The sequence below is a fragment of the Mucilaginibacter lappiensis genome (assembly GCF_900155965.1).
GTDB classification, from domain to species: domain Bacteria; phylum Bacteroidota; class Bacteroidia; order Sphingobacteriales; family Sphingobacteriaceae; genus Mucilaginibacter; species Mucilaginibacter lappiensis.
Genome location: NZ_FTMG01000012.1, coordinates 1 through 57,671, shown reverse-complemented (window position 1 = coordinate 57,671; position 57,671 = coordinate 1). Strand labels below are relative to the sequence as shown.

The window sequence follows — 57,671 nt, the reverse complement described above, 5'->3', positions numbered from 1 at the left end:
AAAGAAATGAAGTTAGATATCTTATTCTATTTTCATACGATCCAAAATTATCCATAAATGAGGCCTATAGCAGAATTTATGATTAACTTACTGTAAATCAATCCATGATATAATTTATTTTCATATATTAATTTAATAAAATCATCTTATAATGCACATACAATCCTCTTGCTTAAAACATAATTAAACCATTAATTAATGTTATTTTAACACTTATCAACATTATATTAACTAAAAGCAGCTCTTTTTATACTGAAAAGGGGCTTTATAGGTAGCATTTACTTTTCCCGGGCTATTAAAGTTAAATGTAATACTTAAAAAGCTATGAATATTATTCAAGGAACATCAGCCCAGGTTGGCTAGCTAAAAGCGCAAATCCGCTTAAAATCGATGGACACTAATGGCAATCAAAATAACAAAAGGAGCAATGACTCGTATTTTCATTGCTCCTTATCTGATCAGTTAGACGCTCAAGGCGTTAAATCTTATTCGTAAAATTTAGGCGCTATTGCCATGGTTAACAGCTCTGTTTTATGCTTATCCAATAACTTTTTCCACCAGAACTGAAATTTACGCGGATATACCACCCGATCTTTAAAATCAGCCTTGTGAAGATCTTCCATAGCCAATAATTTATACATTACTTTACGTGAATGATCAACAACCGCGTGTGATCGTTCGGTATATCCCAATATGCGGTTTATTTCCCGGTTGGTTTTTCCTATCAGTATATATTCAAATATCTGCAAATGCAAGGTTGAAAATCCTTTGGTTTTGAGTAACGGCCTGCTTACTGATAATCTATCCTCCTTAATCATAAACCCCTTTGTTAAAATCTTTACACTATTTTATTCACTCTCTAATCGACCTCAAATTATACGCGGCAAGCAGGTTCCCATAGCCAACTCTTATTTACAAGGATTACTTCCAGGTGCGTTCGGGTCTTTTAACACTTTAAACTCGGTACGTCTGTTTAACTGGCGACCAGCAGGGTTATCTTTTCCGTTAGGAAGCGAGTTTGGTGCCACTGGCTTTCTTTTACCATAGCCTTTAGCGTATATACGTGTCGACTCGATACCTTTTGATATGATATACGTAACGCACGATTGAGCCCTGGCCTGTGACAGCTTATCGTTATACTTGTTTGAACCTATAGAGTCGGTATGCGCGCTTAATTCAACCTTTATGGTTGGGTTATCCTTCAATACAATTACCAGTGTATCCAAAACAAGCATTGAGGCAGGTCTTAGTGTGGCTTTGTTAAAGTCGTATAATACATTCTTTATAACAATAGGCTTATCCGGCGTAAAGGCCTGCAAACAGATGTCGGGACTGTACAAGGTATCATTACGCATGGTGCCCGAAGCCGGTGCCGGAATATTTTTAGCAAAATAGCAGCCTTTCTCCAATCGGAGGCTATGCGGGCGTTTATCGGTTACATCAAATGCATACCGCCCTGTTTTATTAACCACCATTTGCTTAATGGTATCTTTTGACAGCGAATCGATAAAACTCACTTTAACGCCCTCTAACGGTTTATGAGTATCGCAATCAGTAACAATACCCGATAACACATATTTTTTACTTACTGCCGAGAAAATAGCCAGACAGCAATCTGATTCACGATCAGAGCTGATATAAAACTTGGTGGCATCATCATGATCGGGCAGGAAATACAAGTCGTCTTTGGCTGAGTTAATAGGATAGCCCAGGTTCTTGGGTTCACTCCACTTATCCAGTGTGCTTTGGCTTTCGAAAAAGTCAAAACCGCCCAGACCTATAAATCCTTTTGAGCTATATACTAATCTTTTGTTGGGCAGATCATAGTAAGGAGCCTCTTCATCAAACGCAGTATTGATCACGCTGCCCAGGTTGGTTGAGTTTACAGCATCACCATTAAAATTAAGGTAAGCTACCCAGATATCGTCGCCACCCTGGCCACCTGGTTTATTAGAAGAAAAGAACATACGCAAACCATCGGAAGTAACAAATGGCTGTATGGAGTTAAACCCATCCACGTTTACATTGCTATTCATTTTCTTTGGTGCCGACCATTCATTATCCACTTTATCGCAGTAATAAATAGCGTGTATGGTTTTACTACCTTCTTTATACCAGCGAGTAAAATACATTCTCTTCCCATTTTCGTTAAAAGAAGGAGTTCCGTATTCTAATTCCTTTTTACTTTCCGGATCTTTGAAACTGATCGCCGTAGGTAAACCAGGCTTTGATTTATCAAGTTGATATACACGGTTCAGGTGCTTTTTCTCATCTTTAGCAAACCTCGATGAAGTAAAATAGTTATTACCATCACGTTGCACCAAAGAGTAATCGGACCCATCGGATGAGTAAGGGTCTTTCAGCTTAGCTATCTCCACCAATAATGGATATTGATATTGATCTTTGGCAAAATGACAGTTTTTGATTTCTTTGGTGGCAATATCCTTGTACTTGCTTTCGCCATTGTAATTGGCCTTAAATTGTTCCAGTTGTTTTATGGCATCATCAAAGTGCTGAGTGGCTCTTAAACACACGCCATACCAAAGACGGGCCAATGGGTATTCCTTTTCATAATTGGCACTGATCACTTTATAATACCAGCCTTCGGCCTCTACATAATTTTCATACAAACGGTATGACTCGGCTAACTGATAGGATATATAGGCCTGATCACCCTGTTTTGTAGGTTTTTTGCTGGTTTTTTCACCAGCATGATAAGGAATAGCCTGCAGCAAGGTAAGACTCAAACCCTCGGCAGCTCTTTTATAATAGAAAGCAGCCTCATAGTAATCCTTATTGCTAAATGCCTTGTCGCCATAAACTCTTGGATTGTCTTTACTATATTGGGCATTAACCCCTTTAAACACAAGCAGTATAAGTAAAGTAAAAATTATTTTCTTCATGTTGATAAAGTTTAAAGCCTTGGGCAAATTGCTTCCGGTTCCTGGATACGTTTGCGAAATACATAACTTACTGATAACTCAATACCTCCGTTGCCAGATGTGGCCCGGGTAAGCGATGATGTATTGAAATCATAACTTGCGCCTATGATGAGGCTGTTAACATGGTATCCAATGTTAGCAATAGCCGCATCCTTAAAACGATACATACCGCCCAATATTAAACCTTTATCATCCTGTAGTTTTAATTCTGAATAAGCGCCTACGGCTTTCTCTTCGGCTTTTTGTTGCCTGATATAAATAGCATGCGGGATAACATCAAAATAATCTGAAGCCTTTATGCGTACACCTGCATGTATGGTATAACGGATAGGCAATTTAAGACTGGTACCATCAACAGCAAACGGATCTTTTGAGCGTGCAAGGTGCGATACACTCACACCACCAAAAAGGTTGGCGTTATGCAGGGGATCACCGTCATAATAGAAAACACCGGCACCTGCATCAAAGATGGTAGCATTTGTATTTAAAAAGTTTTCATTACTGGGTAATGTTGGGTCAAAACCGCTGTTTGGATTAAACTGGCTACCAAATTGGGCTTTGTTAGGGTCGAAACTGCGGTTAATGATACCCGCCTGTACACCAAAGCTCACTTTTTTATAACCATCGTTTGATACCGCTATGGCGTAACCAAAAGATCCGTAAGCGGCAAAATAGTTATATCCCACATCGCCTGCTGCCTGGTTGATCACATTAAAACCTACTCCCACTTTATCAGTTGGCCTGAAATCAACAGACAAGGCACCCGTTTGATACGCATTGTTGATAGTTGCGTATTGATTTTTAAAATTCGCATTGACACGCACATCACCATTGATCACACCGGTTAAGGCTGGGTTCAGGTACAGGGGATAGGCGTAATACTGCGAAAAATGCGGATCGATCTGCGCCTTTAATTGACTTATTGCTCCAATCTGAAGCAGTATTGCCATGATAACTATAACTCTTTTTTTCATAGTAGTTTTATTAATTGTGATGCGGTCATGAAGTACGGTATCATGTAGTTATTACATGATACCGTACAGGCCTTATCTTAATAGCGTAACTGTACCCTTTTTCTTGATTACCTGACCATCGTTCATGGTAGCTTCAACATAATAAACATATACACCTACCGGCTGCTTGTTACCTTTATAGGTACCATCCCATCCGCTTGCTTTATTTGTTGATTTGAATTGCAGCTCACCCCATTGATCGTAAATTGATAATGTTAAGGTGCTAATGGTGGTTCCATAAACGTACAGTATGTCGTTATTTCCGTCACCGTTAGGAGTAAACGCATTCGGTATAAATAATCCGTTGCCAAAAGGATTGCTTGTGGTTCCGGTCACAGCGGCAGAGTTGGCGCTTAGCTGGCAAGCAGAGTTTCCGGTGGCACGTACAATAATGGTAGCCGATGCACCTGGCTGTAATCCGCTTACGGTATGGCTTAAGCCTGCGGCGCCTGTGCTTGGCGCAACAAAGTGCTGACCGTTATCTAAACTGATCTGATAACCCGTAGCCCCTGTAACAGCAGCCCATGTAAAGGTGATACTCTCTGCAGTAGTTGAACCTACAGAAACTATCGGTGCAGCCAGCGGAGTAAGTATGGTAACCGTTACCGGTGTTCTGGTAACTGATACGCAACCACCTGCAACTTCAGCTTCGGCATAATAAGTAGTATTAGCTGATAATACCGGTGTTGTAAAGTCGGTACCTGTAAATAGTATCGCACCGCCTGTATTGGCCGCATACCAGTTTATAGTAGCGCCTGGTGTAGCGCTTGTAGCCGATATAGTAGTACTTGTTCCAGGGCATATGGACGTACCCTGAGCACTTGCCTGCGGTGCTATTGGTGCGGATGTTACCGTTACAGTAACACTTGTACGTGAAGCAGATGGGCAACCTGTATTATTTACCGCCTCGGCAAAGTAAATGGTATTGGTAGTAAGCGTAGGCGTAGTAAAGCTTGTGCCGCTTGCTAATGCAGTACCGCCGCTTGCTGAGCTATACCAATTATAGGTAAAGCCTGTTTGCGGATTAGAGATAGTTAATGTTACCGAACCACCTGCGCAATCATTTACTGAATTGCCGCCCGCTATTACAGGCGCTCCAGGTGCCGGAACGGCAGTTACCTGTACAGTAGCCACTCCCGAACTTGAGCATGACCCGCTTGCTGCTTCTACATAATAAGTGGCATTAGCGTTAACAGCTCCTATCGGGAAGCTTGCTCCTGTAAATACCAGGTTAGTTCTTGCGGCATCTGTATACCAGTTATAAGTAATGCCTGCCTGTGGCGATGCTACAGAAAGCGTTGCTACACTACCCAAACATACCTGCGGATTCGGAACAGAAACCGTTGGTGTTGGTGGTTGAGGCGTTACCGTTACGGCTGCAGCTATTCTTGTTGATGCATTACAGCTTTGTGCATTTGTTGCTTCAACATAATAGGTCGTGTTAGCTGTTAACACCGGTGTTGTAAAGGCTGAACCTGTAAATATTGAAGTTCCGCCGGTGGCTGATGTATACCAGTTATAAGTTGTGCCAGCTACTGGGTTGGTTATTTTGATAGTAGCCGCGCTGTTTTGGCAAGTAGTTAAGCTGGTCTGATCAAGCGTAGGATCAGGTGCTTTGGTATTATCAATAGTAATAGTTACCGAAGTACGTGGTGAACTTGATGTACAGCCTGTAGCAGTGTTTACAGCTTCTACATAATAAGTAGTAGCTGCTGAAATTACCGGTGTAGTAAACTGTGCACCAGTAAATATCGGTGTACCGCCGGTTGCTACATCGTACCATTTAAAGGTTACACCTGGCGTAGTGCTTGTTGCAATTAATACTGCCGAGCCACCTGCGCACACGGTTGGTGTTGATGAACCAGCCTGGGTAGTTACCGTTGGCCCGCTAGGCAATTGATTGATAACCACATTAACTTGAGTACGGGTAGCTGATGTACAACCAATGCTATTTGATGCTTCTGCATAATATGAAGTATTAGCTGTTAATACAGGTGTGGTGAAAGTTACCCCACTTGCTAATGCTACCCCACCGGTAGCAGAGCTGTACCATTTGTAAGTAAGCAATACACTTGGATTAGAAACGGTTAATGTAGCGGTAGAACCTGAACAAGTTGGTACGGTGTTGCCACCTGCTATTACTGGTGCACCAGGTGCAGATACAACAGTAACCTGGGCAAAGGCAAAGCCATTGCTGCTGCAACCTGTGCTGTTTACTGCTTCTACATAGAAATCTGTTGTTGCAGTTATAGCACCGGTTGTATAAGGGTTACCGGTAAACAGTAAGTGGTTCTTGGTAGTGGAATCATACCAGTTATAAGTAATGCCGGCTTGAGGTGTTTGTATAGACAATGTAGCTGTACTGCCTAAACATACCTGCTGATTAGCATTGGCTACTACAGGATCCGGTGGAAGCGGAGTAACCGTTACCGTAGCCTGTGCACGTGCTGATGAATTACAATTACCTGCACTTGCTGCCTCAACATAGTACGTAGTTGTGGCAGTTAAAGCCGGTGTAATAAATTGTGTACCGGTAAATAACAGCGTACCATTAACCGGCGCATCGTACCATCTGTAAACCAAACCAGTTTGTGGGTTAGATATATTGATAGTAGCCGATGATCCCGAGCAAGCAGTTAAACCGCCTGATGGTATCTGTATAACCGGTGTTGGAGGTACCGGCAATACCGTGATATCTGTTTGCGTACGTGAAGTACTGGTACAGCTGCTTGCACTTACAGCCTCAACGTAGTAGGTTGCATTTGCGGTTAAGTTGGTAAGCGCAAATGATGTTCCGGTAAATACCGCTGTGCCACCGGTGGCTGCTGTGTACCAGTTATAAGTAACGCCTGCAACCGGATTGGTTACGCTGATGGTAAGACTACCTCCGTTACAAACTGAGCTTTGCGTAGCACTTAATGTTGGCGCAATCGGCAATCCGTTTGGCGTAATATTAACCGCTGTACGGCCACCACCATTCACACAGCTGGTGGTAGAGTTAGTAGCCTCAATGTAGTAAGTGATATTCTGTGTAATAGCAGGAGTAGTAAATGTAGCTCCGGTATGTACCGATGTACCACCGGTAGCTGTAGTGTACCAGTTATAATCAACACCGGCTTGTGGTGAAGTTACTGCCAGTGTAGCAGGACTGCCTGAACAAACCTCCACATTTGATGCTTGTACGCCTGGTTTTGATGGCAGCTGATCAACTTTAACTGTTGCTACTGTACGTGCCGGGCTGGTACAAGTACCGTTTGCTGCTTCGATATAGTAAATGATATCTGATACTGGTGAAACGGTGAAGGTTGCACCGGTAAATACTGGGGTTCCACCAGTAGGTGATGTATACCAGTTAATAGTTGCTCCGTTAGCATTGGTTACTGCGAAGGTAACACTTTGACCGGCGCAGATCTCGAATGCAGCCTTGGTCAATATCGGGTTCACCGGCGATGGCGTAACGTTAACCGTTGCACCTACCCTGTTAGGGTTAGGACATAAGGTTGCGGTATGGCTGCTTTCTACATAATAAGTAGTAGTTGCCAGTACGTTGGTTGGGCTATAAGTTGCACCGGTATGTACCAATGTACCTCCTACCGCTGCAGTATACCATCTGTAAGTTACGCCGGCACGTTGGTTGCTCACTGTAAATGTAGCGGTACCGCCGGCACAAATATTTACGGTATTGGTAGCCAGTCGAGGTGCTTCAACCTGTTTACTTGCGTAATAGATGTTAAGCGTAGTTAATAACGTTGCTATACCTGAATTCAAGCGAACTTCTACCCTGTCAAATGCTGTTTTTGGTGCAAATTTGACAATGGCTGTTTGGCCGCCGGCAAGAACTGTGATCTTCAGCAAGTTACTACTTAGTGTAATGCGGTCGTTATTATAAGTAGCGCCGTTGTATGATGCTAATTGTATAGAGCCCAGTACACTTACGTCGGCCAGATTTCCTGGAACGCTTATTTTCAGGGTTACTGTATCACCAACAAGTCCCTGATCTGTAAATATCAGTTTTTGAGCCACATATGAACCCAATACACTGATAGGCAAATGAAGCTGACTAAAGTTAGTAGTGTCCTGGTCAACTGAGTTATTTTCATCAGTTACACCGCAAGCGATACAAACCAGGCCGCCGTTCACATCAAATGTTTGGGTCGATGCGAAATCGCAATTGGTTGAGAATATCGGATTTACTTTAACAAGTACCGCCGTACGTGTTGTGCTGATACAGCCAGAGCTGGTTAATACTGCCTCTACATAATACGTTGTATTTGATGTTAAAGGCGGAGTAGTAAATGTAGATCCGGTAAATATTGGCGTACCACCGGTTGCTGATGTATACCAGTTAAAGGTAGCACCTGCCGTGGTTGATGTAGCTGTTAAAGTAGCTGTTTGGCCAGAAGTGATCTGTCCGCCTGGTGCGTTTGAGGTAATAACCGGTGCAACAGGTGTAGGATTAACGATCACATCTGCTTTGGCCCTTGTTGAGCTGGTACAACCACCTGCTGTAGCTTCAACATAATAGGAAGTACTGGCGGTTAATGCCGGTGTTGTAAACTGAGGTCCGGTAAATACTGGTGTGCCACCGGTTGGGGTAGTGTACCAGTTAAAGGTAACTCCTGCCTGAGTTGAAGTAGCCGACAATACAGCCGATGAACCAGAACAGGTTGATACCGGTGTTTGCGATACAATAGGCACCAGTGGTGTAGCTGTTACATTGGCTGTTACTTGTGTACGGCTTGAACTACCGCAAGCTGCGGCGCTCGTAGCTTCAACATAATACGATGTTGTTGATGTTAATAACGGTGTTGTGAATGCAGGGCCTGTAAACACTGGCGTGCCGCCTGTTGGCGTAGTGTACCAGTTAAAGGTAACTCCCGCAACCGCCTGTGCGGTAAATGTTGCAGGCTGACCAGAACATACGGTTAAAGTTGGTACAGTCACAACAGGTTTAGCTGGAGCCGGAGTAACCGTTACAGTTGCCGGTGTGCGTATAGCCTGGGCGCAACCATCAGCGGTGCGGCTGGCTTCGGCATAGTACGTTGTATTGGCAGTTAATGCGGGTGTTGTAAAGGTAGCGCCGGTAAATACTGCAGTACCACCGCTTGCCGAAGTATACCATCTTACGGTAACGTTAGCTGGTACGGTTGCACTTAAAGTGGCTTGTGATCCCGAGCAAATAGTAACATTTGCTGTGCTGATGGTTGGTGAAGCTACCGATTGGTAAGCATCATAAACATTCACTGCGCTAAGCAGGCCGGCAACACCCGAGTTAAACGTGATCTCAACGCGGTCAAATGTATGCGCGGCTTTAAATTTATATTTGAAACGGGTGGTTCCGTTCAATAAAGTAATTTTCAATAATGATCCGTCAACGGTAACACGGTCGCCATTGTAAGTTGAACCATTATAAGTGGCTACCTGGATCTGTGAAAGCAAGCCCACATCAGCCAGCGATCCTGGTATACCCAGATCAACTGTCAGGCTGTCGCCCACAATGCCGGTATTTGCAAAACGCAGGGTTTGCTGTGCCGATCCACCCAGTAAACCTACCGGTACGTGTATTTGTGAGAAAGTCTCGGTGTTGTTATCAACAGAACCGCCGGCATTGCTCACACCGCATAGTAAACAGATGCCGTTCACTGAGCTTGTCTGATCAATTGCCGCGTCGCAAGGAACCGGATTAGGTCCTATTGCTTTTACATTAATTATACCTGATGCTCTTGAAGTAGATACTGCTCCTGTGGCAGGGATGCTTGACTCGGCATAATAAGTAGTCTGCGCAAATATGCCAGGGCTTACAAAGTTTGCTCCGGTAAATATGCTGGTTCCTCCGGTTGGAGTAGTAAACCAGTTAAATACTGCACCTGGTGTAGTTGATGATGCTGTTAAACTGCCTGAAGTACCCGCGTTAACAGTTTGTGTTGGCGGATTAACTGCCACATCCGGTATGATGATAGGCTGGGTAACGGTCAGGATCACTGGGGTACGCTGCGCGCTTACGCAACCAGAAGCCAGTGAACTTTCAGCATAATAAGTTGTAGTAGCGGTTAAAGGCGGGGTAACAAATACCGAACCTGTAAACACAGGAGTTCCGCCGGTTGCTGCGGTATACCATTTAAAGATAGCACCCACAGTGGTTGAACTGGCAGTCAATGTAGCCGAGCTTCCTGTTGTAACCTGGCCACCGGCCGGGCTTACAGCTACTGTTGGAGCAACAGGTACAGGATTAACGGTCACATCTGCCCTGGTACGCGCTGGACTAACACAGCCATTTGCTGATGCTTCTACATAATAAGATGTATTGGCGGTTAGGGCCGGGGTTGTAACTTGTGCGCCGGTAAATAGTGGTGTACCACCGGTTGCCGCTGCATACCAGTTATATACCACACCTGCTTGTGTAGGTGATACAGTTAACACCGCGGTTGAACCTGAGCACACCGGTACCGATGCCTGCGCCAGAACCGGGTTAACCGGAGCCGGAGTAACATTGGCAGTTGCGGCCACCCTGTTAGGATTAGCACAGCTGCTGGATACACGGCTGCTTTCTACATAATAAGTGGTAGTAGCGGTTAATGCCGCAGTTGTAAAAGTTGAACCTGTATGTACCGAAGTACCGCCAGTAGCCGAAGTGTACCATTTATATTGTACACCTGCACGGGCGTTATTCACAGTAAAGGTTGCTGTGCTGCCTGAGCATAAGCTAACAGCATTTGCGGCAAGCCTTGGCGCTTCTACCTGTTTGGTAGCATAGTAAATATTCAGCGTATTAAATAATGATGCCAATGCGCCGTTAAACCTGATCTCGACCCTGTCAAATGCCGATTGCGGAGCAAATTTCACTAAGGCGGTCTGGTTACCGTTCAGCAATGTAATTTTCAGCAGGCTGCTGCTTAAAGTAACACGGTCATTATTATAAGTGGCTCCATTAAAAGAAGCTATTTGTAATTGATTTAAAACACCCACAGTAGCCAGACTTGCGGGAACTGCTATTTTAACAGTCACGGTATCACCCACAACACCGGCATCGCTGAATATTAATTTTTGCGATACGTTTGATCCTACCAAACCTATTGGAACGCTCAACTGGCTAAAGTTGGTGGTATCCTGATCAACAGAATTATTAGGATTGTTTACCGCGCAACCAACGCAAAGCAGGCCGCCGTTCACATCAAATGTTTGTGTTGATGCGAAATCGCAGCTGGTTGAGAATATAGGGTTTACAATAACGTCAACCGAAGTACGTGTTACACTTGTACAACCCGCTGCTGAGGTAGCCTCCACATAATAAGTAGTGTTTGATGTTAAAGGTGGAGTAGTGAATGAAGTACCTGTAAATATAGGTGTACCGCCTGTTGCAGAAGCATACCATTTATAGGTAACGCCAGCTACAGGTGATGTGACTGCTAAAGTAACGGTCTGGCCAGATGTTACTTGTCCTGGAGCAGTAATAGTGGGCGCAACGGGTGTCGGATTAACCGACACATCCGCTTTTGCCCTTGTTGAGCTGGTGCAGCCCCCTGTCGACGCAGCTTCAACGTAATATGATGTACTGGCAGTTAATGCCGGGGTAGTATACTGAGGACCTGTAAATACAGGTGTGCCTCCGGTAGCAGTGGTGTACCAGTTAAAGGTAACACCGGCCTGGGTTGATGAGGCGGTTAATACTGCTGATGAGCCAGAGCATATTTGTACTGGGGTAACTACGGTTGGTACTGTAGGTGTTGTAACTACATTAGCCGTTACCTGCGTACGGGCCGAACTACCGCATGAGCCTGCATTAGCCTGAACATAGTAGGAAGTATTTGCAGTTAATGCCGGGCTGGTAAATTGCGGTCCGGTAAACAATGGGGTACCACCGGTTGCTGTAGCATACCAGGTAAAAGTAACACCATTAACGGCTTGTACTGTGAATATGGCTGGTTGACCAGAACATACTGCTACCGTAGTAGCATTAGCCACCGGTGCGGCTGGCGCCGGAACAATGGTTACAACTGCTGGTGTACGGTTACCCTGAGCGCAACCATCAACCGTACGGCTGGCTTCAGCATAATAAGTGGTAGTAGCATTTAATACAGGTGTAACAAAGTTTGCACCGGTAAATACAGCTGTACCACCCGAAGCGGCAGTATACCATTTTATAGTTACGTTGGCCGGCACATTGGTGGCAGTCAGCGTAGCTGATGTTCCCTGGCAGGTGCTTACGTTTGCTGTACCGATAGTAGGTGAAGCTACTGACTGGTAAGCGTCATAAACATTCACGGCATTCAATAAGCCGGCCACGCCTGAGTTAAATTGAATTTCAACACGGTCAAATGCCGCGCCTGCTTTAAAGGCTACCCTGAAGCGGCTTGTACCGTTTAATAAAGTAACATTTAATAAAGATCCGTTTACGCTAAAGAAATCGTTATTAAAAGTAGCGCCATTGTAAGTACCTATCTGAATTTGTGATAACACACCTACATCGGCCAGTGAACCGGGGATACCTAATTCAACAATAACACTATCGCCAACAATACCTGCATGGGCAAATTGAAGTGTTTGTTGTGCAGAGCCTCCTAATAAACCTATAGGTACGTGTATTTGTGAAAATGTATTACGATCGTTATCAATTGCTCCGCCGGCATTGCTAATACCGCACAATAAACACAGGCCATTAGCCGAGTTGGTTTGGGCTGTAGCGGCGTCGCAGGCTACAGGACTGGTAGCAACAGGAATAATGTTAACCACACCTGCTGCGCGGGTGGCCGATATTGCGCCGGTAGCTGTTACCACGGCCTCGGCATAATAAGTAGTATTGGCAAATACTGCCGGAGTTACAAAAGTTGGCCCTGTAAATATTGGGGTGCCACCGGTTGGTGTAGTATACCAGTTAAATACGGTTCCCGGGGTAGTTGAGCTTGCGGTTATGGTACCGCTTGTTCCTATGTTAACAGATTGTGTTGGTGGGTTAACACTTACATCCGGTATTACTATCGGTGTAACGGTTACAGGCACAACGGTTCTGTCTGGCGATACGCAGCTGCCTAATGAGGCTTCGGCGTAGTAAGTGGTATTGGCATTCAATACCGGCGTAGTGAAAGTACTGCCTGTAAACACCGGCGTACCACCGGTTGCAGAAGTATACCATTTTATAGTAGCGCCGTTTACAACGGTTGCTTTGAAAGTAGCGGTCTGTCCGGCCAGTATTGTAGCGCTCGAAGGCGTTACAACTGGTTTCACTGGCGCATCATCAACTATTACTTGTACCGGCGCCCTTGTTGGACTTACGCAGCTTCCGCTGCGGCTGTACTCTACATAATAAGTTGTATTGGCGGTTAGCGCAGGCGTAGTGTAAGATGTTCCGGTATGAACAGCAGTACCACCGGTTGGCGTGGTGAACCAGCTAAAAGTTCCGTTAGCGGGTGCTGATGAAGTAATGTTCAATGTTGCCGGACTGCCTTTACAAATTTCGGGAGCAGTTGGATTAAATTTAGGTGTAGGGTATTGCTGCACCGCGTAATAGATCTGTAAAGAAGTAAGCAATGTAGCAGCACCCGAATTAAGGGTTACCACTATACGATCATAATTTCCAACAGCTGGTATATAGGCTGCATATTTACCGCTTCCGCTCAGTAACCTTAACGTGAGCAGTGTGTTATTAAGCGGATAGGTACCTACCAATGTTGCGCCGTTATAAACAGCAACAGTTATACCTCCAAGCAAGCTTACATCGGCTAAACCACCGGGTGTCTGCAAGGCAAGTTTAATGGTATCGCCTGCAAAACCCGGGTTCGGGAATATCAATGTTTGTGAAGCCGATCCTCCTAAAAGCCCAACCGGTACGGTTATCGTTGATGCCGTAGTGGTGTCTGCATCCGCGGCTAGGGCGCCATTATTAATAACGCACAGTAAACATAAACCATTAATGGAGGTACTTTGCTGATTAGCAAATGTACAAGGCGAATTAGTATTGATAGTTACGGTGATCGTTATTGGGGTACGGGTAACCGATTCGCAACCTGCAGCGTTAACAGCAGCTACATAATAAGTAGTGGTGCTAAAAAGCGCCGGTGTCGTGTACGGATTACCTGTAAATACAGGTGTAGCAGCAGCAGCCGAAGTATACCAATTATAAGTGATACCTGTTTGCGCATTGCTTACATTGATAGTAGCGGTTTGGCCGGCTACAATGGTTGAATTATTTACTGCCAAAACCGGGGCAGCTGGTTTAGGCGATACAGTCACAGTTGCTACGGCACGCGTACCGCTTACACAACCTGCTGCATTAACCGCTTCGGCATAATAAGTAGTGTTTGCACTTAAAGCCGGGCTGGTAAAATTAGTGCCGGTAAACAATGGAGTGCCGCCGGTTGCAGTTGCATACCAATTATAGGTTTGTCCGGCTACTGGCGAAGCAATGGCCAGTACGGCCACATCACCATCGCAAATAGTTACGTTTGGTGTGGTAAGCGTTGGCGCCACAGGCAGCGGACTTATAGTAGCAGTCACTTTAGTACGTGTAGTACTTACGCAGGTACCGCCGCTTACCGCTTCGGCATAATAGCTGGTAGTAGCGGTTAAAGCCGGGCTGGTAAAAGTATTACCTGTAAACAATGGCGTACCACCGGTTGCAGCTGCATACCAGTTGATAGTAACGCCGGTTACCGGTGTAGCCGCAAATATGGCTGTTGAGCCGGGGCATACGGTAGTATTAGCATTGGCAACAACAGGCGCTACCGGAATTTGGTTAACATTAATAGTTACCGGTGCACGGGTAGACGCCGTAGCACAACCCGGTCGGGTTGCCGACACATAATAAGTAATATTATTAGTTAAAGCAGGTGTAGTAAAGCTTGCACCTGTAAATACAGCAGTACCGCCTGTTGGCTGGGTGAACCAGCTAAAGGTTGTACCCGCCAGGTTGGCGGTAGCGTTTAATGTAACTGTACTACCGGCGCACAATTGCGCTGTGGTTACAGCAACATTATTAACTTTTATGATTGGCTGAGGTATCGCTATCTCGCCCTCATTCAGATCAAGGGTTGAGAGTACATTAGCCACTCCGCCCAGCCGGAGCTGTACACGGTCAAATACCTTTGGAGGCACGTAACTGACGGTTAATCGCTGCCTGTTATTTGCAAAATCAAGTAAGCGTATAGTAAGTAATGACGCGCTTAAGAACTGCGTGTCATTATTATCGGTATTGCCGTTAAAAGTGGATATGGATATACTCGAAAGAAGTCCCACGTCCAGCAGGGATTTGGGTATGGTTAACGTCAGCTTTACGGAATCGCCGACAGTTGATGCCGATTGAAAAACAATTGTTTGTTGCGCAAATGCACCTAACGCACCAACACCCGCGTTAAGGGTGGATGCTGTATTTAAATTACCGTCAATAGCATTTTGAGGATTTGCTACCCCTCCTACGTTTAATCCCAGACCAAGCAATGCTGATGATATACCATGTAATTCGTCATAAGGCGTGTTACAAACCGGTGGCCCGGGAGTAGTGTAAAATGCATCGTACAGATATATACTGCTTAGCGCTCCTAACAAACCACCGCTAAGTGTTACCCTTACCCTGTCATAAGCCTGTGTTGGCGCATAAATTAACTCCAGTTGATTATTGTTGCTGGCCACACTTGCTAATGTAGGCGCAGTAACCGGGGTACCTGCTACGCTGCCATTATACGGAGTAATAGTTACCCCTCCCAAAAGTGTTACATCAAGCAGGTTATCACCAGTTCCCAATTTAATGGTCAGTGGCGTGTTAGCCGGAACTGTAGTTGGAAATATAAGTTCCTGGTAAGTTGATGCTATAAGACCAACCGTTACGTTTAAAGTAGAATACGTTTGCAGATTTGCATCAATGGCATTGCCTTGATTATTAACCACGCAGCCCAAGCAAAGTAAACCTGTAGCGCCGCTTTGCTGAGTAGTTGCAAAATGGCGTTGTCCGAATATTTGGCTTGTAGCACACAATAGCAGGCATAAAACTATTATGTACCTGCAATAAAAGGTAAAGGTTCTCATGCAAATATGAAGTTAAGGTAGGTGCAAATAGTTACACCTTTCAAAACTACATACCGCTTGAGGATAATTATTAATACATCTTATTCACTTATTAAGACAGGTTCAATTATCATTCACAACACTTAATTATTGTTCATTTTGTTCATTAAATATTATTTTAAAACCTATGGCTCTACATTTTTCGTAAACACAGTAAAATATGGTAAAAACCCAATATTCGGGTAAAATATGACTGCAACATTATTTGATATTACCCCCGTATAATAATAGCAGTAACGTTAATTGTATAAATAACAACAACCTATTCAGATTAATTGCGTAATATAAATGCTAACCTATTAACCTAATTGCTTGAGCCTATGATATCCTTTTCACCAATTCAGTTTGAAACGTTGAAATCCAAAGTACTCGCCAATGCCAATATCAGAAGCATTACTCCGGGTGACTGCAAGGCGCTTGCATTTCAAATATATTCAAAAACAAAATTAACCGTAAGTGAAACCACTTTGAAACGGGTGTACGGTTTTGCCTATAGCAAATTCAAACCATCATTGTTCACTATTGATGTTTTAGCGAAATTTTGTGACTACGAAGGCTGGGATGATTTTTGCGAACGTGAAAGCGTACCCTCCGAAAAATTCCAAAACGAACATGTGGATTGGAAAACTCTAAGTCAAAATGCGGCAAAGATTACTCATTTTACGCTTCAGGCTTTAAAAAATCGTTCTGGTATCCCTTTCGGCCAAACCATCCGCCGCAAATTTATCGATGATCATTTTGATGAGTTTTTAAGGGGCGATTACACCGCAACCGTATTTGCCGCACCATCGGGCTATGGAAAAACCATCGGTCTTTGCCATTGGATAGATGAAAAATTAGAATCAGACAGTAACGATATCATCTTGTTTTTTAGCAGCAGCGCTTTAATGAACGTTTTTTTAAGTGGGCGCGATCTGAACGATTGGCTGCTGGCCTTGCTTGGCTACTCACAGGAAGAAGATATTGAAGCACTATTTGACATCAATAAACGTAACGACGGCAGGTTTTATCTTGTTATTGATGGCTTTGATGAACATATGTTCAAAAATGATCAGTTTGAACTGGTATTGACCCAGTTAATGGATATTTTTTCCTTTTATCAATCACACGAGTGGTTTAAACTGGTTTTAACTATGCGGTCTGCCAACTGGATCAATAATAAACACAATATGGAGTTTGGTCTTAAAAACTGGTTTACCGGTTTTATAACAGATCATGACCTCACCACCAATGTGCCGCTGTTCAACATCCAGGAGATCAAAGAACTTAGCCGCAAAATAAATCCCGACGTTCAGAATCTGATCGCCATTGATGTGGCCAACAATTTCAACCATCCTTTATATTTCCAATTCTATTATAAACAGAATAAGAACAATTTTTCGCTCAACAACATTGATCACATTTGTATATATGAGCTCATTTCCATATTCATATTGAATAAGGTTTACCTGGGCCACTACGCAACCGAAAAAATCCTCCTGTTAAAAGGATTGGTTGATGAAATGGATTTTCAGGCCGGTATATATGAGCTGGATAAATTTAAGTGCAACGACCTGCTTAAACAATACAGCCACGCTTATAATGAATTGTTAAGTATTGGATTTTTACGGGAAATCAATTCAAGCAACGATTTTCAGTTTAAAACCCTTGTTCAGTTCGGCAACAATAACTTCCTGGAATTTACCATTGCCCGCAAGCTGCTTTTGGATAATAACCAACGTTTTGACCTGCAATTGATCAAACAGATCAATAATGCTTTTAATGACAGTGAGCATAAATTGCCGGTTATCAAATGGTGTGTAATACACGCTGTTAAAAACGGACAGCAGGAAAGCTTTGAACTTTTAGCCCAAACCAACCTTAATCCTAAAGAAAAATCGGAGCTCATCATTTTTTTAGGCGATTTGCTCCAGCGAGTCTGCTTTGGGTCGACCAACGCTGAAGCTACTGCCAATTTTTTTAAGCAGGATTGCAGCGACGGATTTTTTTATTACTTTTTTGGATTAGAGCTGGTCAATACTGATTACAAAAAAGTACTGCAAACTTTATTAAAGTTTGAGCTTTCTGACCATAAAAAGGTACTTACTTACACTGCTTTGGCTACTATAGCCATACTTCAGTTGGATTTGAAGCAACTGGAAGATCACCTGGCGAAATTAAAAAGCTTCCCGCAGGATGATTTCCATCAATTTGCCATTAACCCATTGCATTGCCTCAATGCTATTTATCAGTACCTGAAATATGGCATGATCAGGAAGGACTTTTTTGCCGAGATCACCCGCTTCTACTTCAATCCGCCAAAACAAAGTGAAACCGTACATAATAGAAAAGCGAATGATCTTATTTTCTTGTTATCTGCCTACTCCACTTTTATTTGCCGTAAGCCACATAAAACATTAAGATTTGTTAACGCACTTTATACCATAGATAAAACTAGCGCCGAAACATCATTCGCCTATAATTTCTTTTTAAAGGTAGCCGAGTCTGACGCTTATTTTTTACTGGATAAACAAACCAGCCTGTTGAAAAACAACGATGAAATTTCGGCTTCGCATAAACAGGAAGAATATTTATTTACCCCTTTTATGAAATCATTGTTTTATGGGCTTAAAATAAAAAATGCTATCTCAAGTAATGATTACTCAGCTATTAATAGTTATTTGAATTGCTTAAACCAGGTTTCTGACGAATCGGGCAATAAATTGTCAAAACTGTTCATTTATGCCAGCATTTTGAACAACGAGGTGCTATTAAATCTTGACCCCCAATTGTACAAACAGGTATCTTACAACCATACCCGCTTATTACGTGAATGTGGTTTAAGCGTTGATGTGTTTATATCGCCTAAAAGCGAAGTTCTGGCACTAAAAGTAAAGGTTAACAACTAAATCATTGTATTTGAAGTCATTATTTTACTTTCAAACTTGCACGTACTTTTTTTACTTCTAATGCGGTAACCAGGCTACTATTGTTCCCGAAATTATTGCGGATATAGGTTAATACTTGGGCTATCTGATCATCAGTCAGAAAATTATGCTTGGGCATTACACTATTATAAGGTACATTTTTAACCTTAACCGGGCCTTCCAAACCATTAAGCAGTACCCGGATGGCCGTTTCCTTTTCCATGTATTTGCCCCCGGTAACCCATTCAGACCCGGCAAGCGGCGGAAAAAGATTACCATCGCCTTTACAATTTTTCTGATGGCAGTTAGTACAATAGGTAGCATACAGTTTAGCGCCCCCGGTCAGCATACCACTCATCAGGTTATTGCGCATTACGTCGGGGGTTTTAAAGCTTGGTAGTTTTTTCCGTAATTCCATCTTCGCTAACTGCGCTGTTGTGAATTTGGTTTTGTCGCCCTGATAAAATATGCGCCATACCTTCCCCTTCTCCGTTTCACTTACATATAAGGAGCCATCTGGCCCTTGCGATACCCCCATCGGACGGTAAATCGCATCGCTCACACTCACTATCGTGGTATGGCCCGCAAATCCATCGGCAAAAATCTCCCAAGGACCAGCAGGTTTTCCTCCTTTAAAAGGCACAAAGCAAATAAAGAAACCCGCCTGCGGATAAGGCGATCTGTTGGTAGAACCATGAAACGCTATAAATGCCCCGTTTTTATACCTTGCAGGGAACTGGTTACCTGTATAAAACAACAGATCATTCGGCGCCCAGTGAGCCGGGAAAGCCATAATAGGCTGAGCGTATTTGGCGCCATCTCCCACTTTTTTACCATCCCCGCCATATTCAGGGTTTAAAAGTTTCTTCTTTTTAATAGGGTCATAATAATAGTATGGCCAGCCAGCATCCGTACCCTCCTTAATTTTTAAAAACTCTTCAGCAGGTGATACAGCGCTTTCCCATGGGGTAAATAATTTAGGAAATTGCAGGCGCAGATCATCGCGCCCATGCGCCACTACGTATAAACAGTTCTCGGCTGTGTTCCAATCCATGGCCACAATGCTGCGCAGTCCGGTAGCATAACGCATACCATCAGCCTGCAACTGATTGGGCTTGTCTTCATCGAAACGCCAGATACCACCATTTTCTTTCAGCAGCGGGCAACCTTCAATACCCATAGATCCGGGAACCCTGTTTTGTTCCTGGCAGGCATTGGAAGGCGCACCGAAAGCTACATATATATGCCCCTTATTATCAAACGCTAAAGGCTTGGCATCATGCTCGTGTTCGCCGTGGGAATCATGCACAATCAGCTCCAATTTACCATCGGGCACCAGGGAATTTGGATTAAGTTTCACCCGGTATACATTGATTTCCGAACTGAAATAAAGATACCCCTTATGGATACGCATAGCTGTGCCATAACTCCCCTTATCTTCATAATTCGCGAATTTTTGGATGATATCCGCTTTACCATCATGATTGGTATCTCTCAATGCCACATTCCCGCCTATAGAGTCAGGAAAACGGAGCTTTACATATACATCGCCATTATCATTAACAGCCAGATGGCGGGCGCGCCCTGCCAGGCTATCCACTACCACTACAGCCCTGAAATGACCTGGTAAAAACAAGCCTCCGTTATTTTTATCAGCAACTGGTAAAGTATCCTTATTCCCGGTAATGGTAAAACTGATGATAAAAAACGCGGCAATAGCCGTCAAAAATAAAATGGCGCGGTTTTTCATTGGAGAGGTTGAAAGGTTGATGTATCAAAACAATAGATGTATGCAGCTACAACGGATCTTACGCTATAAATGTTTAAATAATGATGTGTTTTTTATTGGATCAGGATAAAATAGCAGGGATATAAATATCACAGCTGATGAGGTGTCCTTTTATCAGCGCTTTTCTTTTTATAATCCTCATAACTATCTCTGATATAATTGATGAGGTCATAATCGCTCATGGTATTCAACCGTTGTAAGGTAGGTGCATAATCCACCCTGAAATCGTCAATTTCATTGGCTTTAACAGGAACAACCTTTTTTATCAATGAATCATTAAAGCGTTTGGTGATTTCATAAACGGTTAACTCCTGTTTGGCAAAGCGGTTAAATCTCCGGGCCTGCTTAACCTCGCTCTTAAAATTTTCATATATAAAGGTCATCGGTTTTAAAAACAGGTAGTAATAATGTGGTGTGCCGGTATAAAAAACACTCTTTTTCCGGTATCCCATCTGGGTTTCCCGGAGCTCTTTAACAAGGGAGTTCTCTCTGATCACTACTTCGGCCAATTCAATAACAGGTTGCAGATAGATGAGTTTATCGGCAAAATCAGTTACAACCAATTCCCCGGTTAAGTAATTAGCACTTGAAAATTGCAGGGTATCACCCGGTAAAGCCACGATACCGAATGTGCCTACTGTGTTAGACCTGAGGGCGACATGGCTGCGCTTATTTAAAACCTGCACATCTCCTAATCTGGCAGCAGTACCACTTTTAAGTATCAACCCCTTTTGTATCTTAGCCACCTGCCCTTTAACCCCACTCAATGGCGTTAAATAAATAATGAAAAACAATATCAGGATTTTAGGATTCATCGGCTTCATAAAATTAGTGCAACTACTTGACTATTAATTCAATTTTAACTTATTTTAACAACTACTATATACTGATAATACTTATTCTGATCCATCTATCCATTTTTGAAGAATAGTGCAAATAAATATGCTATCTTATCTTTGCAAAAAATTATTGACAGCTATGCCTGCATCATCCTCCGAAAAAAATAAATTAGGTTTATGGACCAGTACCTCCCTGGTGGTTGGTAATATGATAGGCGCTGGCGTATTTTTAATGCCGGCAGCTATGGCCTCCTATGGCAGTATCGGCTTATTGGGTTGGGTATTTTCGGCTATAGGCTCCTACTTTTTGGCCAAGGTTTTCAGTAATCTGAGCAAGTTGTTGCCGCACGCTACGGGTGGCCCTTATGCGTATACTCGCAACGGCCTGGGTGATTTTGCCGGTTTTCTGGTGGCCTGGGGTTATTACCTGGCTGTAGCCTGCGCTAATGCGGCCATCACCATATCATTTGTAAGCGCGCTGAGTACCTTTTTCCCGGTGCTGGCTTCCAGTGCAATCACTGCCATAGCTACAGGCTTATGTACCATATGGCTGCTTACCTATATTAATACTCGCGGCGTGGTAACCGGAGGCAAGGTTCAGCTGGTTACCACTATATTAAAGGTAACCCCGTTGATACTGGTGGCCATCGGCGGCCTGTTTTTTATACAAGCCAAAAACTTTTCGCCTTTTAATGGTAGTGGTACAACTATATACGGCGCCTTAACCGCTACGGCTACCATGACCATGTTTGCCTTTATTGGCATTGAAAGCGCCACGGTACCTGCCGGCAGCGTAGCCAATCCCGAAAAAACCATTCCCAGGGCTACTTTACTGGGCTTGTTGATCGCGACATTAGTTTATATCCTGAGCAGCTTTAGCGTGATCGGGATTATCCCGGCGGAGGCTTTAAAACATTCGGTTACTCCATTTGCCGATGCCGCCGTAGTGATATATGGCAGCAATGCCCGTTACTGGGTGAGTGCCGGTATAGCTATTGCCGCCTTTGGCTCGCTCAACGGCTGGACATTGCTACAAGGCCAAATGCCTTTTGCCATTGCCAGCGATAAATTATTCCCCGCCGCCTTTACCCGCAAGAATAAAAAGGGTGTGCCTTATGTGGGCATTTTGGTAAGCAGCGTGATGGTATCGCTTTTTATGAGCATGAACTATACCAAGGGACTAGTAGAGCAATTTCGTTTTTTACTGCTGTTATCCCTGTTATCTATATTGATCCCTTACCTGCTTTCGGCAGCGTCATACCTCATTATCCGGGTAAAACAAAAACAAGTAGATGGTTTAACAGGCGCAGTGATACTGGCTATTTTAGCTTTTGGTTATGCCTTGTGGACCATTGCCGGTACGGGTAAAGAAGCCGTTTACTATGGTTTTTTACTGCTGATGGGTGGCATACCGTTTTATGTATGGCTGGCTTATAAGAAGAATAGTAGGGACTGAGGAGTTGGCAGCGACTCACCCTGGCTTCGCCTGTGGCGGAAAGAAGGGATTACTTAGAAAAGTTGTCATCCTGAGTGATAGCGAAGGATCTTTTTCTATATACAGATCGCCTAATAGATCCTTCACTCCGTTCAGGATGACAAATTGATGTACTTATTACTTCTCGTTCGACATAGAGTAAGGTACATCATCGGCTTTAATACCGCGTTGTTTATTAGGTGTGGCAGACATATCAAAGTTCAGTTCGGCTCCGTTTAGTAAAGCTTTGTGACTTAGCCAGTTAAAATCATATGGTTTGCCGTTTACGGTTAAGCTGTTTACATATTTATTATCAGCATTGTTTTTGGGCGCATTGATGGTTATGGTTTTACCATTCTCCAGCTTTAGGGTAAACTTTTTAAATAGCGGCGCGCCTAAAACATACTGATCGCTGGCTGGGGTTACCGGGTAAAAGCCCATGGCCGAAAACACGTACCAGGCCGATGTTTGTCCGTTATCCTCATCGCCGCAGTAGCCATCCGGGGTAGCTTTGTACAATTTGTTCATGGTTTCGCGAGCCCAGTATTGGGTTTTCCAGGGCTCGCCGGCATAATTGTACAGGTATATCATGTGCTGTATAGGCTGGTTGCCATGCGCATACTGGCCCATATCGGCTATCTGCATTTCGCGGATTTCGTGGATTACTCCACCATAATAACTGTCGTCAAAAACAGGTGGCAGCGTAAATACAGAATCCAGCTTGGCCACAAACTGCGGTTTACCGCCTACCAGGTTAATCAGGCCTTGTATATCATGAAAAACGCCCCAGGTATAATGCCAGCTGTTGCCCTCTGTAAAGGCATCGCCCCATTTGAAAGGATTGAATGGTGTTTGGAACGAACCATCTTTATTTTTACCACGCATCAGTTTGGTTGAAGGATCAAACAGATTGCGATAGTTTTGGCTGCGTTTTTTATAAATATCGGTTTCAGACGCTGGCTTACCCAGGGCTTTGCCTAATTTATATATAGCAAAATCGTCATAGGCGTACTCAAGTGTGCGGGCGGCGTTTTCGTTAATCTTTACATCATAAGGTACATAACCTAGGCTGTTGTAATACTCTACTCCCCGACGACCGGTTGCATTCGGACCTTCGTTATTGGCGCCATGTTTTAATGCTTCATACAGTGAATTGATATCATATCCGCGCAGACCTTTCAAATAAGCTTCGGCGACTACCGATGCGGAGTTGTTACCGATCATACAATCGGCATATCCCGGGCTCGACCACTCGGGCAGCCAGCCCCCTTCTTTATAGGAATTAACCAGGCCTTCCTGCATTTCTTTATTTATAGATGGATAAACCAGGTTGAGGAATGGGTATAGTGCCCTGAAAGTATCCCAAAAACCCGTACCCGCGAAATAGTAGCCCGGCAATACCTTACCGTTGATAGGACTGTAATGCACGGTTTGCCCTTTAGCGTCAACTTCATACATGCGGTTAGGAAAGAAAAGCATGCGGTAAAGACTGGAATAAAAAGTACGGGTTTGGTCGATAGTACCGCCTTCTGGTGTTAAACGACTCAAGGTTTTGTTCCATACAGCTTTTGCTTTTTGGCAGGTAACATCAAAACTATCGATGCCCAGTTCGCGTTTCAGGTTCAATTCGGCCTGTTCGGTGCTGATATAGGATGATGCTACGCGCAGGTGTACCTGTTCGCCTTTTTTGGTTTTAAAGCTGATAACCGCACCCGCATGATCGCCGGTATACTCCAGCGAGCCATCTGTTTGCCAGTTGTGCCAGGTTGAAGCCAGCTCAAAAGGTTTATCTATATAAATAACAAAGTAGTTTTTAAAATTGGCAGGCACGGCACCGCTGTTTTTAGTGCTATAGCCGATGATCTTTTGTTCGCCGGGGATAATTTTCACGTATGAACCTTTATCAAAGGCATCTATTACGATGTGTGAACTGTCGCTTTTGGGGAAGGTGAACCTGAAATTGGCAGCGCGTTCTGTTGGTGTAAGTTCGGTAGTTACGTCATAGTCGGCCAGGTATACACTATAATAATAGGGTTTGGCAATCTCGGCTTTGTGCGAAAACCAGCTGGCACGCTGCTCTTCGTTCAGTTTAAGTTTACCGGTTTCGGGGAGGATGGAAAACATACCATAGTCATTCATCCATGGCGATGGTTGATGGGTTTGTTTAAAACCCCGTATTTTATCGGCATCGTAGGTGTATTGCCAGCCGTCGCCCATTTTACCGGATTGTGGTGTCCAGAAATTCATGCCCCAGGGCACTGCGATAGATGGATAGGTGTTACCGTTTGAAAGCGAAGGCTTGGATGCCGTCCCCATTAAAGGGTTAATATAATCAACAGGAGTAACAGGTGGAGTGGTTTGCTGTGCAATAGTTGCTATTGGTAAAAGGGCAAACGCCAAAAGGAATAATTTTTTCATTATTAATTTTTAGAGGGGGCTTCTGCTAAATCGTTTAATCAAGCTATGCAATATACGGCAGAATTCAATACTTTATTGTGATACGGTGATATTTTTTGATAAGGTTTAGAAGCTTATATACCATGTGTTAACCCCGGTAAAAGATTTTATACAGTACCCGCCAAAACAAGTACTGTATAAAATTTGATTACAAACTATTAAACACTACTGACTTATAGTTTTTTATAATAGATCAATTCTCCGGCTTCCCCGCTTGCAGATAGCTGTGAAGGGATAAATTGGGTGATGACCAATGCCGCTTTACCACCAACTGTTAAGGCTGTAATAGTTGGGTTTGCAAATGCCTGGCTACCGCCATCGGTATGGATGTTCAGCTTATCGGCATTACCTGTTTGGTAGTCATACAGGTAACAGCGCCAGGTACCGAAATCCCCTTTAGTACCCTGGCCTTCAATTAAACCAAAGTTAAAATTCTGAAAACTCAGGTAGCCGTCCCGGTCGCCGATATTACCCTTAACACCCCAATATAAAATGGCATTATCAATTTGCGGTTGCGCACTGGCATTCCAGCTCGACCAGGTGGTAGTACCGCGTGCCTGGCGATCAACATCGCAATTGGACCAGTAATGAAAACCCACATCAACAGAAGTACTGCTGGCCGAATAAATATTCGGCGTACCCTCTGCACAGGTTGATAAAGTATGCGGAGCCTCAAAGGTTTTAGCCACGGCACCGTTCTGCAGATCGGTCCAGCTGTTAAAATAGCTGAATTTTAAGTGGTTGTTAGGTTCTTGTTCCCAAACCATTACAAAACCGCCGGTTGAAGTAGCGGCAATGGTAGGTTGTGATGCCCCACCGGTGTTGCTGCCTGCCAGTTCGCGGATCCAGGTCCAGTGCAGCAGATCGGTTGATGAAGCCACATTAGTTTTGAATGTGCCGTTGATCATGGTATGGTACACACCTATGTACCCGCCCGATGGGTTGGCAATGATCTTGAGGCAATCCATGGTTTTGCCGGTGTTGTCGGTAGCGTTGTAAATTTTACCGTCGGCGGTGGTTACGTTTTCAATAATGCTGCGCAGGGCGGCTCTTGGTGCATCAGATGGCGGGGCCGCGGCTACTTTCTGTACGCTGTCTTTTTGTTTGTTGGCCGCGGTATTGTTGTTCTTTTGGCAGGAAGCCAATATCAGCAGCACGAGCATGCTTTTAATCATCATGGTGTGTGTTTTCATAGGTGGTTAATTTTGGTTAATAGATAATTGGTTAATTTCTTCTCTACCATTTCAAATCAACCTTAATACCATCCGGACTATTGCCAAAACCCAGGTAAAGAGTGTTTGACGATGCATCCCAGGATGTTTTCACATCGCTGATATTCTGGCCTGTGCTATCGGTCACCTTGGTTTCTTTGGGTTGCGCGGGTAACAGCACACGTACACTGTTTAATGTTTTTGCCGGGCTTTTGGCTACAAAAGAATAATCGTTATCCTGCCTGTTTTCGTCATAAATTCTTGATGCCGATGCCAGCACCTGTGGTAGTTTTTTGTTAGGTACTCGGTTCACCACATATAATAAGGATTGCTCGCCCGGGTTCACTACTTTCTCATTCAACACCGGCAATTGCGGATCAAACAGATCGATCACTGGGCCTTTGATAGTGTAGGGTTTGCTGTCGGGGTTTTCGTCCATTACGGATACCACATCATAAGGGCCGCGTTCCAGGTACAGACTGTTTTTAAAGGTGAGCTCGCCTGCTTTGGCTTTTTCCTCATAGGCTTGTTTTACGGTGCTAATGTAGTTATCATCTTTCCCGGCTTCCAGCACATACTCTTTAGGATTCTGCCTTAATACGTAAACTGCGCCTTTGCCGACCCTAAATTGCTGATCATCACCCGTTGGATTAATGTTGAGCAGCTTAAACAAATGCTGCGATGGCGCGGTAAATTTGTTACCCTTGGTATCCCACCACTCCATTACTGTTTGATATGGATCATCATCCCTGCCGCAATAAATTAAAACACCACCTTGCCTTACCCAGTTAGCCAGATAAGTATGCACTGCTGCCGATACCGGTTTCATGTTGGAATAACTCATCACTAATACTTTAATATTTTTTAGCGATGCCGGGTACTCCAGGTTTTCCATGTGCACGGTTTGTACCGGTACGCCACGTTTTAGTAAAGGCAGGGTTTGCCCGTAAAAATTAGAGAACTGTGGATCTTCAAAACCATTATGCGTTGGGAAACGCTGAAACATCAGCGTATTACTCATCAACACTCCAATACCGTTTACACCCGATACTTTGTTGGCGGATACCGGCATACTGTTCAAGGCGTTCACCATGATCTGCATCTGGGTAGAATAAAACTGCGGAATAAGCGTCTTTTGATCAGTACCAGCTACTTTGTATGGATGGGTGTAGATACGTTCGGGCCATGGCATCACCTCATAATCGGCAACCATGGGATATAATAGTTTGGCGGTGAAGGTAGCCTGGTAATTGCGTTTGTAATCGCTCCAGTCGCGCGGCCAGTCTTCAATCGGGTCGGTCAGGAAAAATACTTTACGACCGGTTGGCGCGGTCATAGAAACTACCGAACCATACTCCAGGAAAGCATTCTCGAACACCCGCTCTTTACGCTGACCATTAAAAAATGTAGGTTCGCGTGCAGTCCCTGTCCATACCTGCGCAATGTAGCCATCAATACCCGGCAGCGAAGCCAGGCTGGCTTCCGGACTCACAATTTGCCACGACGAATAATTCACCAGCGAGTGTGTAGCTATAAATACTTTAATATTCAATCCCTTGCTTTTGCCATAAGCCTTAGCGTAGTTGGATACTTCTTTTATGGTTTCAAAATACAGGTGATATTTTAATTTGCTAGACAAGTAAGTATTCTCGGCCGAAGCATCCTGCGGTTTCCAGGGGAAGCCATAATATTTTTGCCATTGCTCTTTAAAACCCGCGCTGTAACCCGCACGCGCCCAAAACTCTGGTTCTTCTAAAAACAGGGTAGTGATACCCGCGTTGATCACTTTTTTTACCACCGCGGTTTTCATGTACTCTATAAACGAAGCATCGGGCACTATATAAGGCATATTGTGGCCGTGGAAGATGGTATCACCTTTCATAGTTACCTGGCCTACACCCAGGTGGTTTTTGCCATCCCATTTTCCTAAAAAATAATCTTTATAGTCGCCCCAGGCTATGCCGGTCATAAAATTTACCTGGTAACCGTGGTCGCGCCATGATTGTACCCGCTGTTCAAAGGTTAAACCCGGACGATCATTAGCGCCATAAACAATGGCAATGTCTGACCGTACGTCGATCTCAGGAATCCAGGGACTGCTGGTCTGGAAGGCCGTTTTCTCCGGCAGTTTTTGCGCATAACCCGCAAATGACCATGCTACAAGGCAACAGGAAAATAGAATATTTTTCATTAGATATAATTTGTACTACTAAAATAGGCAGAAGGACTGATGTCCTTCTGCTTCACTATATGATAAAATTTAAGGAACGGTTACTACTTTAACGTCGGTATAATTATAATAATTTAAGCCATAGGCTATCCTGGCGGCTACCCTGATAAAGTATTCGCGTTTGCCCGGTAAGGGGCCACCAATGGTAGTTAAACTAACCGTTTTCCCTACCGAACTGCTGGCATTCGATCCGCTAAGTGTTGGTGTATAACGGTTATCATAATTATTATTACCCACATATTTGTTTGAGTTAACAAACACGGCCACGTCGCTTACATCCTGCTGAAAGTTGGGATCGCTGGTGCCACGGGTAATTTTAAAGCTGGTGGTTATGGTGCCATCTGCGTTCAGAACCGGGTCGCCAACCCAATCGATCCTCAAAAATGGATCAACCGAAAAGTTAACCGTAGTTACCCCTTTCACGTCAACTGTCCGGCTTTTATCTACAATGATTTTGCCGTTATTATCCACCTGTACCATCGGCACAAAAGGTCCTTCGGCCGAAATCACATTTTTACCAGCAAACAGTTTGGTATTAGTATAAGTACCATCCTGAAACGAGGATATATAAAAAGGTGTAGGATTACTACTCCAGCTTATCTCCAATAATTTGATCCTGGTGCCCGAGCCCTGCTCGGTTTGTACACTTTTACCGGTAGCGGCATCAGTCACCACACCTTTTAAAGTTACATCGGGTGCGGCATAATTATCAACCTTGCTGCATGAGCTGCCTGCGGCAACCAGTACACTTAATGCTATGCTATAAAATATAGTTTTCATTGGAATAATTTGTTTTTAATGGTAATGAAGCTATCATGAGCTATTCGTTTTGTTTTTAGCGGCAGCTCATGATGGTCATCTCTCTTAAAATTAATAACCCGGATTTTGAATTAAATTCTGACTCTTCTGTATCTCGCCTTGCGGAATTTGCTCATAGTACCAGCGCACATCAAAAGTATAGCGGCTGTTGCGCTCATCTAAACGGGCATCGAAAAAGTACTTACCGTCGTTAGCCGAGTAAAACGGCATCAGGGTACGGTAAATGGTACTGTTCTGTTCCTTATCTATCACCCTCCAGCGACGCAGATCCCACCAGGTTTTGTTTTCAAAGCCCAGCTCTTTTTTCCGCTCAGTGCGTACCACATTAATATCGCCCAAGTCAGCCGGGCTCAGCAGTAGGTTGGCGCCTGCCCTATCGCGGATCTGGTTAATGGCGGTAAACGCATCCTGCAAGTAGCTTTTGTCGTTTTGCCCTAAAGCATTCAGCTCCACTGCCGCTTCAGCGCGGTTTAACAGTACTTCGGCATAACGCATCTCCAGCCAGGTTTGGTCAGACCGGTTTTCCAGCACTTCGGATGTTGGCTTATCAGGCACCAGGTTTTTGCGGATAGAGAAGCCTGATACCGAGCAGGTTCCGTCGCCGGTAAAATAACCGCTTAAACCGGCTGGGTTCATGGTTGTTCCATTAGGTAGAGTGTAGGGAGTTTGGTTGGCATTTGCCGATTGTATGATATGATCTGTAGGGTAATGCGCAGTTGAACCGGCTGGTAAAAGCGGACTGATACCGCCTGCTGAACTGCCGGTGTAAATACCACGGCGTATCTCAATGTTCACCCCTTTAAACGCATCGCCAGGTAAAATAACTGTCGCCCGCAGCCTTGGTTCGGCATTGGCAAACAGATCCATGGTATTGGTGTACAGGTCATATTTACCACCGGTTGTGGTTTTAATAGTACCATCGGCATTTTTAGGGATGCCATCAAACATCTCCACAAAATTTAGCGTAGGATTAATTTCAGAAGAATATCCGTTTGCGCCCATCAGTTGGCGTGGTACATTATAAGCATCATATCCATGCACCGATTCGGGGTAGTGATATTGGCGCACAAACACATTCTCCGGACTGGTGGCATCAAAAAATAGGTTCACATAATTCTGATACTGCGCGTTTTTATCGCCGGCTGCCCATGCTTTTTTATACAAACTGTATTTACCATCCAGCAATACAGCGGCATCATAAGCGGCTTTAAAATAAGTAACCGCTTTAGCAGCCGGTATACCGCAAAGCCTGTTGCCGCCACCATCGGTAAGGTTAATGTTATTGTATTTGGCGATGGAGCCTGCGTACAACATAGCACGTGATTTAAAACCGGCAGCTACGTATTTATTGGCCCGGCCTACCTGGTTGCTCTCGCCCATATTGGTATAAGCGTAATCCAGATCAGTCGAGATAAAATCATAAACTTTTTCTTCTGATGATCGTGGAATTTTTAATTCGTCGATACTCTGCTGCGGATATTGCAACACTTTATCAACAATGGGTACACCGCCGTAGCGTTTTACCAGTGCAAAGTAAGTGGCAGCGCGCAAAAACCGGGCTTCACCCAGCCAGGCACTGATTTGTGCGGGTGTATAGTTCGACGCGTATTTAGGCAGCGTTTCCGAAAAATAGTTGGCATCCCTAATAAGTGTATAACAAAGCGACCAGGTAGTAGGTCTGCTATCAAAAGTTAGGTTCTCCTGCATGGCGCCATTTTGGTCGCGGCTCAAAGCCTCGCCGCTCACGGCACTGAACGGACTGATGATCCAGAAAAAGTTTAAACCCCGTGCCGGCGAATATCTGAAATCCTCAATGGGCAGTTCGGCATACATGCGGGCCATATAGGCTTGTATACCGGCACTATTCGAGAAAATGTCAGCGTCTTGAACAATGCTTGGTGGTGGTGTATCGAGCTTTTTGCATGCCGATACCCAGCAAAACAAAACAGCAAATATGATATATGTGTATTTTTTCATGATCTGTATGGATTATAATTTAACATTTACACCAACGGAGAATATTTTATCTAATGGGTATAAATAGCCGTAATTGGCCGATGGGTGTTCCGGATCAAGGTATTTTAAATTGGTGATGGTTAGCACATTGTAACCATTTACAAAGATTCGTGCTCCTTTGATACCTAATCTTTTGGCCACGGCCGGTGTAATACTGTAACCCAATTCGGCCGATTTTAGCCTTACATAAGCCGCGCTGTGGATATTGGAAAGCGAGTTAACATCGGCCGTGGTACCGGTAAGGGCAAAGGTGCCCGGTGTCCATACGGTGTTAGGGTCGTAAGGGTCGGCCTTAGGGTCGGTTGGGTGATACCTATCCATAAACATGGCCAGCGCGCTGCCCCCACCCCAAAGCGGGATGTTGAGCTGTTCGATATAAGACACGTTGATACCGGTAGCACCCTGCCATACGGTGCTGATGTCAAACCCCTTATATGAACCGCCCAGCGTTAAGCCAAACGTGGTTGATGGTACGCTATAGTTGTTATTACTTACATTTTGCGCAATAGGGTGTACGTCCTGATCATTGATCACGCCGTCGCCGTTCCAATCTTGCAGAATATAATCGCCCACCACCGCATTACGTGATACAAACTGCGGGCTGTTCAATATCTGCTGATAATTCTGAAATTGCCCGTTTGAGCCATATCCCCAGAAAATATTGCTGTAGCGGTTATCGTTATTATTATGCCAGTTAAGTTGGGAGTTGCCATACTCCGAATGTACCTTGCTGATCCATTGGGTACGGGTATAACCAAAGGTTCCTTTTACAAAATAATTAAAGCTGCCTATATGGTAACGGTGATTCAGTTCGATATCGAACCCTTGCGCACGATCGCTGTTCAGGTTTTCCTGTGGCAAACCGGCCCCTACTACACCTGGTAAATTATCGGCGCGGGTATCCAGTAAGCCGCTCCTGTCGCGCCTGAAGGCGTCAACGGTTAAACCCAGTAAGCCGTTCCAGGCCTGCAGGTCGATACCTGCATTGTAGGTTTTAGCTACATACCAAAAAATATAAGGATTTGGAATACCCCGGCTTTGCGCCCCATTTACAAAAGTGCCGTCAAACACCGAGCCCGGAGGCGTTTGATTATTATCGCCATTTGCCGGATAGTTATAACCGCTCAAGTACTGATAAGCATTTAAGCCTGCATCATCACCCAATTTGGCATATGATAAACGGATCTTAAGATCATCAATAAACGACAGCGCTTTTGACTTTTTCCAAAAATCTTCCTGAGATACCCGCCATCCTACTGATGCACCCGGGAAAAAGCCCCAGCGTTTAAGCGGGGAATTTTTGGAGCTGCCATCATCCCTGAAACTGAATTCGGCCAGGTATTTTCCTTTGTAATCGTAGTTCACCCTGCCCACAAATGATTTGGTGATATAATCATAAGGGTAATTATTATCTACAGTGGCTGTTTGGTTTAACGCATTACCAGCCCCTAACTGATCAACCGGTAACGACAGCTGGCGTTGCGCGTTAAAATTATCCCCTTTTTGCTCGCTCTCTTCATAAAGCGCTAAAGCAGTAATATTATGCCCACCCTTAAAAGCGCGGTTATAGTTTAATGATAATTGCATTAAGCTGGTGGGCTTTTCGTAAAACTGCCTGGTTAATGAACCCGGTGTTTGATTGGCTATAGCGCTATACGTTTGGGAATTGGCATCATAAGTATACTGGTTGTATGACCTTTGGTATAGTTTATTGCTCGACATGTAATAGTCGTAATTATACAAACCTTTAGCGCTCAGTCCCTGTACAAACGGTACATTGTAGGTTGCAGAAACTGACGATTGCAGCCACTTATTGTTGATTTGTTTATAACCATCAATATCGGCATCGGCCATGGCTACCGGGTTTGATCCGTCAACCTCGCCATTGGCCAGGTAAGCAGGGTTATTATTGGCATAAATGCTTTGTGTAGGTATCTGGCGCCAGAACGACCGGATGATCCAGGCGGCATCCTGGTAAGGCTGGTTCTTTTGCTCCAGGGTTCCGCTCAGGTTTACATCAATAGTGAGGTTTTTATTGACTTTGGTGGTCAAGTTCGAGCGCAGGTTATACCTTTTATAGTTCAGATCACCGCTCTTAAAAAAGCCGTCCTGATCGGTAATACCCATACTCACAAAATAGCTGCTGTTATCGGTACCGCCTATGGCATTCAGGTTATGCTGCTGCTGGGGGGCGCTGTTGGCAAAAACCGGGCTATACCAGTCGGTGCTCTTTTTAGCCCCGCTCCGATAAGCGGCAAAGTCGGCATCGGTATATTTAACCTGCCCGCCGTTTACGTTATGCAGTAATTGCTCATTAACTAGTGTCATGTAATCAACAGCACCCACGGGTTTTGGCATGTACGATGGTATTTGCCAGCCGTAAGTGCCGGAGTAATTCAATTCTACAGTACCTTTTTTTCCTTTTTTGGTGGTCACGATTACCACACCGTTTGCCGCGCGTACACCATAAATAGCAGCCGAGGCATCTTTCAGCACCGAGATACTTTCAATATCATTGGGATCTAAGCGGGAAATGTTATCACGAGGTACACCGTCAATAATCACCAGCGGATTGCCAAAGCCACGGATATCAAAAGCATTATCGAATGAGCCCGGTTCCGATGAATTTTGTACGATGCGTAAACCAGCTACTTTACCGGTAAGCATGTTCAGCACGTTCTCGTTTTTGGTAGTTACGATCTCCTTGTTGGTAACCGATGCGATAGACCCGGTTACGGTTGCTTTTTTCTGCGTACCGTAACCTACTACCACTACCTCGTTCACATTGGTGGCATTGGATACCATGGACACTTTGATGCTCGTTTGGCTGCCAATGGCAACCTCCTGCGAAGCGTAACCCACAAACGTAAATGCCAGGGTTTGGTCGTTTGAAACGCTGAGGGTAAACTTGCCATCAACACTGGTAACGGTACCAATGGTTGTACCCTTGATCTTTACGCTTACACCGGGCAGCCCCTGTCCGGTTTCGTCCACAACCGTACCGGTACGATTGGTTTGGGCCATAGCCACCGAGCATACAAGCAAAAACAAAAGGGCCATGATACCATGCCGTATCACCCCTTTAAATTTTGCCGGATAATGGATACCATGGCACCCACCATAATAGGTAAAAATTTCCTTCATAAATTAAATTGATTAAAATGGTTTATAATAATTTGCCCAAATGAATGTTTGGTATAAACAGGCTGGTTAAACCTGCACATTGGCACTAAGCGTTCATTTGGCGCAACAATTATATACCCGGTGGTATTAAAAGATGGGTTAATAAACGGGTTAACATGGCTAAAATTTCATTAACCATAGTGAAATAACTCTACAGGTCATCCTGAACTTGTTTCAGGATCTATTCTAAGCGCTCACCAATATGTCATTGCAAGGAGGAACGACGAAGCAATCTCGTAGCTATATCCTCCCATCCTGAGCGGAGAGAAGGATCTTCTTCTGTATGTCTATCGCAGACCCGCTCTTGGCCGCGGGAGGGCCAGTTACTTTGTAGCCACAAAGTAACCAGACCGAGCGAAGCGAGATAATGAGCTCCAATAAAAATAAATAAGTGCGAATAAAGGCTTTCAGCAGAAATGCATCTTTGCTGCACAAGGCCTTTGCCCCGCAAACCGGGCAAAACCAGGGCTGCAATTATTTTGCTCCACTTCGTTCCCACATTTCCTTACACTTCAGCAAAAACTTGCTATGCCCCGCAACCGCACAGCCCACCATTGTTCTGCCCGCTTTCGCCCGAAGCTGTTCTGCTGACGGGGAAAACCTAATGAACGGGGAAGAACAATAAAAAATCATGGTAATCCTTTAATCTTATAAATCAAGGTTCAGACAAATGCGTTAGCAGTGGATACCGAGTCCGTGCCTAATGCCTTGTGGCGTATAAGCGGATAGCGCGAGCCGAAGGCAACGCCCTATTGGGTTTCTCCACAAATTTTTCGTATATTTATAAAACCATCAGCCTGGTTCTCTTTTTATCAGAGAAACCGGGCTGTTTTGTTAAGGACAAAACAAGGCCAAAAATGGACCTATTTTAACACACTTTCTTGATAGTCAATAAATTAATACTTTTTAAAGTTTTAAAAACGACTCAAAACCATGTTAAAATTTGTTAAAAAGTGTTAAAATGAGGTTTTTTCGCGCGATTTTCACCCATTTTTAGCCCTAAAACGAGCAGAAAAGTGTTAAAATTTAAGGTTTAAAAAGTTTTCAGGCTGTAGAATGTTAAATGTTTTTACCGCGGCTCCGTTTTGTTGGAACAAATCTTATCAAAAGAGACCTCGTAACTGATACCTAATGATTTTTCGTACTCGGCGGTAAATTCGTCATACACCTTGCGGGCATATTCAATTCCCTTGATGCGGCGGAGTGCCTTAAGCTTGTATTTCAAAGCGGTATCATTAAACGGGTCGATATTTAAAACAACACGGGCAATGTCCAGCGCCTTACGGAAATCGCCACTTTCGTATACCTTTTTTACCTCGGGTAATATTACGGGCATCAGGGCTTCTTCGTACCCGAGCTTAATATCGTCCAGCCAGGTTTCGGGGATATACTGCAGCAGTCCCCCGCGGGCAATCAGGTCAAAGTATTGGAGGATAGCTGCTTCAGCAGCCTTATCAGGACCATTGATTTGCTCCAGGGTGTTGGTTACGATAAAGTAATCGCAAAAAAGGTTGTCGTCCAGCTTAAAACAATAGGTATCGTTCAAAAAGGTGAGTTCGATACCGCCTATATCGGCAATAATATTGCGCAGGTGATTAATTGTAACCCCTTTAATGTTCTTTGTTTTGGCCACATCTTTATCAGGCCATAAAATGGTGGATATTTTTTTGGATACCACGCCGGTCGCATTCCTGCTGTTGAGCAACAGGAGGATGAACAACTGTTTTATTTTGGGGCTGAACAGGTAAGTGATATCCCGGCTGTTCTTATCATACACGGTAAATTCACCTAACAGGTAAATAGCATTGGCGCGCTTTTCATCGTTCTTTTTATTAATAACGGCAACCCCGGTATCTTCTTCTTCAAGTGGTTCTGGTGCCGGTTGTTTCACCCGCCTTTTTTTGATGATCAGGAATGTTATACCAATTACCAGGATAGCCCCTCCGCCAAATATTACATACTTAAAAACCGGGCGGGGTGGGGCAATGGATTTTTGGGATTGTTCATATTCCTGCTGGCTTACCGGCGGAAATTCCAGCGCCAGGACGCGGATAGTTGACCGGTTAGGATCGGTAAATTCCTGTATGACGCAAAAAAACTCATCCTGTACAGGGTTAAAAAACAGGTTGATATCGCTCTCAATCCGTTCAGACGTAACCGGGATAGTTCCGCTCACTACCTGGTATGAGCCGTTCTTAATAGAGAATTTATATAACCTTAATTGGGTTTTTGGCCGTTCATGCGGGTAGCACAGGGCATAAAAATATTGGCCGTCTTTAGAAATGATGAGGTTGTTGGTGGGTACAAAATCCTCTTCATTGGGTTTGATTTCCCAGCATTTTTTGATGGTGTGATTAGTCAGATTAACCTGATACAGATCATAAAAATGCCTGCCGCCCACAATCTGGTTGCCAGACTGGTTGCCATAACCTCCGAATATATAAACCTCATTGCTTTCATTGGCCTGACTGCTGGCCGAAAAAAAGCGTGGGCTGATCCTGTCACCGGTAAATGTTGCCTTATCCCAACTGTCGGTTTGCTTATTAAGTTTAAAAAAATCATTATGATAGGCAAACGAGCCATAACCGCCAAAAAGGTATAGGTCGTTTTGATCCTTGTCGTAAAAAATGTTGTGATGGTGCCTTTGTTCTTTGATATTAGCGATCCCAACAACATCCCATTTCAGTGTATTGAGATCAAGCGAGGCTATGCAAGGACCGGGCTTAGGGGCCCGCAGCACCTCGTAGGCATACAGCTTATTCTCGCGGGTGTTGATGATACTTTTGCCCAGCAATAAGGGTACAGGCACTTTATTCTGAAATACTTTGGTCGATATACCACCGCTCTTCATATCATAGCGGATCAGCGAGTCGCTTTTAAAAACAAGCAACGACTGATCTTGAAGGTTAAAATTAGCGCCGGCTACTTCGTGAAAGCTAAATGTGACCCTTTTTTCCCAAAAGTAGGAGCCATTGATAAGCCAAACCGGGTTATCAACATGCCCAAGGATCTCACCTGAGCTGTCATGAACATCATTGCCAGACCATTCATTCAGCGGAAAGGTGTACGTTTTATTATCGTTGCTTATGGTTAAATTCTTAACGGCCATTTTAGGCACATCTGAGTAATGCGGATTTTTTCCAAAAGTGACGATCGGTGTTATCTGGTCATCAAAGCCGAAATCCACAGCCTTGTATACCTGACCATTTACATAAAAAGTCACCACATTAGCTTTGAGGTCAATATCAACTTTAACATTTATCCAGACCCGCTTATTCAATTGTGATAAATGAAGCGGGATCTTGATCTTGTTGCTTTTACTGTCGATATTAAAATTCAGTGCAGGCGAGCCGTTATAATTATAGATATAAGTTAAACTGTAGGAGTTTTTATGGCCGTCGATAATATTAAAAACATAACCCAGGTGTTCCTTATCCCATAACGACAGATCGAAGCTCATCCGTAAGTGGTCATGAAAAGTGGGTACATCGGAACTGAATACCGTATAAGAGGTGCGTTGGCCCATCAGGCTATCGTTGGAGTTAAACATTAACCCCTGTGCCTGGCTTTTAAGTGCGGGTGCAAATAAAATAAAAAGCAATACGATCTTATATACCTTTAAATGAAGTATTAAAACTTTCTCTTTTTTTATCATCGCAGGGAATCCGTTTTCAAAAAACTAACCTGGGCGGTCAGTCCAAATAACAATGCTAAAATATACTTTTTTTAAGTAACAGACGGACTAAAGACCATAGTGGTGTTCTCCTTTTTTATAAAATAGCGAGGGCATTAAAATAATGCCCATCCCTACTGGTTCCCTAACGTTTGAATGATTTTCGTTACAGGAAATATAATTCACTAAAAATATCGGTAATACAATTATTACATAGATTGACGGCCTATTGATGCATTACATGAAACATTTTTAACGTTCAGTGTATTAACACTATCAATACTAAGATACACAAGGCGTTAGCCTGCATAACCTTACGCTATGCTGTTATTAAAAAAACATATCCTCCTTTTAGTCGTGCTCGTGTCGGGTTGTTTTAGCCTTTATGCGCAGGATAGTACATTAGTTGGTACTACCATCAACTGGGATTTGGCAAAATGTATTGATTATGCCAAAAAGAATAATATCCAGATCAATACACTCCGGCTTTCACAACAGACCAGTCAGCAGGAATATCTGCTGGCAAAAGCAGCCCGCCTGCCAGATCTTTCGGGCTCAGCTTCGCAAACTGCTGCTCATGGCAACAATTTCAGCAACGGCGATAATGGCCGTCATTCGGGCTACAACCTGTCTGGTTCATATGGTTTAAGTTCAAATGTTACTATATATAATGGCAGCTATATCAATAACAACATCCAGCAAAAAAACCTGTCGGTACAATCGGCCAACCTGAACATTATACAGCAGGAAAACGATATTACCCTGCAAATAACCCAGGCGTACCTGGCCATACTGCTGGATAAGGAAAACATTATTTACAACACCGACCTGCTTAACACCACCAAAGCGCAGGTGGCCTTGGAACAAAAAAGATACAATGTGGGCAGTGTAGCCCGTAAAGATCTTATCCAGCTACAGGCACAGCAGGCATCGGATCAGTACACACTGGTGAATTCGCAAAATGCCGAGCGCGGTGACCTTATCACCTTGAAGCAACTGCTACTTTTGCCCAGCGACTCCCGGTTTGATATTACCAAACCCGATACTGTAATAGCGCCGATAGATACTGTAGCTGCTTTCCATGATGCGGAGCAAACCGCCCTGCAAAACCGTCCGGAGGTTAAAAACGGTGAGCTGGGAGTTAAAATAGCGCAATATGATGTAGATAAGGCCCGTGCGGGTTACAAACCAACGTTAACGGGTGGGGCATCCCTCAACTCGGGCTATGCCAACGGACAGGGCACCTCCTTCGGTTACCAGCTCAATAACAATTTCACCCAACAAATGGGACTTACATTGGCCATACCCATTTTTACCAAGCGGGTGGTAAAAACACAGGTGGAGGAAGCCAAAATCAACGTAAAACAGGCACAGCTCGATCTTACAAACACCCGCATCACCCTGTCACAAACGGTGGAGCGCGCTTACATCAACGTACAAAACGCGCGCAGCCAATACGATGCGGCCAGCGAAGAATATAAATACAGTAAGGAAAGCTACCGCATTGCCAGTGAGCAACTGAAAGTGGGGGTAGCCAACACAGTGGATTTTTTATTGCAGAAAAACCTGTACGTACAAGCCCAGCAGGCTTTTATACAAGCCAAATACAATACACTATTAACCTTAAAGATCTACGATTTTTACAGAGGGGTACCTATTAAATTATAACCACCTGATATCATGAAGAAAAGTTATAAAAATATCATCATCATAGTAGCTATACTGGTAGTACTGGTGCTCATCTGGTTTTTCTTTATCAGGAAACCAATCCCCCCGGTGGTACTTACTACGCAAAAACCAACCAAGGGGTATATAGCGCAAAGTGTTACTGCTACGGGTAAAATTGAACCTGTTGATACCGTTACCGTGGGTACTCAGGTATCGGGCATTATTAAGTTTTTATATGCCGATTTTAATTCAAAAGTTAAAAAAGGTCAGCTGATAGCTGAGTTGGATAAATCATTGCTGCAGGCCACACTTGATCAGATTCAGGGTAACCTTCAAAATTCACAAAGCCAGTTGGTTTATGCCAAAAACAATTTTAACCGGCAGGATCTCCTTTATAAAACAGACGCCATTAGCAAAGCCGATTATGATAGCGCGGTTAATACCCTTCACGCTGCCCAGGCCTCGGTAGTTAGCTCGGCGGCCGAGGTACGGCTTGCCAAACAGAATCTGGCTTATGCCGATATTTACTCCCCTATTGATGGGGTTGTACTTAACCGTAACATCAGCATAGGGCAAACGGTTGCTGCAAGCTTTAGTACGCCTACCCTGTTTGTAATTGCCAAAGACATTACCAAAATGGAGGTGGAGGCCAATGTTGATGAGGCTGACATTGGCGATGTAAAAGCTGGTGAACGTGCCTCATTTACCGTTGATGCTTTTATAAACGATCAGTTTGCCGGTACGGTTGAAGATATCCGGCTGCACCCTTCGGTATCCTCAAACGTGGTTACTTATACTACCATTATCAACGCGCCGAATGATGACATGAAATTAAAGCCTGGCATGACGGCCAATATCATCATTTACACCAAAGAAGTTAACGATGCCCTGTTGATACCTGCCAAGGCTTTAAGCTTTACTCCCGACTCCTCATTAATGAAAGATTATGAAATTGTGGGCAAGGTTGGGCATAAAGGCTCCAGGAAAAAAGCCGCGACAACAGGTGTTACCGATGATAATGCACAAGCTGCACATACCGGCAAAAGCCGCAAGGATAGCATAGGCGTCACCAAACAAACCGCGTTTGTATGGGTACTGGATGGTAAAAAACTGAGCAGAAAAAAAATACAAACTGGCTTAAATGACAATACACAGGTGGAAGTTTTAGGCGGCTTAACTGCCGATGATGCCGTAGTTACGGGTATCACCGGTGGCAATACCGGTACCCCAACAGCAACCAAAGCAGCAACCAGTCCGTTTATGCCGCAACGACGGGGAGGAGGCGGAAAAGGAAAATGAGCAAAACAATATTAGAGATACGCGAACTAAAACGTGAGTTTCAGATGGGCAGCGAAACCGTACGTGCACTCAAAGGCATATCCTTTACCGTGCAGGCAGGCGAGTTTGTTACCATTATGGGTAGCAGCGGCTCAGGCAAAACAACTTTGCTTAATATTTTAGGCTGTTTGGATAAACCTTCCATCGGCGACTATTTGCTGGATGGCGTGGATATCAAAAAACTATCACGTGACGAGCTGGCTCAGCTGCGTAACCACAAAATAGGCTTCGTTTTCCAGGCCTATAATTTGTTACCACGCACATCGGCTTTGGAAAACGTGGAGCTGCCCCTTCTTTATAATAAAGATATCAGCGTAAGCGAGCGGCGCGAAAGGGCTATTCACGCGTTGGAAGCTGTAAAACTGGCCGATCGGTTTGATCATACACCAAGCCAGCTATCAGGCGGGCAACAACAGCGGGTTGCTATTGCAAGGGCATTGGTTAATGAACCGGTCATGATCCTGGCTGATGAGGCCACTGGTAACCTGGATAGCCGTACCTCATACGAGATCATGTCTTTAATGCAGGACCTGAATGGGCAACAAGGTAAAACCATTGTATTTGTTACCCACGAACCGGATATTGCATCCTTCAGCAGCCGTACTATTCAGCTGCGCGATGGTAAAATTCAGAAAGATACTGAAAACAAAGAACCCCGATCGGCAAAAGAGGTATTAGCCAATCTCCCAGTAACTGATGACTATTAACCAGCAACCATGAATATATCAAACCTGATACGGATAGCTTTTAAGGCATTGCAGCGTAACAAACTGCGGGCATTTTTAACTATGCTGGGTATTATTATTGGGGTGGCAGCGGTTATAGCGATGGTGGCCATCGGTCAGGGGTCAAAACAAAGTATCCATGATCAGTTATCAAGCATGGGCTCCAACATGATCACCGTATTACCCAGCAGTAACCTTAACGGTGGGGTGCGTATCGCCGGCTCCAGTTTCCAGACCCTTACCGATAAAGATATCGTGGCCTTGAAACGGGAAGCGCAATATATTACAGAAATATCGCCTTCACTAACGGCAAAAGGCCAGGCTATTAACGGCGCCTTAAACTGGCCAACATCTATGCAGGGTGTAAGCCCCGATTATTTGGACATCCGTATGTTAACCTTAAAGGATGGCATTGCCTTTACACAGCAGGATGTACTTACCTCTGCAAAAGTGTGTCTCATTGGGCAAACTGTTATTGATAATCTTTTCCCGAACGGCGAAAACCCCATAGGTAAGGTGATCCGCTTTAACAAGATTCCCTTCCAGGTAATAGGGATACTAAACCCTAAAGGTCAAAACGCTTTCGGACAGGATCAGGATGATATTCTGATTGCCCCTTATACCACTGTTCAAAAAAGGATACTGGCCACTATTTATTATCAAAATATTTACGCGTCTGCCACTAACGAAGCAGTAACAGATGCCGCTACAACCGAAATGACCTCTATCTTACGCGCTTCGCACCGCCTTCGTGATAATGAAGACAATGATTTTACTGTGCGTACCCAGGCCGAATTAATAAATACATTAAGCTCAACCAGCGGTTTGCTTACTGTTTTGCTTACGGTAATAGCGGGTATATCATTAGTGATAGGCGGTATAGGTATTATGAATATCATGTATGTTTCGGTTACCGAACGTACACGCGAAATTGGTTTACGCATGGCTATTGGTGCCCGGGGAAAAGACATTATGCTGCAGTTTTTAATGGAGGCCATACTGATCAGTATCACCGGAGGCATCATCGGTGTTATTTTGGGTATAGTATCGTCCAATGTGGTTACCCTTACCCTATCCTGGCCAACCATTGTTTCTGAATCTTCGGTGGTATTATCTTTTATTGTTTGTGCGGTTACCGGTATTTTCTTCGGCTACTATCCTGCACAAAAGGCCTCCCGTCTTGACCCTATTGAAGCCCTTAGATATGAGTAAATCTCTATTTTTAATATCATTAGCAATCAAGCAATACGGCTTAGGTAAAGTTTTCCATGTGGGTTTACATGGTTTACACAATTCATGGTTAACATTGTTATATTTAATTGACAATCAAATAATTCTTTGAATTTTACCATCATATAGTGGGTTTACATGTAAACCCTCTCTGGGTTTCTTGAGAGGGGTACCCAAGGGGACTGCAAACGCTGCTCTACAAGTAGAACGCACACTCTCAACACTATTAACAATCAGTTACTTATGAATAAAAATGTTAATAAATGTTAAATCCACAGGTTAATTTGTTAAATCCTTTTGAATACTAAGGTTTTAGTTATACCTTGGTTTTCATAAAGAACCTTATGAAAATCACAATACCTGCCCTAATAATTCTTTGTTTAAGTACGGTTTCTGTGTTCGCGCAAAATACCTATTCCATTAAAGGGTCAGTTGCCGATACGGCCTCCAGTTCCAAATTAACCAATGCTACGGTTAGTGTATTAAACGCCAAAGACTCCATCCTCCAGAAATTTACAAGAGTAAAAGATGGCAACTTTGAAATAAACAATCTAAAAAAAGGGAAGCTGATATTGCTGGTAACTTACCCTGGCTATGCCGATTATGTAGACCGCTTCACCCTGGATTCGGCACATACCACGCATGATTTTGGTCGTATTAAAATGATCTTGAAAACCCAGTTGCTTGCCGAAGTAATAGTGAAGGCCAAAGTGGCTGCCGTTAAAATAAAAGGCGACACTACCGAATTTAATGCCGCGGCATTTACCGTGCAGCCCAATGCCAAAGTGGAGGACCTGCTCAAGGAGTTACCTGGTATACAGGTAGATAAGGATGGAAAAATTACAGCGCAAGGGCAAACAGTAAACAAAGTATTGGTTGATGGCGAAGAGTTTTTTGGGGATGACCCAACGCTGGTTACCAAAAACCTGCGTGCCGATATGGTTGACAAGGTACAACTATACGATAAAAAGAGCGACCAGGCTACATTTACCGGTATTGATGATGGCGTAAAAAACAAAACCCTGAATATAAAACTCAAAGAGGATAAAAAGAATGGCTATTTCGGCAAAATAGATGCCGAAGGAGGCACCGATAAATACTACCAGGAACAATTGATGTTTAACCGGTTCAAAGGCAAGCAAAAGTTTTCAATTTACGGCACAATCGGCAATACCGGTAAAACGGGTTTAGGATGGGAAGACAATTCAAAATACGGTGGCTCTGGCGGCTTAGACTTTGGTGATGGTGGTGAGATCTATTTTTATGGAGGTGGCGGTGATGATGGGTTAGATTCTTTTAGCGGTCAGTACAATGGCCAGGGTATCCCCTTGGCCCGTTCGGGTGGGGCGCATTATGATACCAAATGGAACAGCGACAAAGAATCGATCAATACCAATTTTAAAATAGGCTCTTTAAACGTTGATGGAACCCGCAACACGCAAACCCAAAATAACTTGCCGGGGGCTAACAACCAACCGGGGATTGTTTTAAACAGCAATAGTGACCAAAGCTTCCACGACCATATTTTCAGGCAAAAATTGGATGCTACCTATCAGCTAAAGATTGATACCTCATCCAATCTCAAAATATCCGTTGACGGAACAACCAAAAGCACCATCACCAATACTGATTACAGTACTACAAGCCTTCGTAATGATACCTTGCTCAATAAGAATACCAGGGGCGTTACCAATAATGGCGATCAAAAAATATTTAATGCCAACGTATTTTATAACAAGAAATTTAAAAAAGTGGGGCGCAGTTTTTCTATAAACATCACCGAGGCCTATAATCAAAATAAAACTAACGGATTTTTAAAATCAGAAACCGACTTTTTTGGCAAGCTGGGCGGTATCGATAGTACGCAGAAAATAGATCAGTATAAAACCGGGTTGAGTGAAAGTTCTATTCTCAACACCAACATTACTTACTCCGAACCCTTTACCAAAGCACTGGCACTGGTTGTAAACTATGGCATCAACATTAACAACGGCCGGTCAGACAGGCGATCGTTTGATAAAGACGCCTCCGGAGAGTATACCATACTGGATAACACGCTGAGCAATAATTTCAAGCTCAACCAGCTATCAAACCAGTTTGGGGCTATATTTAACTATAAAAAGAAAAAAACCATCATCAATTTTGGTTCCAAAGTATCCACTGTAAACTTTAAGCAGATAGATGAGTTTACCAACAATACGCTTACACGCAATTTTGTGAACTGGTACCCACAGGCCAGTTTTCAATACAAGTTTTCGCAACAGCAATCGTTCCGGATAAATTATAATGGAAACACCAGCCAACCATCTATTGACCAGATACAGCCGGTTAGGGTAAATACCGATCCGTTAAATATTACACTGGGTAACCCCGATCTTAAACCATCATTCACCAACCGCATCAGCGCGAACTACAATTCATACAAGGTTATCAGCGGACAGTCTATCTGGATAGGCGGTTCTTATTCGCGCACTATTAACCCTATTGTAAGTAATGTAACTACCGACGATTTAACCGGCGCGAGTACTTATCAATCATCAAACCTTAAAGGACATCAAACTTCCAACATGTATTTTAATGCCTACTTCGATCAAAAAATACCCAAGGTTGATGTTAATGCAGGTCTTGGTTTGAACATGAACGGAAGCAATTATTTTAACCTCAGCAACACTAAACTGAACCAAACCAAGCAATATAGCTATTCGGCCAGCTTAAGGTTGTCAAAATACAAGCAAAAGAAATACGATTTCTGGACTGGTGCAGGGCCAACTTATACCGTAAACTCTTCAACGTTACAGCCATTGATCAACAACAACGGGCGTGGGTTTAATGCTTACGGCGGCTTTAATCTTTACCTGCCTGCCAAGTTCCAGATAGGTACCGATGCTAATTACCAGTATAACGCGGCTACACAATCCTTTAGCCAGGATTACAGGCGGACTACTCTAAATGCCAATATCACCAAGGCATTTATGAAAGATGAAAGCCTTAAATTATCTGTTTCCGGGAACGATCTCTTGAACCAAAACGTCGGTTATAACCGTACAGGATCGGCTAATCTGCTTACCCAGGAGCGATACACCTCTATAAAAAGATACTTTATGCTTTCGCTTGTTTGGGATTTTAATCACATGGGCGGCGGCACACCTAAAAAATAATCACCATGAAATACATCATATTAACCATCACCATATTGTTTGCGTTGGGCAGCAATAGGCTGTTTGCTCAGAACAAACACTTTACCGAAAACGGCACCATTACGTTTGAAAAAACCATCAACATGTATGCCCTTCTTGAAAAGCAGATCAATAAAGACGACGAAAGCTATATGCGCCCGGCTTTTGAATCTTATAAGAAGAATCAAAAGCAATTTAAAGTGCTAAAAAGCACTTTAAATTTTGCAAACAACAAAACCCTGTATACGCCTATCGAACCTGAAACCGCTACCGGCGGCTTTTTTAGCGACAGCCCAATGGCCGGGCAAGTAAATACCGTTTTTACCGATCTGTCTGCCAGCATGGTTACCAATCAGAAAAAGGTATTTGAAGAAACCTTCCTGGTAAAAGATAGTACCCGGAAAATAAACTGGAAAATTACCACTGAAACCCGCGAAATTGCCGGCTATACTTGCCGTCGTGCTAACGCCCTGGTGCTTGATTCTATTTATGTAGTGGCTTTTTATACCGATGAGATCCCTGTATCAGGCGGACCTGAATTATTTAGCGGTTTGCCGGGAATGATATTAGGCGTGGCCCTTCCCCATGAAAATATGACCTGGTTCGCTACCAAGGTAACCGATATGCCTATTGAGGACAAGGCTTTGGCACCGCCAAAAAAAGGCAAGCAGGTTACTAACAAATCACTATACACCACGCTAACCTCTGTAATGAAAAACTGGGGCGAATACGCAAAGCCGTACCTTAAAGCATTCATGCTATAATACTATGCAACCAACCTGAACATTATACCAATGAGTTTACTGCAAATTGTGGTAAACAAACAAAGCCATACGTTATTTACGTATGGCTTTTTAATGGAATAGATCATTCCCATCAACATACTAACACACAGTTATACTGCTTTAATAGCCATGATCTTGTGTTCAAATTCCTCATTAGGGATATTGGATTTTCCTTTGATACGTGCCCGGTAATTGTAGATGGTATTTACAGAGTATTCCAGTATATGAGCTATCTTTTCAGTGTCGGTAATACCTAATCGGATCAGGGCAAAAATACGCAGATCGGTATTGAGTAACTGTTGAGGTAAAAGTTTAATATGGTTTTCTTTACCAAAAAGCGCATTATACTCTATAATAAAATTGGGAAACAGCTTCAGAAAAGCTTTATCAAAATTGATGAACAACTCTTCACGTTCCTTGGCCAGATCGATATTATCTATAAGCTTATGAATATCATCAAAACGTTTAGTAACTAACTTGTTGTCAACAGATCGTTTAAACTTATCCAGTTTATTAATGTATTCTGCTATCAGGTTAAAAAAGTAGCCGATATACTCTTCTTTTATCCGGTTAGCTTCATTCAATTTTTTAATACTTTCCTGTAAGTCATGGTTAGTATCCTGTATCACTTTATCAGCCTGCTTTAGTTTTTGTAGTTGTTTATAAATAATAACAGCAAATACCACAACAACAATAGCCAGCAAGGTTAACAGCGAGGCGTATAAGAACAAAACTTTACGCTGCTGCTCTACATAACTTATCCGTTCGCCTGCGATGATGGGAAAAATGGCACTTACCTGTATTTTGCGTTGGCGGGCTCCATAATAATCAGCATCGTCCCTGGCAGCTTTAATAAAGGTATAGGCATTTCTTACATCCCCTTGCTGATGCAGCAGCTGGGCCAGGTTGGTCATAGCGGCTGCTTCTTTGGTTGATGATTTTACATCGGCTATGGCGGCTTGTATCAACAAATTTATAGCTGCATCGGGTTGATTTTTGCGTATGTATATATCACTGAGTGTTGAAGTGGTAACAGCAAACTGATGATCTATTAGCCGGTGCTGATCCATCAATAGTTTCAAATTGGTTACAGCCGTATCAATGTGCCCTCTTTTAAGGGATTTTAAACCCTTATAATAAATGTAATCGAACGAGTTGATGGCGCATAGCCGGGTAGCTGAATCTATATATTTTTCGGCTCGGCTATTGTAAATGGGGGTATAGTAGTTGTCCTTATCAAAGTCGGCCAGGTCATAATAGGTCCGGGCAGTTAAAAAGTAGTATTCCCGCCGGGCCGCTGTATCCAGCAATTGAACATTCACTGTTTTTAAGGAATCAAAAGTTTCCTTAAACATCCCTGACGATAGCAATATGAACCCCAGTTTAATTCGGCTGTAAGCTATTTTGGTTGGATCATTTAACAGATGGCCAATCTGCTGCAGTTTTTGAGCATAATTAAAAGCCTCGTTATAGTTAAATGATTTGTATTCGTTATACAGCTTCAGACATACGTCGTATTTCAATACCAGGTCGGTATTGCCTGCATTACGAAGCTCTTTTTTAAGATTGGCTATCCTTGTTAGTTTAGCCTCATCAAATTCTTTCTTTTTTCCAAGAGTATTATTAAGTCGGGTTAAAAGACTGTCATTACCCTGGCCCATCACACATGAACCGGTTAATAATAAAAACAGGATAACAGGTAAACTTAGCTTCATATCGATAAGGCAGCGGTTAATAGTCCGGGATATTTCAGGTTCTTATTGGTTAATAAGTATAAACCATGCAAATAGTTTATATCTTAAAATTATAAAAATAAGTCAACATAAAACCCTTTGATCTCCGGAGTTAGTACAACTCGTTTCCAAAGATCAAAGGGTTCCTATTTCTGAAATTCCGCAGCTGCCTTAGGCTATCAGGCGTTGGCCAGCGCCCTATCCAAATGTACGTAACCGCCATCTACATAAATAAGCTGCCCTGTGGTATGGCTGGAGCGTGGGGACAATAAAAACGCGGTGGTACTGGCAATTTCTTCGGCGGTGGTCATCCGGTTACCCAGTGGTATTTTGGATTCAATTTCGCGTAATTTACTATCCGGATCTGGTAGCGTTTTTATCCAGTTGGCATAAAGCGGGGTCCAGCATTCGGCTACCACTATAGCATTTACCCGGATGCCGTATTTCAACAATTCAACGGCCCATTCGCGGGTTAAAGCGTTGCGCCCGCCATTTGATGCCGCATAACCAGAGGTATGGCCCTGACCGGTATCTGCCGTTTTGGAGGTGATATTTAATATCGCTCCTTTTGATTTTTTTAGTTCGGGTAAGGCATGATGGGCCATCAGGTAATAATGCACTACATTTTTATGTAAGGAAGCCATAAAACCTTCATAATCGCCGCTCTCTAAACCTACACCATCATTTACGCCTGCATTATTTACCAGGCCATCAATACGGCCGAATTGTGCAACAACCGCTTTAATAGCATTTTCGCTTGCCGCCGGGTCTGTCAGTTCGGCTACTACCTGGAAAGCTTTGCCTCCGGCTGCCTCTACAGCCTGTACCGCTTTCAGGTTATCTGCCTCCACCCGGCCTACTATGACTGGTATGGCACCTTCGCTAGCTAATACTTTTACAATCCCTTCGCCAATGCCTTTTGCACCACCGGTTACTATAATTACCTTATCAGTGAGTTCTAAATTCATCTTTATATCTTATAATTATCCAATATTGATCAATGAGAAACGGAAAGTTTCACCTCTTTTACCTTGAGGTTTTTTATCGCAAAATAAAACACAAACAAAAAGCAGGCTGCTGGTACCAGGTAAGCGATTTGTATGTTGGTGAGATCAGAAAGCCGCCCCATGATAGGAGGGAAAACAGCTCCGCCCACAATAGCCATGATCACCAATGACGATCCTTCTTTTGTTTTGGCACCCAATCCCCGGATACTTAGGGAGAAAATGGTAGGAAACATAATCGACATAAAAAAATCAACGGCAATTAAGGCGAATACCGGAAACTTGCCATGCAGAAAAACAGATACCACAATCAGTATTACATTGGTAATACCAAAAATGGCCAATAGTTTTACCGGGTTAATAAATGTCATTAAAAAGGTACCTATAGCCCTGCCAGCCAAAAACGCGAACATGCCTGCTGTTAAATAATAGGCTGCTGATTTTTCATCCATCCCAGCCACGCGTTCAGAGAAACGGATGAAAAAACTACCCACACAGGCTTGTGCACCAACATAAAAGAACTGTGCAATTACACCAAACCGTAAATTCTTTTCTTTAAACAGGGAACTCATCCTTTGAAAAAGCGACAGGCTTTCATGATGCTCCACTCCCTCGCCTTCTTCAACTATCTGGGGTAAATGTGTCCGGTATAAAAGTAAAGCTACAATGAGTACACCAACACCAATGATGATGAAAGGTGTTTGTACCGATGAGGCTTCTTTGTTCAGATAGTCATTTAATTGTGCCGGCGACATGGCTTTTTCCTGCGCTGCTGTTAAGGTTTTGCCCGATAAAATAACCAAGCCGCCAACCAATGGAGCTAAAACAGCCGCTAAACCATTAAATGACTGTGCAAAATTGATGCGCTGCGTAGCGCCTGCCGGATCGCCAAGGGCGGTAATGTAGGGATTTGCAGCAGTCTCTAAAAAGGCCGCGCCCGAAAATATAATGAATAATGCACCCAGGAAAAACGCATAATTACGCACAATAGAAGCCGGATAAAACAAAAATGCCCCGATCGAAAACAAGATCAATCCTAATAATATACCGCCTTTATAGCCATAACGTTTCATGAACTGTGCAGCAGGTATAGGCAACAGGAAATAGGCTATATAAGAAGCCGAATCAACCAATGACGATTGCAGGTCGCTCAATTGGCAGGCCTTTTTCAAATGCGGAATAAGGATAGGATTAAGATTTAGCGCAAAGCCCCATATAAAAAACAGGGAGGTGATCAGGGCTACGGCAAACAGATTGTTGTTCTTGGTCATTGGGTGGTTGTAATGGGTTTAATAATTAGGGTTTGAATATTTGTTTAAATGTTATGATTTTTATCATGCAGCGAATAGCCAAGTACTTTCAACGCTATTTTATCTAGGGCATTGATATCGCCCATAAAATGAAATACACTATGCTTATGCGACAATTTTTCACCTGGTTTTAAAAATGCTGCAGGTGATACACTTTCCAGTTCATAAAAGGGCCCCATTTGGCTGCCATTAGCCAAAGGGCCGTCATTATAGGCATTAACGGCATCACCGGTAAAGGGTGCTGTATCCGGTTTCCATTCCTGGTTTAAATAATCTCCTTTGGTATCCAGGTCAAAAAGCACAATGGTTAAAACATGATTAGCACCATCATAGCTGCCTAGTTTGTTTTTGGCGCGATTTGGCGGGATACCCAGCTTACCGCGCGATTTACCATCGGCCTTAAATAATAAGGTTCCGTTATTATAGGCTATCCTATCCTTAGGTATTTCACCAAAATAATTGGTGGTGGCTACTTTACCTGTAGCTTCCTCTTTGTAAGGCACAATAATTACCGTGCTAGGCGAAGGCGTAAACATATCCAGGCTCCACAAACAGGGCGCACCGGCAGTTTTATCCCAGACTGTAGTGCCGCTGTTGGTAATGGTATTTTCCGTAGTAAACCCAACAGATTTGATGGTACTGTCGAGAGTATCAATTCCAAGCATCTGTTTGATAGTTGCGGGCTCTAATATTTCAACATCACGCTGTAGTTTAATGGATAATGTTGTACCTGCATAATTTTGTATGCTGGTATTTTTGGTGAGACTGGCCTTTTTACCGCTTGATGAAACCAGGTCCCAGCTTTCGTTGTTGATGGCGGGCGGGGTGTGCCAGTTATCGAATTCCATTTTGGTACCCGGCTTAAAAAACAGGGAAAACCGGCCGCCTTCGGGCCCAAGCCACAAGCGGTCTTCACCACCATAGGCATTCATGTGAGCGTCGGGTTGTTTGGCATTAAAGGTTTCGTATTTTATCCAGCCAAAGCTTTTGCCATTTAAACCATCGGCAGTTGAGGTAAATATTTTAGCCTGGTATTTTGGTGAAATGATCACCTGTCCTTTGCCGTCATCGCTCTTTAAAACAACAACGCTATCCTTTGCTTTTAAAAACTGCAGATCGTAACCAAAAGTACCTTTGGTCGGTGAAGCAACTTTGGTATCGCAGGCATATAAACCGGTAAGCAGGAAAGAAACAAGCAGGATCTTAGTCGTTTTCATACCTTGTTATTTATGTTTGGGATTTAAAGCAATAGTATTAACGAGTGTCCCTATACCGTCGATGTTAATTTCAACTACATCGCCCGGCTGCAGGGTAAAAGTAGGAGGAGGTACCAGGCAGGTACCTGTCATTAAAAAAGCGCCCACAGGAAAATCACATTCACGGTGTAAATAACCCACTAATTCGGTTAAGGATCGCTTCATCCGCGATACGGTTGTAGCATCCTGATAGGCAGTTTCTCCATTACGTTTAATGACCATTTTAATACCCGATTCCGCTGCTATCGGTTCTGCCGCAACCAGTAAACAAGGGCCAAGCGCGGCGCTCTTTTCATATATTTTTGCCTGCGGCAGATACAAAGCATTTTCGCCCTCAATACTGCGCGAGCTCATATCATTACCAATGGTATAACCCTGTATGTTTCCTTTGGAGTTGATAAATAAGGTAAGCTCCGGTTCGGGAACGTTCCATTCGGAGTCTTTCCGGATATAAACTTCGGCTCCTGTTCCCGAAACCCGCTGTGCTATAGCCTTGAAAAACAATTCGGGGCGTGGAGCATCATAAACTTTATCATATAAACTCGCCCCGCCGGAGCTTTCCGATTCCTCCATCCGGGCATCCCTGCTTTTTAAATACGTAACACCTGCGGCCCAAACTTCCTGGCTGCCGATGGGTGGCAATATTTTTCCACTTAAGTGTTCGTTCTTCACTTCGTCATTGATGGGGGTGGTATCAGCAAATATCAATTGCAGGTATCCGGCCAGGTCATCACGGTTGATGAGACTGTCCCATTCATCATCAATAATATACGTGGAGTTGTTATGATCCAGTAAGATGCCTTTTGCTATTTTATATAATTTCATGAGGTAGGTATATACAATAACATTAATTAACTTCTAATTCATCACGAGAGGGGAACTTAGGGAAAGGGCCATGCGGGCCACTCTGATACCAGAAAACGGTAGAAGCGATATCATCCTGCAAAGGCATATATCGGCCACCCTGTCGCCAGCCCAGGGCCTGTATGGTAACTTTTAAACTTTTCTCAAATCGGATAGGGTCAGCAATATGCCAGCGATACAGGCCAAAGCGTTGGGCTATATTATAATGCCCGTCGCCACGGATCACCTGGTGCAGGCCGCTGTAAGGGCTACAAAATTCGGTGTATTCGGTTTTCTCTTCTTCTTTGCCATTGGCATCTTTATGGTGCGTATCAAAATCATATGATCCGCAGAAATAATCTTCGGTACCGGTGCCGTTTATGGTCGGGAACTTGGTATCGCCATCCATAAAAAATTTGATCTCGCCCTCACCCCACCAGCCATTTTTGTTGGAGCCATAGGCCAGGTAAGTACCCACATATTGGCCTTTGCCTTGGATACTATCAACCAACACATAATCCTTTTTATAAGGCAATGGGTTTACCCTGCGAAATTGCGCGTGAAAATAAGCGGCATCTTCGGGTACTTGAGTGAGTGTATAGTCTACCTGGTAATAAAGCACCATATCGCGGTCGTCGATATTTTCCATGGTGATACGGCATTTTTTGCGGAAAGGCATAGGCCAGTAGCAATTAAAAGCGCTGCCCGGGTTAACCGCTACTGCCAGCGACTGCAGCGGCGCGTATTTACCCCAACCCATGCAAAAAAAATCGCCTACGGGCACTTCAACAGATGGGGTGGCTTCATCGTCCCAATAAAAACGGAGTATAGAATAGCGCCAGTTTCCAGTTGGTGTCATCCAGATATGCTGAATAGCCCCGGAGCCGTCAATTTCGGCAACGGTATAGGTAGTTCCTTTTTTAATAATTACGCTTGGGCTCACTTTCCAGGTTTGCCCCAGTTCGCGGGAGGCATTGGCGCCCGTTCCGGTAGTGGCCATTCCACCTTTACCTTTTTCGCCGTTAAAATTCTCCGGACTTATTGATCGCGTTTTAGCATCAGACAAACGATAAATATTTCCAAGGTTTACATCGAGGCCATTAAATTTTTGCTGCCCGAATGCAGATGATGTAACAAGAACAAACATCCAGACTACTAAAGCATAATTCTTCATCATAAGGCTATTTATTAACAATTGCTGCATGCACTAATTGGAAATGCATATCGGTTTACATTGTTTGCAAATTCTCCCGGGACATAATATCTCAAGGTATTCACAATCTTATCAATAATTTTTAATTTATAAATGCGGCTTATCAGCATAACATACCTTTATTTTGGCATGGGATCGGGCTAAATCATTGATTAATGAAAGCTAATTTACATTTTATAAAAAATAAATTCATTTTTGCGTATGTCATTTCAGCTTATACTGAATAATCTTGCCAAGCATATTCATCTAACACCCGGTGAACAGGATACCTTTATTACCTATTTACAAACCAGAAAAGTAAAGCGGAAACAGTTTTTGCTTACCGATGGTGATATATGCAAGCATTCGGCCTTCGTTACCGCAGGCTGTTTACGAGGATATACGGTTGATAAAGCAGGTATTGAACACGTATTAAGTTTTGCACCGCCAGATTGGTGGATCGCTGATATGTATAGCCTCCTTTCGCAGAAACCCGGCATTTTGAATATTGAAGCGTTGGAGGATACGGAGATACTCCTATTATCAAAAGCCAACCAGGAAAAGCTATATCAACAAATACCCAAATTCGAACATTTTTTTAGGATACTGACCGAAAACTCCTTAGTAGCCAGTCAGCAAAGGCTGATTGATGGCTTGAGCCTGACCGCCGAAGAACGTTACAACATTTTTTGCAAACGTTACCCTACATTGATTGATCATCTGCCCCAAAAACAAATTGCATCATATATTGGCGTTACTCCCGAATTTTTTAGCCGGATGCGGAGTGAAATGGTGAGGAAGAAGTTTTAAGTCTAGAGCCTTTAGTCAGAAGCCAAAAGTGTATTCGATATTACTTTACAACTTAGGACTCAAAACTTCCGACTTAGGGCTTACTTTCTTAATCTACATCAAGTGTACATCGTTATTGTTGTCTTAAATTTGTTGTATACCAAAAAGGTAAATATCATGGCACAAACCATTTTACATAAAGCAGAAACCCGCGGTCACGCTAACCATGGCTGGTTAAGCAGCTATCAATCATTTAGTTTTGCCAACTATTACAATCCCGACCGGATGCAGTTTGGTGCATTACGTGTATTGAATGACGATACCGTAGATGCCGGCATGGGCTTTGGCAAACACCCACATGATAATATGGAGATTATTTCCATACCCTTAGAAGGCGACCTGGAACATAAAGACAGTATGAACAACGTAGCGGTGATCAAAAATGGCGATATACAAGCCATGAGTGCCGGTACAGGTATTTATCACAGCGAATACAATAACGACAGGGCCAGCCAAGTAAAGTTTTTACAGATCTGGATATATCCAAACAAAAGGAATGTGGAACCCCGGTATGATCAGCTTACCCTAAACCTGGCCGACAGACACAATAAACTGCAACAGGTATTATCACCCAACCCCGATGATGCTGGTGTGTGGATACATCAGGACGCCTGGTTTCACCTGGGCAAGTTTGATAAAGGTATCGACACAGAATATGCTATTAAGAAACAAGGTAATGGCGTTTATATTTTTGTACTGAGCGGTGAAGTTGAAATAAACGGACAGCTATTGAACACCCGCGATGCCTTAGGTATTTGGGATACCGATCGGTTTAAAATAACAGCACTTACTGATGCCGAATTTTTACTGATAGATGTTCCTATGGTATTTTGAATGATGATTGATAGAGCTTTGTTCGCCCCCTCTTTTTTGCCTTTGGCAGAAAGAGGGGTGCCGGGCAACGGGTAACGAATCATTCCACTGTTGATAAGAATTAAAATAATGAACCAAACACAAATATTAGTCATAGGGCGGCACCCGGAGATATTACAAACCGTGATACGCCTGGTGAATAACAATCCGGAATGGAATGCCACCGGTTGCATAACCGACGAAGAAGCTATCAATGTTTTTAAAATACAGGAATTTACCCTGGTATTACTGGGCGGTGGTATTGAAGAACAATCAGAACAGGATCTATGCGTTTTCTTTAGAGCCAATAAACCAGATATCAAAATAGCGCAGCACTATGGCGGTGGAAGTGGATTACTGAGTGCGGAGATTTATGAGGCTTTGAGATAAAGCCTCTTTTTATTCACTCCTGCATCGAAGCGCCTTTAGTATATCGGCAAATGTTCGCCAGGAAGGGATATCTGCATTAATTCCGGGATGAACATTATCATAGTAGCCTTGAATATCATCCGCATAAGTTTCCAAAGCTTCAAGAAAATCACTAAGCGAGGTATTTTTCCATGTACCGGTATTATTCTCAAGCTCGTTTCGTAAAGATCCCAAAAACTTTATGAAGGACTTACGATCCGTGATTTCCGTTTCTGATATCTGATTGCTCATAAAATCTTTTTGATTTAAAGATACTAATTGGGCTATATACAACAAGTCGATAAATCTTCCTTTTCCACATTGGATTATATCTCATCCCAAAAGCTATAAACACAAAAAAGCCCTTGACTGATTACTCAGCAAGGGCTTGATTTAAGATTGGGCACCGACCTACTCTCCCACGTTTTACCGCAGTACCATCGGCTCTGGCGGGCTTGACTTCTCTGTTCGGAATGGGAAGAGGTAGACACCGCCGATATAGGCACCTGAATATTTTTAGATTTGAGATGTTAGATATGAGATTTGAGACATACCCTTTTTAACAAACCATTTAATTACTTTTTTTTAGATTGATCAGCAGATTCTGAGTTCAGACTTTCGTCTAATATCTCATATCTAACATCTCATATCTAAGACAATAATTGAAAGAAGTGATTGAATTTCGAGAAAACAACA

31 protein-coding genes and 1 rRNA gene are annotated in these 57,671 nt (G+C 43.5%); 11 read left to right on the top strand and 21 right to left on the bottom strand.

The genetic code is table 11. From position 1 onward, the window contains the following. Positions 1–485: 485 nt before the first annotated feature. From BW976_RS20085 to BW976_RS20070, 4 genes are all read right to left on the bottom strand, one after another. Positions 486–818, bottom strand: a complete 333-nt coding sequence (locus tag BW976_RS20085; protein WP_076375810.1) for a helix-turn-helix domain-containing protein — start codon at positions 816–818, stop codon at positions 486–488. 90 nt (positions 819–908) lie between these two features. Then, positions 909–2,903 carry an OmpA family protein gene (locus BW976_RS20080; protein ID WP_076375808.1) on the bottom strand — a complete coding sequence of 665 codons (1,995 nt, stop codon included), beginning with the start codon at positions 2,901–2,903 and terminating at the stop codon, positions 909–911. A gap of 11 nt (positions 2,904–2,914) precedes the next feature. Further along, positions 2,915–3,916 carry a PorP/SprF family type IX secretion system membrane protein gene (locus BW976_RS20075; RefSeq protein ID WP_076375806.1) on the bottom strand — a complete coding sequence of 334 codons (1,002 nt, stop codon included), beginning with the start codon at positions 3,914–3,916 and terminating at the stop codon, positions 2,915–2,917. Positions 3,917–3,988: 72 nt separating this feature from the next. Continuing rightward, entirely contained in the window at positions 3,989–15,970 is an 11,982-nt protein-coding gene (locus BW976_RS20070) for a T9SS type B sorting domain-containing protein (protein WP_076375804.1), read from the bottom strand. A 359-nt stretch (positions 15,971–16,329) separates the two neighbouring features. On the opposite strand from BW976_RS20070, the gene BW976_RS20065 reads away from it, so the two are divergent. Beyond that, positions 16,330–18,897: a hypothetical protein gene (locus tag BW976_RS20065; protein WP_076375802.1), complete on the top strand. Its 2,568-nt coding sequence runs from the start codon at positions 16,330–16,332 to the stop codon at positions 18,895–18,897. A gap of 19 nt (positions 18,898–18,916) precedes the next feature. On the opposite strand, the gene BW976_RS20060 is transcribed toward BW976_RS20065, so the two are convergent. Further along, a complete protein-coding gene (locus BW976_RS20060; RefSeq protein ID WP_076375800.1) occupies positions 18,917–20,665 on the bottom strand; it encodes a PQQ-dependent sugar dehydrogenase in 1,749 nt (582 codons plus the stop codon). A 128-nt stretch (positions 20,666–20,793) separates the two neighbouring features. Continuing rightward, the gene (locus BW976_RS20055; RefSeq protein WP_139332362.1) at positions 20,794–21,519 is read right to left on the bottom strand and encodes a hypothetical protein; all 726 of its coding nucleotides are present in this window, start codon (positions 21,517–21,519) and stop codon (positions 20,794–20,796) included. Positions 21,520–21,682: 163 nt separating this feature from the next. Between BW976_RS20055 and BW976_RS20050 the strand changes: the two genes are divergently transcribed. Beyond that, the gene (locus BW976_RS20050) at positions 21,683–22,999 is read left to right on the top strand and encodes an amino acid permease (RefSeq protein WP_076375796.1); all 1,317 of its coding nucleotides are present in this window, start codon (positions 21,683–21,685) and stop codon (positions 22,997–22,999) included. 156 nt (positions 23,000–23,155) lie between these two features. On the opposite strand, the gene BW976_RS20045 is transcribed toward BW976_RS20050, so the two are convergent. The 7 genes from BW976_RS20045 to BW976_RS20015 form a co-directional block, all read right to left on the bottom strand. Next, the gene (locus BW976_RS20045) at positions 23,156–25,435 is read right to left on the bottom strand and encodes a GH92 family glycosyl hydrolase (protein WP_076375794.1); all 2,280 of its coding nucleotides are present in this window, start codon (positions 25,433–25,435) and stop codon (positions 23,156–23,158) included. Between the two features lie 212 nt (positions 25,436–25,647). Further along, positions 25,648–26,667: a hypothetical protein gene (locus tag BW976_RS20040; protein WP_217696284.1), complete on the bottom strand. Its 1,020-nt coding sequence runs from the start codon at positions 26,665–26,667 to the stop codon at positions 25,648–25,650. Positions 26,668–26,710: 43 nt separating this feature from the next. After that, entirely contained in the window at positions 26,711–28,876 is a 2,166-nt protein-coding gene (locus tag BW976_RS20035; protein WP_076375792.1) for a hypothetical protein, read from the bottom strand. Positions 28,877–28,945: 69 nt separating this feature from the next. Beyond that, on the bottom strand, positions 28,946–29,695 hold the full coding sequence (locus BW976_RS20030; protein ID WP_076375790.1) for a DUF3823 domain-containing protein: 750 nt from the start codon (positions 29,693–29,695) through the stop codon (positions 28,946–28,948). Between the two features lie 90 nt (positions 29,696–29,785). After that, positions 29,786–31,711 (bottom strand): RagB/SusD family nutrient uptake outer membrane protein, encoded by a 1,926-nt coding sequence (locus BW976_RS20025; protein WP_076375788.1) that lies wholly within the window; start codon positions 31,709–31,711, stop codon positions 29,786–29,788. Between the two features lie 12 nt (positions 31,712–31,723). Continuing rightward, the gene (locus BW976_RS20020; protein WP_084192282.1) at positions 31,724–34,894 is read right to left on the bottom strand and encodes a SusC/RagA family TonB-linked outer membrane protein; all 3,171 of its coding nucleotides are present in this window, start codon (positions 34,892–34,894) and stop codon (positions 31,724–31,726) included. 1,108 nt (positions 34,895–36,002) lie between these two features. After that, positions 36,003–38,588, bottom strand: coding sequence for a Kelch repeat-containing protein (locus BW976_RS20015; protein ID WP_076375786.1), 2,586 nt, complete (start codon positions 38,586–38,588; stop codon positions 36,003–36,005). A 339-nt stretch (positions 38,589–38,927) separates the two neighbouring features. Here BW976_RS20015 and BW976_RS20010 point away from each other — a divergent pair, with 339 nt between their 5' ends. The 6 genes from BW976_RS20010 to BW976_RS19985 all read left to right on the top strand — a co-directional run bounded on the left by BW976_RS20010 (position 38,928) and on the right by BW976_RS19985 (position 47,507). Further along, positions 38,928–40,274: a TolC family protein gene (locus BW976_RS20010; protein ID WP_076375784.1), complete on the top strand. Its 1,347-nt coding sequence runs from the start codon at positions 38,928–38,930 to the stop codon at positions 40,272–40,274. Between the two features lie 12 nt (positions 40,275–40,286). Then, positions 40,287–41,573 (top strand): efflux RND transporter periplasmic adaptor subunit, encoded by a 1,287-nt coding sequence (locus BW976_RS20005; RefSeq protein ID WP_076375782.1) that lies wholly within the window; start codon positions 40,287–40,289, stop codon positions 41,571–41,573. Next, on the top strand, positions 41,570–42,319 hold the full coding sequence (locus BW976_RS20000; protein ID WP_076375780.1) for an ABC transporter ATP-binding protein: 750 nt from the start codon (positions 41,570–41,572) through the stop codon (positions 42,317–42,319). Before BW976_RS20005 ends, BW976_RS20000 begins: the two co-directional genes overlap by 4 nt. Before the next feature lie 9 nt (positions 42,320–42,328). Further along, positions 42,329–43,549, top strand: a complete 1,221-nt coding sequence (locus BW976_RS19995; protein ID WP_076375778.1) for an ABC transporter permease — start codon at positions 42,329–42,331, stop codon at positions 43,547–43,549. 362 nt (positions 43,550–43,911) lie between these two features. Then, a complete protein-coding gene (locus BW976_RS19990; RefSeq protein ID WP_076375776.1) occupies positions 43,912–46,725 on the top strand; it encodes an outer membrane beta-barrel family protein in 2,814 nt (937 codons plus the stop codon). Positions 46,726–46,730: 5 nt separating this feature from the next. After that, positions 46,731–47,507, top strand: a complete 777-nt coding sequence (locus tag BW976_RS19985; RefSeq protein WP_076375774.1) for a GLPGLI family protein — start codon at positions 46,731–46,733, stop codon at positions 47,505–47,507. 131 nt (positions 47,508–47,638) lie between these two features. Here the strand turns inward: BW976_RS19985 and BW976_RS19980 are convergent, their stop codons facing one another. From BW976_RS19980 to BW976_RS19955, 6 genes are all read right to left on the bottom strand, one after another. Then, positions 47,639–49,243 carry a DUF6377 domain-containing protein gene (locus BW976_RS19980; protein WP_076375772.1) on the bottom strand — a complete coding sequence of 535 codons (1,605 nt, stop codon included), beginning with the start codon at positions 49,241–49,243 and terminating at the stop codon, positions 47,639–47,641. A gap of 197 nt (positions 49,244–49,440) precedes the next feature. After that, positions 49,441–50,229 carry an SDR family oxidoreductase gene (locus BW976_RS19975; protein ID WP_076375770.1) on the bottom strand — a complete coding sequence of 263 codons (789 nt, stop codon included), beginning with the start codon at positions 50,227–50,229 and terminating at the stop codon, positions 49,441–49,443. Positions 50,230–50,258: 29 nt separating this feature from the next. Then, on the bottom strand, positions 50,259–51,536 hold the full coding sequence (fucP, locus tag BW976_RS19970; RefSeq protein ID WP_076375768.1) for an L-fucose:H+ symporter permease: 1,278 nt from the start codon (positions 51,534–51,536) through the stop codon (positions 50,259–50,261). A 44-nt stretch (positions 51,537–51,580) separates the two neighbouring features. After that, complete coding sequence (locus BW976_RS19965; RefSeq protein ID WP_076375766.1) at positions 51,581–52,792, bottom strand: DUF6786 family protein; 1,212 nt, start codon at positions 52,790–52,792, stop codon at positions 51,581–51,583. 6 nt (positions 52,793–52,798) lie between these two features. Beyond that, positions 52,799–53,656 (bottom strand): fumarylacetoacetate hydrolase family protein, encoded by an 858-nt coding sequence (locus BW976_RS19960; RefSeq protein ID WP_076375764.1) that lies wholly within the window; start codon positions 53,654–53,656, stop codon positions 52,799–52,801. Between the two features lie 22 nt (positions 53,657–53,678). After that, a complete protein-coding gene (locus BW976_RS19955) occupies positions 53,679–54,851 on the bottom strand; it encodes a glycoside hydrolase family 172 protein (protein ID WP_245834753.1) in 1,173 nt (390 codons plus the stop codon). Between the two features lie 237 nt (positions 54,852–55,088). Between BW976_RS19955 and BW976_RS19950 the strand changes: the two genes are divergently transcribed. From BW976_RS19950 to BW976_RS19940, 3 genes are all read left to right on the top strand, one after another. Next, positions 55,089–55,676, top strand: coding sequence for a Crp/Fnr family transcriptional regulator (locus tag BW976_RS19950; RefSeq protein ID WP_076375760.1), 588 nt, complete (start codon positions 55,089–55,091; stop codon positions 55,674–55,676). 156 nt (positions 55,677–55,832) lie between these two features. Continuing rightward, positions 55,833–56,549 (top strand): pirin family protein, encoded by a 717-nt coding sequence (locus tag BW976_RS19945; protein WP_076375757.1) that lies wholly within the window; start codon positions 55,833–55,835, stop codon positions 56,547–56,549. 108 nt (positions 56,550–56,657) lie between these two features. After that, positions 56,658–56,957 (top strand): hypothetical protein, encoded by a 300-nt coding sequence (locus tag BW976_RS19940; RefSeq protein ID WP_076375755.1) that lies wholly within the window; start codon positions 56,658–56,660, stop codon positions 56,955–56,957. 9 nt (positions 56,958–56,966) lie between these two features. On the opposite strand, the gene BW976_RS19935 is transcribed toward BW976_RS19940, so the two are convergent. Continuing rightward, positions 56,967–57,227, bottom strand: coding sequence for a DUF7660 family protein (locus tag BW976_RS19935; protein WP_076375753.1), 261 nt, complete (start codon positions 57,225–57,227; stop codon positions 56,967–56,969). A gap of 146 nt (positions 57,228–57,373) precedes the next feature. Continuing rightward, positions 57,374–57,485 (bottom strand): 5S ribosomal RNA (gene rrf, locus BW976_RS19930). Between the last annotated feature and the right edge of the window lie 186 nt (positions 57,486–57,671).

What these genes read in the sequence shown, in the direction of transcription:
- BW976_RS19935 (WP_076375753.1), bottom strand. Translation starts at nt 57,227, where the DNA reads ATGAGCAATCAGATATCAGAAACGGAAATCACGGATCGTAAGTCCTTC.
- BW976_RS20060 (WP_076375800.1), bottom strand. Translation starts at nt 20,665, where the DNA reads ATGAAAAACCGCGCCATTTTATTTTTGACGGCTATTGCCGCGTTTTTT.
- BW976_RS19955 (WP_245834753.1), bottom strand. Translation starts at nt 54,851, where the DNA reads ATGATGAAGAATTATGCTTTAGTAGTCTGGATGTTTGTTCTTGTTACA.
- BW976_RS19985 (WP_076375774.1), top strand. Translation starts at nt 46,731, where the DNA reads ATGAAATACATCATATTAACCATCACCATATTGTTTGCGTTGGGCAGC.
- BW976_RS20030 (WP_076375790.1), bottom strand. Translation starts at nt 29,695, where the DNA reads ATGAAAACTATATTTTATAGCATAGCATTAAGTGTACTGGTTGCCGCA.
- BW976_RS19990 (WP_076375776.1), top strand. Translation starts at nt 43,912, where the DNA reads ATGAAAATCACAATACCTGCCCTAATAATTCTTTGTTTAAGTACGGTT.
- BW976_RS20025 (WP_076375788.1), bottom strand. Translation starts at nt 31,711, where the DNA reads ATGAAAAAATACACATATATCATATTTGCTGTTTTGTTTTGCTGGGTA.
- BW976_RS20045 (WP_076375794.1), bottom strand. Translation starts at nt 25,435, where the DNA reads ATGAAAAAATTATTCCTTTTGGCGTTTGCCCTTTTACCAATAGCAACT.
- BW976_RS20085 (WP_076375810.1), bottom strand. Translation starts at nt 818, where the DNA reads ATGATTAAGGAGGATAGATTATCAGTAAGCAGGCCGTTACTCAAAACC.
- BW976_RS19945 (WP_076375757.1), top strand. Translation starts at nt 55,833, where the DNA reads ATGGCACAAACCATTTTACATAAAGCAGAAACCCGCGGTCACGCTAAC.
- BW976_RS19940 (WP_076375755.1), top strand. Translation starts at nt 56,658, where the DNA reads ATGAACCAAACACAAATATTAGTCATAGGGCGGCACCCGGAGATATTA.
- BW976_RS20000 (WP_076375780.1), top strand. Translation starts at nt 41,570, where the DNA reads ATGAGCAAAACAATATTAGAGATACGCGAACTAAAACGTGAGTTTCAG.
- BW976_RS20055 (WP_139332362.1), bottom strand. Translation starts at nt 21,519, where the DNA reads ATGAATCCTAAAATCCTGATATTGTTTTTCATTATTTATTTAACGCCA.
- BW976_RS20075 (WP_076375806.1), bottom strand. Translation starts at nt 3,916, where the DNA reads ATGAAAAAAAGAGTTATAGTTATCATGGCAATACTGCTTCAGATTGGA.
- BW976_RS20010 (WP_076375784.1), top strand. Translation starts at nt 38,928, where the DNA reads ATGCTGTTATTAAAAAAACATATCCTCCTTTTAGTCGTGCTCGTGTCG.
- BW976_RS20040 (WP_217696284.1), bottom strand. Translation starts at nt 26,667, where the DNA reads ATGAAAACACACACCATGATGATTAAAAGCATGCTCGTGCTGCTGATA.
- BW976_RS19950 (WP_076375760.1), top strand. Translation starts at nt 55,089, where the DNA reads ATGTCATTTCAGCTTATACTGAATAATCTTGCCAAGCATATTCATCTA.
- BW976_RS20005 (WP_076375782.1), top strand. Translation starts at nt 40,287, where the DNA reads ATGAAGAAAAGTTATAAAAATATCATCATCATAGTAGCTATACTGGTA.
- BW976_RS20070 (WP_076375804.1), bottom strand. Translation starts at nt 15,970, where the DNA reads ATGAGAACCTTTACCTTTTATTGCAGGTACATAATAGTTTTATGCCTG.
- BW976_RS19965 (WP_076375766.1), bottom strand. Translation starts at nt 52,792, where the DNA reads ATGAAAACGACTAAGATCCTGCTTGTTTCTTTCCTGCTTACCGGTTTA.
- BW976_RS20080 (WP_076375808.1), bottom strand. Translation starts at nt 2,903, where the DNA reads ATGAAGAAAATAATTTTTACTTTACTTATACTGCTTGTGTTTAAAGGG.
- fucP (WP_076375768.1), bottom strand. Translation starts at nt 51,536, where the DNA reads ATGACCAAGAACAACAATCTGTTTGCCGTAGCCCTGATCACCTCCCTG.
- BW976_RS19980 (WP_076375772.1), bottom strand. Translation starts at nt 49,243, where the DNA reads ATGAAGCTAAGTTTACCTGTTATCCTGTTTTTATTATTAACCGGTTCA.
- BW976_RS20020 (WP_084192282.1), bottom strand. Translation starts at nt 34,894, where the DNA reads ATGAAGGAAATTTTTACCTATTATGGTGGGTGCCATGGTATCCATTAT.
- BW976_RS19995 (WP_076375778.1), top strand. Translation starts at nt 42,329, where the DNA reads ATGAATATATCAAACCTGATACGGATAGCTTTTAAGGCATTGCAGCGT.
- BW976_RS20015 (WP_076375786.1), bottom strand. Translation starts at nt 38,588, where the DNA reads ATGATAAAAAAAGAGAAAGTTTTAATACTTCATTTAAAGGTATATAAG.
- BW976_RS20035 (WP_076375792.1), bottom strand. Translation starts at nt 28,876, where the DNA reads ATGAAAAATATTCTATTTTCCTGTTGCCTTGTAGCATGGTCATTTGCG.
- BW976_RS19975 (WP_076375770.1), bottom strand. Translation starts at nt 50,229, where the DNA reads ATGAATTTAGAACTCACTGATAAGGTAATTATAGTAACCGGTGGTGCA.
- BW976_RS20050 (WP_076375796.1), top strand. Translation starts at nt 21,683, where the DNA reads ATGCCTGCATCATCCTCCGAAAAAAATAAATTAGGTTTATGGACCAGT.
- BW976_RS19960 (WP_076375764.1), bottom strand. Translation starts at nt 53,656, where the DNA reads ATGAAATTATATAAAATAGCAAAAGGCATCTTACTGGATCATAACAAC.
- BW976_RS20065 (WP_076375802.1), top strand. Translation starts at nt 16,330, where the DNA reads ATGATATCCTTTTCACCAATTCAGTTTGAAACGTTGAAATCCAAAGTA.